General features: G+C 42.7%; 51 protein-coding genes and 1 tRNA gene (2 of these 52 cut by a window edge). 25 read left to right on the top strand and 27 right to left on the bottom strand.

The annotated features are described in order from the left end of the window. Window positions 1–512, top strand: the 3' portion of a protein-coding gene (locus tag HDC92_RS21530; protein WP_183877051.1) for a hypothetical protein. The gene continues 199 nt to the left of window position 1, outside the view; the window shows 512 of its 711 coding nt (coding positions 200–711); its start codon lies beyond the left edge, outside the window; it ends in the stop codon at window positions 510–512. On the opposite strand, the gene cysC is transcribed toward HDC92_RS21530, so the two are convergent. From cysC to HDC92_RS21500, 6 genes are all read right to left on the bottom strand, one after another. After that, window positions 471–1,004 carry an adenylyl-sulfate kinase gene (cysC, locus tag HDC92_RS21525; protein ID WP_183877050.1) on the bottom strand — a complete coding sequence of 178 codons (534 nt, stop codon included), beginning with the start codon at window positions 1,002–1,004 and terminating at the stop codon, window positions 471–473. The genes HDC92_RS21530 and cysC overlap by 42 nt on opposite strands. Window positions 1,005–1,096: 92 nt before the next feature. Beyond that, window positions 1,097–2,407: a DUF4998 domain-containing protein gene (locus tag HDC92_RS21520; protein WP_183877049.1), complete on the bottom strand. Its 1,311-nt coding sequence runs from the start codon at window positions 2,405–2,407 to the stop codon at window positions 1,097–1,099. 213 nt (window positions 2,408–2,620) lie between these two features. After that, the gene (locus HDC92_RS21515) at window positions 2,621–2,878 is read right to left on the bottom strand and encodes a hypothetical protein (protein WP_183877048.1); all 258 of its coding nucleotides are present in this window, start codon (window positions 2,876–2,878) and stop codon (window positions 2,621–2,623) included. A 171-nt stretch (window positions 2,879–3,049) separates the two neighbouring features. Then, a complete protein-coding gene (locus HDC92_RS21510) occupies window positions 3,050–3,544 on the bottom strand; it encodes a hypothetical protein (protein WP_036675142.1) in 495 nt (164 codons plus the stop codon). A 55-nt stretch (window positions 3,545–3,599) separates the two neighbouring features. Further along, a complete protein-coding gene (locus tag HDC92_RS21505) occupies window positions 3,600–4,439 on the bottom strand; it encodes a bifunctional helix-turn-helix domain-containing protein/methylated-DNA--[protein]-cysteine S-methyltransferase (protein ID WP_183877047.1) in 840 nt (279 codons plus the stop codon). Between the two features lie 83 nt (window positions 4,440–4,522). Next, the gene (locus tag HDC92_RS21500; protein WP_012780890.1) at window positions 4,523–5,365 is read right to left on the bottom strand and encodes a TlpA family protein disulfide reductase; all 843 of its coding nucleotides are present in this window, start codon (window positions 5,363–5,365) and stop codon (window positions 4,523–4,525) included. A gap of 258 nt (window positions 5,366–5,623) precedes the next feature. Between HDC92_RS21500 and HDC92_RS21495 the strand changes: the two genes are divergently transcribed. The 6 genes from HDC92_RS21495 to HDC92_RS21470 all read left to right on the top strand — a co-directional run bounded on the left by HDC92_RS21495 (window position 5,624) and on the right by HDC92_RS21470 (window position 15,017). Next, window positions 5,624–6,211 carry an RNA polymerase sigma factor gene (locus HDC92_RS21495; protein ID WP_012780891.1) on the top strand — a complete coding sequence of 196 codons (588 nt, stop codon included), beginning with the start codon at window positions 5,624–5,626 and terminating at the stop codon, window positions 6,209–6,211. Between the two features lie 75 nt (window positions 6,212–6,286). Further along, complete coding sequence (locus tag HDC92_RS21490) at window positions 6,287–7,462, top strand: FecR family protein (protein WP_183877046.1); 1,176 nt, start codon at window positions 6,287–6,289, stop codon at window positions 7,460–7,462. A gap of 186 nt (window positions 7,463–7,648) precedes the next feature. Continuing rightward, window positions 7,649–8,368: an STN domain-containing protein gene (locus tag HDC92_RS21485; RefSeq protein ID WP_183877045.1), complete on the top strand. Its 720-nt coding sequence runs from the start codon at window positions 7,649–7,651 to the stop codon at window positions 8,366–8,368. Further along, entirely contained in the window at window positions 8,284–11,016 is a 2,733-nt protein-coding gene (locus HDC92_RS21480; RefSeq protein WP_317618109.1) for a TonB-dependent receptor, read from the top strand. The genes HDC92_RS21485 and HDC92_RS21480 overlap by 85 nt, the downstream gene beginning before the upstream one ends. A gap of 18 nt (window positions 11,017–11,034) precedes the next feature. Further along, window positions 11,035–12,381, top strand: coding sequence for a RagB/SusD family nutrient uptake outer membrane protein (locus tag HDC92_RS21475; RefSeq protein ID WP_012780894.1), 1,347 nt, complete (start codon window positions 11,035–11,037; stop codon window positions 12,379–12,381). Window positions 12,382–12,428: 47 nt separating this feature from the next. Then, window positions 12,429–15,017: a zinc-dependent metalloprotease gene (locus tag HDC92_RS21470; RefSeq protein ID WP_183877043.1), complete on the top strand. Its 2,589-nt coding sequence runs from the start codon at window positions 12,429–12,431 to the stop codon at window positions 15,015–15,017. A gap of 298 nt (window positions 15,018–15,315) precedes the next feature. Here HDC92_RS21470 and HDC92_RS21465 read toward each other — a convergent pair whose 3' ends face one another. Together HDC92_RS21465 and HDC92_RS21460 are read right to left on the bottom strand one after the other, a co-directional pair. Beyond that, window positions 15,316–17,631 carry a hypothetical protein gene (locus HDC92_RS21465; RefSeq protein ID WP_183877042.1) on the bottom strand — a complete coding sequence of 772 codons (2,316 nt, stop codon included), beginning with the start codon at window positions 17,629–17,631 and terminating at the stop codon, window positions 15,316–15,318. After that, the gene (locus HDC92_RS21460; protein ID WP_255484620.1) at window positions 17,561–18,604 is read right to left on the bottom strand and encodes a hypothetical protein; all 1,044 of its coding nucleotides are present in this window, start codon (window positions 18,602–18,604) and stop codon (window positions 17,561–17,563) included. The genes HDC92_RS21465 and HDC92_RS21460 overlap by 71 nt, the downstream gene beginning before the upstream one ends. 118 nt (window positions 18,605–18,722) lie before the next feature. Here HDC92_RS21460 and HDC92_RS21455 point away from each other — a divergent pair, with 118 nt between their 5' ends. Then, a complete protein-coding gene (locus HDC92_RS21455) occupies window positions 18,723–19,307 on the top strand; it encodes an HPP family protein (RefSeq protein WP_012780898.1) in 585 nt (194 codons plus the stop codon). 8 nt (window positions 19,308–19,315) lie between these two features. Here HDC92_RS21455 and HDC92_RS21450 read toward each other — a convergent pair whose 3' ends face one another. The 3 genes from HDC92_RS21450 to HDC92_RS21440 form a co-directional block, all read right to left on the bottom strand. Continuing rightward, the gene (locus HDC92_RS21450) at window positions 19,316–20,053 is read right to left on the bottom strand and encodes a ThuA domain-containing protein (protein ID WP_183877041.1); all 738 of its coding nucleotides are present in this window, start codon (window positions 20,051–20,053) and stop codon (window positions 19,316–19,318) included. A 73-nt stretch (window positions 20,054–20,126) separates the two neighbouring features. After that, entirely contained in the window at window positions 20,127–22,193 is a 2,067-nt protein-coding gene (locus tag HDC92_RS21445) for a TonB-dependent receptor (protein WP_183877040.1), read from the bottom strand. Window positions 22,194–22,242: 49 nt separating this feature from the next. Next, the gene (locus HDC92_RS21440; protein ID WP_183877039.1) at window positions 22,243–24,957 is read right to left on the bottom strand and encodes a TonB-dependent receptor; all 2,715 of its coding nucleotides are present in this window, start codon (window positions 24,955–24,957) and stop codon (window positions 22,243–22,245) included. A gap of 174 nt (window positions 24,958–25,131) precedes the next feature. Here HDC92_RS21440 and HDC92_RS21435 point away from each other — a divergent pair, with 174 nt between their 5' ends. Both HDC92_RS21435 and HDC92_RS21430 read left to right on the top strand, forming a co-directional pair. Further along, window positions 25,132–27,351, top strand: a complete 2,220-nt coding sequence (locus tag HDC92_RS21435; protein ID WP_183877038.1) for an NADP-dependent isocitrate dehydrogenase — start codon at window positions 25,132–25,134, stop codon at window positions 27,349–27,351. Between the two features lie 125 nt (window positions 27,352–27,476). Then, window positions 27,477–27,899, top strand: a complete 423-nt coding sequence (locus HDC92_RS21430; protein WP_183877037.1) for a hypothetical protein — start codon at window positions 27,477–27,479, stop codon at window positions 27,897–27,899. A 35-nt stretch (window positions 27,900–27,934) separates the two neighbouring features. On the opposite strand, the gene HDC92_RS21425 is transcribed toward HDC92_RS21430, so the two are convergent. Both HDC92_RS21425 and HDC92_RS21420 read right to left on the bottom strand, forming a co-directional pair. Continuing rightward, window positions 27,935–29,743: a DNA polymerase III subunit gamma/tau gene (locus HDC92_RS21425; protein ID WP_183877036.1), complete on the bottom strand. Its 1,809-nt coding sequence runs from the start codon at window positions 29,741–29,743 to the stop codon at window positions 27,935–27,937. A gap of 93 nt (window positions 29,744–29,836) precedes the next feature. Next, complete coding sequence (locus HDC92_RS21420) at window positions 29,837–30,709, bottom strand: AraC family transcriptional regulator (RefSeq protein WP_183877035.1); 873 nt, start codon at window positions 30,707–30,709, stop codon at window positions 29,837–29,839. A gap of 165 nt (window positions 30,710–30,874) precedes the next feature. Between HDC92_RS21420 and HDC92_RS21415 the strand changes: the two genes are divergently transcribed. From HDC92_RS21415 to mtgA, 5 genes are all read left to right on the top strand, one after another. Next, complete coding sequence (locus HDC92_RS21415; RefSeq protein WP_183877034.1) at window positions 30,875–31,468, top strand: hypothetical protein; 594 nt, start codon at window positions 30,875–30,877, stop codon at window positions 31,466–31,468. Between the two features lie 159 nt (window positions 31,469–31,627). Further along, entirely contained in the window at window positions 31,628–31,987 is a 360-nt protein-coding gene (gene rpsF / locus HDC92_RS21410; protein ID WP_012780907.1) for a 30S ribosomal protein S6, read from the top strand. Next, complete coding sequence (gene rpsR, locus HDC92_RS21405; RefSeq protein WP_012780908.1) at window positions 31,987–32,250, top strand: 30S ribosomal protein S18; 264 nt, start codon at window positions 31,987–31,989, stop codon at window positions 32,248–32,250. The genes rpsF and rpsR overlap by 1 nt, the downstream gene beginning before the upstream one ends. 10 nt (window positions 32,251–32,260) lie before the next feature. Next, window positions 32,261–32,704 carry a 50S ribosomal protein L9 gene (rplI, locus tag HDC92_RS21400; RefSeq protein ID WP_012780909.1) on the top strand — a complete coding sequence of 148 codons (444 nt, stop codon included), beginning with the start codon at window positions 32,261–32,263 and terminating at the stop codon, window positions 32,702–32,704. 149 nt (window positions 32,705–32,853) lie between these two features. Further along, entirely contained in the window at window positions 32,854–33,519 is a 666-nt protein-coding gene (mtgA, locus tag HDC92_RS21395) for a monofunctional biosynthetic peptidoglycan transglycosylase (RefSeq protein ID WP_221270998.1), read from the top strand. Here the strand turns inward: mtgA and HDC92_RS21390 are convergent, their stop codons facing one another. Continuing rightward, window positions 33,520–33,999, bottom strand: coding sequence for a hypothetical protein (locus HDC92_RS21390; protein ID WP_012780911.1), 480 nt, complete (start codon window positions 33,997–33,999; stop codon window positions 33,520–33,522). A 50-nt stretch (window positions 34,000–34,049) separates the two neighbouring features. Between HDC92_RS21390 and HDC92_RS21385 the strand changes: the two genes are divergently transcribed. Then, the gene (locus HDC92_RS21385; RefSeq protein ID WP_012780912.1) at window positions 34,050–34,529 is read left to right on the top strand and encodes a hypothetical protein; all 480 of its coding nucleotides are present in this window, start codon (window positions 34,050–34,052) and stop codon (window positions 34,527–34,529) included. Here HDC92_RS21385 and HDC92_RS21380 read toward each other — a convergent pair. Genes HDC92_RS21380 through HDC92_RS21370 form a run of 3 tightly spaced genes read right to left on the bottom strand, consistent with a single transcriptional unit; the run spans window position 34,495 to window position 37,392 of the window. Beyond that, on the bottom strand, window positions 34,495–35,292 hold the full coding sequence (locus HDC92_RS21380) for an MBL fold metallo-hydrolase (protein WP_183877032.1): 798 nt from the start codon (window positions 35,290–35,292) through the stop codon (window positions 34,495–34,497). The two genes, HDC92_RS21385 and HDC92_RS21380, sit on opposite strands and share 35 nt — an antisense overlap. Beyond that, window positions 35,282–36,082 (bottom strand): (Fe-S)-binding protein, encoded by an 801-nt coding sequence (locus HDC92_RS21375; protein WP_183877031.1) that lies wholly within the window; start codon window positions 36,080–36,082, stop codon window positions 35,282–35,284. The genes HDC92_RS21380 and HDC92_RS21375 overlap by 11 nt, the downstream gene beginning before the upstream one ends. Window positions 36,083–36,114: 32 nt before the next feature. Then, window positions 36,115–37,392: a 4Fe-4S dicluster domain-containing protein gene (locus HDC92_RS21370; protein WP_183877030.1), complete on the bottom strand. Its 1,278-nt coding sequence runs from the start codon at window positions 37,390–37,392 to the stop codon at window positions 36,115–36,117. Between the two features lie 211 nt (window positions 37,393–37,603). Here HDC92_RS21370 and HDC92_RS21365 point away from each other — a divergent pair. From HDC92_RS21365 to HDC92_RS21325, 9 genes are all read left to right on the top strand, one after another. Beyond that, a tRNA-Phe gene (locus tag HDC92_RS21365) sits at window positions 37,604–37,676 on the top strand. Window positions 37,677–37,872: 196 nt separating this feature from the next. After that, window positions 37,873–39,288, top strand: coding sequence for a phage integrase SAM-like domain-containing protein (locus tag HDC92_RS21360; protein WP_183877029.1), 1,416 nt, complete (start codon window positions 37,873–37,875; stop codon window positions 39,286–39,288). Window positions 39,289–39,476: 188 nt separating this feature from the next. Continuing rightward, window positions 39,477–40,076: an RNA polymerase sigma factor gene (locus tag HDC92_RS21355; protein ID WP_183877028.1), complete on the top strand. Its 600-nt coding sequence runs from the start codon at window positions 39,477–39,479 to the stop codon at window positions 40,074–40,076. Between the two features lie 96 nt (window positions 40,077–40,172). Beyond that, the gene (locus HDC92_RS21350) at window positions 40,173–41,357 is read left to right on the top strand and encodes a FecR family protein (RefSeq protein WP_183877027.1); all 1,185 of its coding nucleotides are present in this window, start codon (window positions 40,173–40,175) and stop codon (window positions 41,355–41,357) included. Between the two features lie 306 nt (window positions 41,358–41,663). Then, complete coding sequence (locus tag HDC92_RS21345) at window positions 41,664–45,200, top strand: SusC/RagA family TonB-linked outer membrane protein (protein ID WP_183877026.1); 3,537 nt, start codon at window positions 41,664–41,666, stop codon at window positions 45,198–45,200. 9 nt (window positions 45,201–45,209) lie between these two features. Further along, the gene (locus tag HDC92_RS21340; RefSeq protein WP_183877025.1) at window positions 45,210–46,586 is read left to right on the top strand and encodes a RagB/SusD family nutrient uptake outer membrane protein; all 1,377 of its coding nucleotides are present in this window, start codon (window positions 45,210–45,212) and stop codon (window positions 46,584–46,586) included. A gap of 2 nt (window positions 46,587–46,588) precedes the next feature. Next, complete coding sequence (locus tag HDC92_RS21335; protein WP_183877024.1) at window positions 46,589–48,040, top strand: TlpA family protein disulfide reductase; 1,452 nt, start codon at window positions 46,589–46,591, stop codon at window positions 48,038–48,040. Window positions 48,041–48,174: 134 nt separating this feature from the next. After that, complete coding sequence (locus HDC92_RS21330) at window positions 48,175–48,687, top strand: GNAT family N-acetyltransferase (RefSeq protein ID WP_183877023.1); 513 nt, start codon at window positions 48,175–48,177, stop codon at window positions 48,685–48,687. 109 nt (window positions 48,688–48,796) lie between these two features. Beyond that, window positions 48,797–49,216, top strand: coding sequence for a helix-turn-helix domain-containing protein (locus HDC92_RS21325; protein WP_183877022.1), 420 nt, complete (start codon window positions 48,797–48,799; stop codon window positions 49,214–49,216). Between the two features lie 4 nt (window positions 49,217–49,220). Here HDC92_RS21325 and HDC92_RS21320 read toward each other — a convergent pair whose 3' ends face one another. The 10 genes from HDC92_RS21320 to traK all read right to left on the bottom strand — a co-directional run. Further along, a complete protein-coding gene (locus tag HDC92_RS21320) occupies window positions 49,221–49,853 on the bottom strand; it encodes a hypothetical protein (RefSeq protein ID WP_183877021.1) in 633 nt (210 codons plus the stop codon). 328 nt (window positions 49,854–50,181) lie between these two features. Then, window positions 50,182–50,733, bottom strand: coding sequence for a hypothetical protein (locus HDC92_RS21315; RefSeq protein ID WP_183877020.1), 552 nt, complete (start codon window positions 50,731–50,733; stop codon window positions 50,182–50,184). Beyond that, complete coding sequence (locus HDC92_RS21310; RefSeq protein WP_183877019.1) at window positions 50,733–51,542, bottom strand: DUF4099 domain-containing protein; 810 nt, start codon at window positions 51,540–51,542, stop codon at window positions 50,733–50,735. The genes HDC92_RS21315 and HDC92_RS21310 overlap by 1 nt, the downstream gene beginning before the upstream one ends. Window positions 51,543–51,559: 17 nt before the next feature. Continuing rightward, window positions 51,560–52,834 carry an ArdC family protein gene (locus tag HDC92_RS21305; RefSeq protein ID WP_183877018.1) on the bottom strand — a complete coding sequence of 425 codons (1,275 nt, stop codon included), beginning with the start codon at window positions 52,832–52,834 and terminating at the stop codon, window positions 51,560–51,562. Next, window positions 52,827–53,006 (bottom strand): hypothetical protein, encoded by a 180-nt coding sequence (locus HDC92_RS21300; protein WP_183877017.1) that lies wholly within the window; start codon window positions 53,004–53,006, stop codon window positions 52,827–52,829. Before HDC92_RS21300 ends, HDC92_RS21305 begins: the two co-directional genes overlap by 8 nt. 15 nt (window positions 53,007–53,021) lie before the next feature. Next, window positions 53,022–55,070 carry a TraM recognition domain-containing protein gene (locus tag HDC92_RS21295; RefSeq protein ID WP_183877016.1) on the bottom strand — a complete coding sequence of 683 codons (2,049 nt, stop codon included), beginning with the start codon at window positions 55,068–55,070 and terminating at the stop codon, window positions 53,022–53,024. A gap of 9 nt (window positions 55,071–55,079) precedes the next feature. After that, window positions 55,080–55,964, bottom strand: coding sequence for a conjugative transposon protein TraN (traN, locus tag HDC92_RS21290; RefSeq protein WP_183877015.1), 885 nt, complete (start codon window positions 55,962–55,964; stop codon window positions 55,080–55,082). Between the two features lie 18 nt (window positions 55,965–55,982). Continuing rightward, a complete protein-coding gene (gene traM, locus HDC92_RS21285) occupies window positions 55,983–57,236 on the bottom strand; it encodes a conjugative transposon protein TraM (RefSeq protein ID WP_183877014.1) in 1,254 nt (417 codons plus the stop codon). Window positions 57,237–57,248: 12 nt separating this feature from the next. After that, window positions 57,249–57,440 (bottom strand): hypothetical protein, encoded by a 192-nt coding sequence (locus HDC92_RS21280; RefSeq protein WP_183877013.1) that lies wholly within the window; start codon window positions 57,438–57,440, stop codon window positions 57,249–57,251. Then, window positions 57,418–57,671 carry the final stretch of a conjugative transposon protein TraK gene (traK, locus tag HDC92_RS21275; RefSeq protein ID WP_183877012.1) on the bottom strand. Its footprint extends 367 nt past the window's final position, so the window shows 254 of its 621 coding nt (coding positions 368–621); its start codon lies off the right edge, out of view — the gene reads right to left on this strand; its stop codon occupies window positions 57,418–57,420. The genes HDC92_RS21280 and traK overlap by 23 nt, the downstream gene beginning before the upstream one ends.

Below are 57,671 nucleotides of genomic sequence, written 5' to 3'. Positions count from 1 at the left end.
TTTTTAAGACCTTGGATAAGTTGGCGCCGGGCGACCTGTGCTTTTATGTAGATGTAACCTCAGTATTTGTTTCCTCTCCCGAAAAGCTATTCAATACTTGCAGGCAAACAAATGGCATTTTGTTATTTGATAATATGAACTTTAGAAACGATGTCTGGACAAAGATGGATTGCTTTAACCTGATGGGCCTTACGGCCGATAAATATCTGTTTGGCAAACAGGTAAATGCCGCATTTCAGTTGTACCAGAAAACTGAAAATAGCAGTTCCTTTGTAAAGGAACTGCTTTATTATGCGCAGAATTTCAATATCTTATCTGATGCACCAAACATAACCGGAAATAACCTTGCAGAATTTAAAGACCATAGGCATGAACAATCTATTTTGTCCCTTTTAGCAATTAAGTATAATGTTACGGTGATCAGGTCGCCCTGGCAATATGGAAATCATCCCGGGGAGCAAATAATAGATTTAAGGAGAGATGTCAATGTTGTTCATTATAAACTGACATAATTTAGCCGATGAGGTTGCAGGCCCCTCTTTATAGGTTTGCAGGATCAGATCAAATTGTAAAGGTACCTCATAGGGATCATTGACACCGGTTAAACAATGTAATTTATTTGGATGTCCATTTGGTAAATAAGCACGTTGATAAAGGCCTTTTGTATCTCTTTGCAACAAAGTTTTTAAATCACAATCTATAAACACTGTTTTTGCACGGTATTTTGTAGTCAATTCCTGGCGAATTTCCTCGTAAGGGTTGATTGCTGAAAGAATGGTAATTATGTTTTGTTTACTAAATTCATGGGCAACCTTGCCTAAGCGCCGGATATTCTCGGCGCGATCTTCTTTCGAAAACCCAAGATCACTGCAAATGGTCTTTCGGTAATGATCACCATCAATGATCTGAACCGGGATGTCAGATAAATTCAATTGCTGTTTTACCAGGTTGGCAATAGTAGTTTTTCCTGCGCCCGAAAGGCCTGTAAACTGAATGATCAACATGATTAAAATTTATATTGCATATAAGAAAGCTTATTGAATTGAATCCAGCATAAGGAAGCACCGGATCATATCCGTTCTGCTGTCAAAAAATACTACAGCGGAGCTGTACCGTTTCTGAATACTTTTGCATTTCTCCATTTTACAACTGCCTGTCCGGTCTTCATGGTTCCATAATTGCCGTATTTCATGTAATTGGTTACAGCTTCGTTATCAACCAGCTCTGCCTTTTTCACCCCATTAATGTAAATGATGATCTTTGCACCTTTATCTTCCTGTAAATGGATCACATTTACCCGAATCTCTTTATTGTAAATGTCTGTTACAAGGGTTTGGCTAAGTCCCCTTAATGACCCTCCGGAGGCCTCATAACCTCTGATCATCATTTGGGTGGCACCTTCAATACTTCCAAATATCTGCATCACGCATTCATCATTTAAAGGGGAATAGATGGTAAGGTAACCCTGAAACTGCCGGCTCCCGGTTGAATAATCATCATGTATCCTGATTTCTGAGCGGTTAGACTTCGTAGTTAAAATCCGGAAGGTTTCATCTCCGGTAGCACTTTGATAATTATAGTCAGCACAGATCGGGTTGCCAACAGACTTATAGGCTGACCAGTTAAATATCTGCAAACCATCAGCATCATCAAGGTGTATCTTACGTAAAGGTGAATACTCTACCCACCCACTCCCCAGCGGAGCATCCGTTGCAGTTCCTCCTCCGGGTTGCGCCGGATTGGCTTCAACAGGCTCGTAAGCGGTATAAAAAGTATCTATAGCGCCTATGGGCTTATACAAGGTGCGGTATTCAAATACCTCTGCTTTTTTAAAATTAGTTAAAGTAGTTGTACTTACAAAGGGGGTTACAGTTACATCCTGTACCACATTTGCAGCATTTCTGTATTTTATTTCAGTACCAATTACATTTATTGCGGCACTGTTCCATGAAATGGCAACAGTACCGTCAGTTTCATTAAATACAGTACTCTTGATTTCCCTGTTGCTCAAACCCTCTTCGTAAGTTTCTCCCAGTACTTTCCCATTTACGGTCATTTTATCAGAAATATTGCCCTTGCTGTTATAGGCATATACAGTAAAATAGTACGTTCCTTCTTCTAAATTACTTAGCACTAACTCCATCTGGTTTTTACCAGGCGTTACGGCCACTTCTGTAGATTCTTTTTCACCGTTCCAATAAACACGGCATTTCTGGATATCGGCATTTGCAGGCAATGTCCAGCTTAGCTTTATCCTGGTTTTTCCGGTATAACTGTTTAGGTTACTTACTTTTGCAGGCTTATCCTCCTCCTCACTGGTTGGATTTACTTTTTTCTTACAGGCAGTGCCAAGTGTGCAAATTACAGCTACTGACAGTACTAACTTTAAATAGATTGTTTTCATCATAAAGGTTATTTGGTTAGATTACAATTGAAATGCTTTAACTAACAATTTGAGGAGATATCGTACAATTGTTTTTAAAATATTCTGGTTTTATGATAATACGGATGGTAAGAGAAAAGTCCCTGCCCCGAAAATCTTTTTTAATAACCTCGCATTCTTATATGACCTCTAATCACCTAAAGAAAATTGGTCCCTTTACAATTTGAAATCAAGTTGTTACTGGATTTTAATAAGTTTCATTTTTTGTGCTTCATGCAACAGTTTTTCAACTGCACTACCAAGTTTCTGCCCCACCATGGCGTAACCTTTAGGCGTACCTTCTGGTATGTCCCAGGGTGTTTCTATGCAGAAAGCAATGGTATTCGCATTTGAATGTTCCAGCACCCATGGAACGCTTACCCGATAGAATACTTCAGGATTTTCAGCCGGTGGCCTTGCCGGATTTTGTTTCAATTCGCCAAACTCTTCGATCATGAGCTTACAAACCGAAGTTTCTTACTCTCCATTCCCTGTCCACTGCTAAGCATTGCGCCTACGCTGTTCAGGTCGTTAAAAAGGCTGGACACGGCCAGGAACCATAGCTATATGGCAGATGATTATGTTTTTATAGCGTACTGTATTTATAGTTATTACATCTTAAAGGGACTATTTGCAGTTTGTTTTTGTAAACACCATTGCAGGGCTGAACTTTAAGGCCGAGCGGTTTTTAAAAACCATTTTTCCACTTTTTTCCATCACCTCACCCGTACCTTCATAAATGTTGCCATCGTCTTTTTTAACAAATACAACTTCCCTCACAGATCTCATTCCTTCAGAGTCAAAAGTGTACTCGGCAATAATGGTATCACCTTTCATTTCGCCTGCAATTTTACCCTTATTGCTGTCTTTTTCAAATAGTTTATAGTCCAGCTCACCTGTCAGTTCTTCGCCTTCTATATTCAGTTTAAGCGAGGCGGTGTCCCGGTTTTTTATATAGACATAGCAGTCGCTACTGCTCTTTTTGGGGTGTGCAGCAGTAAAAGTGGTATCTACGGCAATTACTTTGGACGAACTGTCTACACGCTCTTTACCTGCATTGTCACTGTTACAGGCTGCCGCAATCATTATAAAGCAGGCCAGTATTAAAATGGAAGGTCTCATATTTTATCTGTTAGGTTTACCAATTAAAACAAGCCTGTCGTTCAATTGTTTTTGGCTAGCCTATCTTTGCGGCTTCCCAGCCAATCATGGCTGTTTTCCTGGTATTGCCCCAATGGTATTCACCCAGTTCACCTGTCGACCTGATCACCCTGTGGCAGGGAATTAAAAAGGCCACGGGATTGTTGCCCACTGCTGTTCCAACGGCCCTGCTGGCCTTGGCGCTGTCAATACTCCCTGCAATGGCGCCGTACGTAGTCAGCTTTCCCATGGGTATTTTAATAAGGGTTTCCCATACCTTAAGCTGGAAGGGCGTTCCCTTTAAATGCAGCCTGATCTCCGAAAGCCGTTGCCAGTCCTGCGTAAATATATACAGTGCATTTTGCTGTATCCTATCCAGCACCTGCCGGTATTGCGCATTGGGAAAGCTCTTTTTCAGTTCTTCAACAGCCAGGATTTCATCGTCTGCGAATGCCATATAACAGATACCTTTTGCTGTTGAAGCAACCAGGACTGAACCAAAAGGACTTTCAGCAAAACTATAATTGATCTGCAGCTGTGCTCCGCCATTTTTAAATTCTCCAGGGGTCATGCCCTCAATATTGATGAAAAGATCGTGCAGGCGACTGGTGCCAGATAAGCCTGTCTCATAAGCAGCATCAAATAAAGTGGCTTGCTTATCTTTTAAAATCCTTTTTGCATATTCCACACTTAAATACTGGAGAAACTTTTTAGGTGTTACCCCGGCCCATTCCTTAAACATCCTTTGAAAATGAAAAGGGCTCAAATGTACCTGTTCGGCAATGGCTTCCAGTGAAGGCTGTGCTTTAAAATTAACCTTTAAATACTCAATCGCTGCTGCAATTCTGTTGTAATCAATTGTATTCAAACTTTCCATGATCAGAATTTTTAAACAAAATTACCATCATAAAGAAAGGGATAAAACCCGAAACTTGCTAAAATGTGCCAAGCGCTTAAGGATTATAAGGCTATTTCCTTTTCCAAAGCCTCGGCAAGCTCAGTTTCATTGTGTAGTGCCCTTACCAGTTTACCGGCTTTATCAATTAAAAAATGAGTAGGGTAGCCTGTAACGTTTAATTTTTTGCTCATATAGTTTTCCTGGTCAGGAATGGTGGCATAATCAAACCGCGTCTTGGCTAAAAACTGCTGTAACTCTTTTTTACCATCTATTGCCAGGCTGATAAACAAGATGTCTTTCCTGTCCTTGTATTTTTTTACCAGATCATTTAATGCGGGCATTTCCTGTACACAGGGCAGGCAGCTGATAAACCAGCATTTAAACAAAACGATTTTTCCCTTGGTATTTTCCGATGTATAAGTATTCCCATCTATAGCGGTAAAATTAAAGGAAGGAATGTTTTTGCCCTGCATTTTGTAATAGGTCAGTTCCTGCTTTGAAAACTGCTTCATATAAGCCGGGATCATGGTGTCTGCTGTGGCCGGAATTTCCTGGAGCTTATAACCCAGTTCTGCAGATTTGGTGTAAACTCTTAAAGGAAAGTACAGGCCGCTGTTTAAGTTTTTTAAGAAAATTTCTTTAGTAATTAATGTGCCCTTGACGTCGTACGCTTCAAAATCCTGATTGAGCTTTACATTACCGGAATAATAGTTCCAAAAAGTCATAAAATCAGTCAGCAGCTCGCGGGCTGGGGCAACAGGCTTACCTGCTTTTGAAGGGTCGGTAACAGAGGGGCTTGTGCTGGTTTTACTTTCCCCGGGTATTGGAGGCGATTTTTTAGCATCCTGGTTACAGGATAAAGTTGAAACTGTAAGTAAGAGCAGGAAAGCGTAAAAGGGTTTCATATACAGGATATTAGGTTTACCTAATTTAGTATAAAGTATGTATATATCCTGATCCGGTTAAATATTATCCAAAAAAAGAAGCGGGAATGATCATACCGATACATTCCCGCTTAATCTAAATTAACGCTCTCAGATATATAGACGCTATATCAGACAGATTATTGTGCAGCCCTGAATTTTTTTTGCAATCTGCTTATTCATCAGACAAATAAGCACTATTTATAAAATTCGTATCTTCGTGTGGGGGAATAATAATGTATGCTTGAGTATCACAAACTCAATGATAACGAACTGACCGACCTGGTCAGAAAAAGTGATGAACTGGCATTTGCCGAAATTTACCAGCGTTACTGGACCATCATGTACATGCATGCCCTTAAAATGCTGAAAAATGAAGAAGATGCCAGAGATGTGATACAGGAATTATTTACCACACTATGGAGCAAATGCCAAAGCCTCACTTCCAGCATTAACCTTTCAGGCTACCTTTATACCATTGTCAGAAATAAAGTGCTGGACCTGATTGAACAAAAAAAAACAAGAAGTATCCACCTGGAATCTTTGGCACTTTATCTGGAAGAACACCACAATAAAACACTGGAAGACCTTACAGAAAGAGAAATGATGCAGGCACTTGACCATGAGATCGGTCAGTTGCCCGGTAAAATGAGGGTGATCTTTCAGATGCGTGTAAAAGAACATAAAACTTATAAAGAAATTGCTGAAGCGCTTGAAATATCAGATAAAACGGTGAAAAAGCAGGTCAGCAATGCCATTAAGCTCATTAAACCTAAATTAAGCGGCTTTACAGGCTGGCCCCTGCTGCTCTATTTTTTAAGCAGGTAAAATTTATTTTATTTTTTCTACTACTTCCGTTCTCGTCATCCGTTTATATAATAAACACCACAACAATAAGGGAATATGGAGCAGGATGTACAACAACTACTCAGTAAACACAAAGCAGGAACCGCCACGGCACAGGAAATTGCCCTGGTTAATCGCTGGTATGCCACTGAAGCAGCCCGCTTGAACATGCCGGAGGGCCCTCCAGAACCCTTGCTGGAAGAACAGCTGATCTGGGACCGCATCAAAGCGGCTATCCCGCTAAATTCCGAATTACCTGTAAAGGAGGCAAAGCCGAAAAAATTGAATGATCTTAAATGGCTTGCCATCGCTGCGTCCTTGTTGATATTGCTTTCTGCAGGCTTCTACCTCTACAAAAATACCTATAACCATGAGGCTGAAATGGCCAGGTTAAGAGCACACGATATTAAACCTGGTGGGAATAAAGCAACGCTTACCCTGGCCGATGGAACTCAGCTTGCTTTGGATGATCAGGCCGATGGAGAGATTGCGAAACAAGCGGGTACCAGTATCAGTAAAACTACTAATGGTCAACTTATTTATACGGTTAAAGACAACCCTACCGGGGAAGTGACCAACAATACCATCAGTACACCGAGGGGCGGGCAATACCAGGTCAACCTTCCTGATGGTACTAAGGTATGGCTAAATGCCCAGTCGTCTTTAACCTTTCCAACTGCTTTTACCGGTAACCGGAGATTGGTCAATCTTAAAGGAGAGGGATACTTTGAAGTAGCTAAGTTAAAAAAAATGCCTTTTATAGTGGAAGCTAATAAGCAGACCGTATTTGTTTATGGTACACATTTTAATGTAAACAGTTATGTTGATGAGGAACGTACAAAAACAACGCTATTGGAAGGCAGTGTGGATGTATTAAGTACAGAGCGTGAACAAGCTCCGAAAGCCATATTTAAAATCGCAACGCTCAAACCTGGCCAACAAGCAGAATTCAGCAACGGACACCTCAAAGTTCAGCAGGCGGATGTTGAAGAGGCCATTGCCTGGAAAAATGGTAAATTCAAATTCAGCAACGAAAACATAGAAAGCCTGATGCGTAAAGTAGCACGCTGGTATGATGTAGATATTGAATACAAGGGCAAGATATCTAAAGAAGGTTTCGGCGGACAGGTTTCCCGCTCCCGCAATGTTTCTGAAATTTTAGAGGTTTTACAATTAACCCGATTGGTCCACTTTGAAATAGAAGGAAGGAGGATTATCGTTTCATCAGAATAAATACCTGGTAATCCTGAAAAAAGGGCCAGATTCCGACGGCCATCGGAACCCGGCCAATGTCTGGTTTATCATTTACTATTGCGTCTAAACAATTTATCAACTCAAACCAAAACGTATCAAATGTACAAAATTTACTTACTGATTTTATGCAGGCTTAACGTTTGCATGCCTAAACTTTTAAGGGTTATGAGATTAGCGATCCTACTGCTTATTGCTGCTGTTTTCCAGGTCCAGGCAGGTACCTATGCACAAAGAGTAACCTTAAATGAAAAAAACAGCAGTCTTACCGAGGTATTGGAAAAACTGGGTGCACAGAGCGGTTACGACTTTGTGTACGGACATACTCTGCTAAAAACTGCAAAACCGATTACCGTTGAACTTAAAAATGCGCAGTTTGGCGAAGCCCTGAAAAAAGTATTTGAAGGGCAGGATTTTACCTATACCGTCCGGAACAGGACCGTAGTGGTGTACCAAAAGGAAAATTCTCTTTTTAACCGTATCAGCGATTATTTTAAGGCCATTAGCATCAACGGCAAGGTAACCGACGAAAAAGGCGGTGCCCTGCCCGGCGTAACTGTACAGTTAAAGGGTACATCTACGATTGCCTATACCAATGCTGCTGGTAACTACGCCATTACTGTGCCCGATGAAAATGCCGAACTGGTATTTACCTCTATTGGTTTTACTACACAGGAAATTAAGGTGGGCAATAAAACTACTATTAACGTAACACTTAAAGAAAGCACCAGCCAGCTGGAAGAGACCGTGATTGTGCCTATGGCAGCCAAAAGAAAAAAGATCTTACAGGATCTGTTTCTACCATTTCCGGCGAATCCCTGCATGATCTTCCCTCTACCATTAATCTCGAACAGGCTTTACAGGGCCGGGCTGCAGGGGTGCAGGTGATCCAGGAAACGGGTCAGCCAGGTGCAGCTACAAAAGTAAGGATCAGGGGTTCTTCTTCGTTACTGGGCTCTAATCAACCCCTCTATATCGTTGACGGTGTTCCTGTAGTAGCTGAAGGAAACATTCCCGCTAATGGAAATGTGATCAATAATGACCTGATCACGCAGGGATTAAGCAGTCCGCTTAATAACCTCAGTCCGAATGATATTGAAACCATAAGTATTCTTAAGGATGCTTCTGCTACAGCTATTTATGGTTCGAGGGCAGCAAACGGAGTGGTCATCATTACTACCAAAAAAGGTAGTGAAACAAAAGGCCCGGTATATTCTTTTAATACCTCTATAAGCTATCAGAAAGCACAAACGCTGGATGTACTGAATGCCGACCAGTTCAGGGAACTCTGGACAGAGGCTGCCAACAATTCTACTTCTACTGCATTGGTAGTACAGCAAATGCGAAACGGTACTTACTTTAAAGATGCAAATACCGACTGGGAAAAGGAACTGAGTCCCATTAACCCGCTCTCCAGAATTATAAACTTTTCCGCTTCCGGGGGAAATGAAAAAATGCGGTATTATGGCAGTATTGGTACAACCGCACAGGATGGAACCTTTAGAAATTCAAACTTCGACAGAAAAAACCTATTGGTCAACCTTGATTTTCAGGCAAGCTCTTCACTCAAATTTGGCACATCTATCAATCTCTCCAACTCTGGTCAAACTTCGCCAGATGCTAGTTTATTTGCCAGAATGTATACCTACAGACCAGATATGCCGGTTTATAATCCTGATGGGACGTTTACATTTTCTGATGGTGGCGTTTCTGAAAACCCGGTTGCACTGTCAAAATCGAGTAACATCAATAAGACCAATCTGTTGATCGGATCGGCTTTTGGAGAACTGAACTTTGCCAGACATTTTGTATTGAAGTCTACGCTTTCTATCAATTACAATACGGGAAATTTAAAAAGCTTCTACCCAAGTCAGACTGTTAAGGGAGGCTGGGCAAAGGCCACAGGCGATGGCACAGGTTTTGGACAGCAAAACAGTAGCCAGGCTCTTTCACACCTGTGGGAAAATATATTAACCTATAACCAGAGCTTTGGTAAACATGTGCTGGAAGGTATTGCCGGTGCTTCATGGCAAGGAAATGAAAACGAATACATGTCGGCTTCGGGTATGGGTTTTCCACAGGACGATATCCTGAACAACCTGTCTAGTGCCACCAGCAACTTCCTTATTTACTCCGGAAAAACACAAAGTGGCCTTGTATCCTTTTTTGGCCGTGTAAACTACAGCTATGCCGATAAATACCTTTTGTCCGTTTCGGCACGAACCGATGGTTCTTCCAAATTCGCAGTTGAAAACAAATGGGCATTTTTCCCTACAGTATCGGCAGCATGGCGACTTTCAGAAGAGAATTTCCTTAAAGATGTTAGTTTTTTGGATGAGCTGAAGATCAGAGGAAGTATAGGGCTTACCGGGCAGCAAAACTTTGGTGTATACCAATGGAGGGCTTTATTTGCTGCCGATCAGTATGGTGATAATCCGGCAGTAATACAAACCCAGCTGGGCAACAACCGCCTTAAATGGGAATTGACTACGCAAACTGATATTGGCCTGGATTTTTCTTTGTTTAAGGGACGTTTAAACGGTGCATTGGATTATTATGTAAAAAATACCAAAGATTTGCTATTTACCGCTTTGTTGCCGGGTAATGCAGGTTTTGCCAACGCTATCAGCAACCTGGGCAGGTCACAGAATAAAGGCTTTGAACTTGCCCTGGATGGTGACATCATCCGAAGTAAAGATTTTACCTGGAACCTGGCTATTAATGTGGCAACAAATAAAAACAAACTGGTTTCCTTAAACAGCGATTTCCTGAACCCAGCCAATGGCAACATCACCCCCCCCTCAGGTGGTGGAGTATTAAGGGTTGGAGAATCTTTAGGTCTGATGTACGGACGCGTGGCAGAAGGGATCATTCAGAACAAAGCGCAACTGGATGCATTAAATGCACTGGCGCCTGATGGTATTTACCAGGTGGCTGGGACAGCACCCGGTGATCTATGGTACAGGGACCTGAATGGAGATGGAAAAGCAACTACATTGGACCAGACGGTTATAGGTAACGCTTTGCCGGACTTTTCAGGTGGTTTTACCAATAGTTTCAAATATAAAAATTTCAGGGTAAATGCCTTATTTACCTATTCTGTGGGGAATGACCTGAACTGGACGGCCCAGGCTGCAGCCATTACTTTTCAATCCCAGGCTTCCAGTGAAAACAAACTGGCCATTGCCATGAACAGGTGGACGCCGGAGAAACCCACCAGTCAGCCACGTGCAGTATATGGCGATCCCAATTCCAATTATTTTGGTTCAAGTTACTTTGTATATGATGCCTCCTTCCTCAGATTAAAAAACCTTACAATCGCCTATGCTTTGCCCGCCAGACTGTTACAAAAAACCAGGTTTATTAAAAACATAGAAATTAATGCTTCAGGTACCAACCTGCTTACGTTTACCAGTTATCCGGGTGCTGATCCCGAAACAAGCAACGCTTCCGGAAACGACATCAATGTTGGTTTGGATGTTAGCAGGTATCCAATAGCAAAAGTTTATACACTTGGTATAAGAGCTGGTTTCTAAAAATTAAAACTCATCACGATGAAAAGAATTCTATATATACTCTTGCTCAACATCCTTTTTTGTGGCTGCGGGAAATTAACAAACGTGCTGGATGTAGATCCACCAAATAACCTTACACCGGAAAACGTTGCAAAAAATAAAGAAGGATTGCGCAACTTGCTGAATGGTGCTTATGCACAGTTACACAACCAGAACTATTACCTGCACGTTGAAGCTATTCCGGCTACGTTGGGCGGTACCATGCAAAGAGGGGCAAGCTTTCCTGATGTGCAGTATCAGGATAACAATTTAAATCAGACCATTGCCAACGTAAATAATCTTTGGATGGCTTTTTATAAAATGATCAACCAGGCCAACTGGGTGATACAACTGGCCAACGAACTTCCTGCCGGGGAAATTTCCGATATAGAAAAGGAACAGATCATTGCCCAGGCACAGGGATTAAGAGGAATGGCCACATTTGATGCCTTGCGTTTTTTTGGTCAGTATTACGATGTGAACAGCCCGTATGGTGTGTTGGTTAGGACTGAAGTAGTAGATTTTACCAACAGGCATCTTAAAAGAAGTACAGTGGCTGAAACATATACGCAGGTTTTAACCGATCTGGACGAGGCCATTGCTAAAGCGCCAAATTTTACTAAACCTATTTACATTTCTAAAACAGCAGCCAAGGCCTTTAAAGCCAGAGTGATGCTGTACAAAGGTGATTATGCCATGGCGGCCCAGCTGGCGGAGCAGGTGATTACAGATGGCACGCGGAGTTTAAGCCCAACTTTTGCAAGGGTGTTTTCTGATGGCTTTAATTCTTCAGAATTGATCTTTATGCGGGCCACTGATGCGGTAACTTATACCGCCGATCGGAAAAAGCTGACCTATTCTAATGGTGGGGTGTTGGTAAGTGCATGGCTGAAAACTTTCATGGCTGGTGATCCGAGAGCTGCATTGTCATTCAATGCCACCAGTAACCTAGTCTTAAAAGTAAACAATACTACTTTCTTTGCACCTACTTATTTCATCAGGATGGCCGAAATGTACCTGATCAAGGCCGAAGGCCTGGCCCGTACTGATGCAGCCCTGGCTGATGCCAAAATACCTTTGCAAACGGTACGTTCCAGGGCTTTTGGCACCCCGCAACTTTCGCTGGCTACTACCAAACCGGCTTTACTTGATGAGATCCATGCCGAGATTATCAAAGAACTGTGCTTTGAAAATGGGAGCGACTGGTTTGCAAATCAGCGTTTTGATAAGATCAAGACCATTAAACCCAAGGTTACCAGTGTAAATCAGTACATATTGCCTATCCCGCAGTCTGAAATCTTATCCAACAACCTTTTCGGCCCCCAAAATCCGGGTTACGAACAATAAGATTAATATATAGGCACTCCCTTTTAATCAACCTAACACACAATTGAATGAACAAAACCTATTTATTGCTCCTGTCTGCGCTACTATGTTTTAGCCTTCAGGATACAAAGGGGCAGGCGGGTAAAAAGAAGACCGATACGGCCGGCTTTACCAAAGCCCCTGCCGATGCCATTAAATCCTTTCAGGCATTTTTTAAGGATGGGGTAGCTTCTGATACCGGGCTTTTTATAAGCCATCGTGCCCAAAACACATACTTTTTCGAGATTCCCGACAGCCTGTTAAAAAGAGATATGCTGATGGTAGCCACCAGGATCTCTATGAGCAGCAGCGATTTTGAAAACATGGTTGCAGGAGAAAGGGCCCAGCCCGGAATGATGCTGCAATGGGACAAGTCACCAGATGGCCGGTTTATTTTCCTGCGGAAAGTGACCTCAAGACTGGCCATCCGCTTTTCGGGTGCCGACAGTGCCTTCCGTAATGCAGTGAACCTACAGACGCTCGATCCGATTATCATGTCCTTCCCGGTTAAGGCCAGGGGCAAACAAGGCAAAAATGCCATTATCGATATACAGCAACTCTTCCTGGCCGATGTAAAAGAGATCAGCCCCTTCGCACAAAACCCGATCCAAAAAGCAATGGGAGTGCCCGATAAAAAGTATAAGGTAGAAACGGACCGCTCCTATATCGCCTCTGTGCAAAGTTTTGAGAAAAATATAGAGGTGCGCAGTATGATCACCTTTACCAATGCTGAAGACGTATATACCCTGCTCATTAACCGCTCTATGGTACTGTTGCCCAAAAAACCGATGATGGGCAGGTATGCCGATGACAGGGTGGGTTATTTTACCAAATCCTTCAGTGATTTTAACGAAAGTGAACCGGTGAAAGATAAAGCCTTCATCAACCGTTGGCGATTGGAACCTAAGGAAGAGGATAAAGCTAAAATGGCGCAGGGTCTGTTGGTAGAACCCAAAAACTCGATCGTATTTTACCTGGATGCCGCTACCCCGAAAAAATGGAAGGAATATATCCGCAAAGGTGTAGAGGATTGGAAAACAGCCTTTGAATCCGCAGGCTTTAAAAATGCCATCATTGCTAGAGATCTACCTGTAAATGACCCCTTGTTTAATGCCGAGGACATTCGTTATTCAGTAATCCGTTACACTGCATCGGCCATCCCCAATGCCAAAGGCCCTTCAGTTATTGATCCCCGTTCGGGCGAAATCCTGGAATCCGATGTGATCATTTACCACAATATCCTGCAGTTGCTTACTCAATGGCGTTTTGCACAAACGGCGGCCAACGACCCTTCCGTACGTTCGGGAAAATTAACCGATGATGCCATGGGCGAGGCCATCCGTTATGTGGCCGCACATGAAGTAGGTCATGCCCTGGGTTTAAGACATAACATGGGTGCTTCCTACGCTTTTCCAGTCGATTCTTTACGCTCGGCCAGCTTTACCCAAAAGTATGGCACCACACCTTCCATAATGGATTATGCCCGTAACAACTATGTGGCGCAGCCTGAAGATAAGGGTGTAAAATTAACGCCTCCTTTATTGGGTATTTACGATCAATATGCCATCAACTGGGGTTACAGGCCAATTGCTGAAGCCCAATCGCCAGGTGAAGAACTCAAAACATTGAACAGCTGGATTGCCAGGCATCAGGGCGACCCGCGCTATCGCTTTGCTGAAGGTGACCTGAATGGAAGTGATCCCTCGTCGCAAAGGGAAAGTCTGGGCGATGATGTGGTCAAAGCTAGCAGATACGGGGTGAAAAACATCCGCTATATCCTGCTCAACATGAAAAAATGGATGACAGTGCCTGGTGCAAAATATGATGAGTTGGATGATGCTTATCTGGCTGTATTGAGGCAATATGAAAGGTATTTAGGCCATGTTGGAACTGCCATAGCTGGTGTTTACCAGAATTATCCGGTGCAGGGACAGCAGCAGCTAGCTTATCAGTATTCCTCAAAAAAGGAGAATAAAGCCGCAGTGGCCTTCATGCTGGAACAGTACCACAATTTTCCTTTGTTGGTGGAAAGTCTGCCTAAAGACATGATCATTTACGATAAGGCCGGGGGTGCGAAAAGGGAAGTGCCTGTAAGTACGTATATAGAAAGGCTGTTCAAAAAACAATTTCAGGCTGAAGTGCTTAATTTTGGTAAGCTGGCCTTTTTAACAGATAACGGGTTGCAGGATGGGGATGCTGCTTATCAGGCCACAGATTTGCTGAATGACATCCGTAACGACCTGTTCAGCGCGGAACGGGCTGTACCTAAATACTACGATCAGTTGCTGCAGGCCCTGTACCTGGACCGGGTTATCGGACTTTCAAGTTTAAACAAAACGAATGTGGGTACAAAGGCCTTTGCTGAGGCAGCAATAGCTAGAGTTCCTGAAAGCGCTTGCTTTGACTTGGACGATCTGGTACTCCCTTCTTCCAAGGAGCTTTATTTTCAGTTCATGAGCATGGCTGTAAATGATAAACAGTTTAAAATTGAAAGTCTGGCACTTGGCGAGATCAAAAGGATTAAGACCATTGTAGAGCAACGGATACCCGGAGCAAAAGCTGAAGTTTTAGATCACTATCAATACCTGCTTAAAAGGATCCAGTTGTTCCTGAAATAAATAAAAAGAAGCGGGAATGATCATACCGATACATTCCCGCTCATCTAAATTAACGCTCTCAATTATATATACGCTGTATGATGCTTATTATTGTGCAAGCACTGAAATTTAATCATCCTTTTATACATTTTAATAATCTGCTTAGACCTGTTCCGGCACGAACATGATTACCTTTGATATGCATGCGTATCTAATGCGTAATGGCTAAGACATGAGTCCGCCTTTTCTGTGGAAAAAGTCGGACTCACCTCGGACTCATGTCGGACTCATACCGGACTCATTCAAAAGACAGACCAGCTCAATACTTGTTATTATAACTTTTAAAATACCCACATTCTTTTAAGATTTCCTGATAAAACCTCGTGTCTTTATACTGGTTTTTTAAGGCTGCGAAATGCCCGCCAAAAAATACCGGTTCAATGTCTGAATTCCAGTAGTTCATGTCTTTTTTATCGGGATTGATATAACCTTTGTTGTAGCTTTCGTTTCTTTCACACTTGCTGGCCATAAATATGCACCTGGCTTTCTGTTCCTTACTATTGGCAGCACTTGCGGCAAGTAAATAATATCTTTCGGCTATTTTAGCCGAAAGCAGCATAGGTTTAAAAACTTCCGGGATGTCAAAAGGGGTAGCCCCATCGGCATTCATGATACGGGTTTGAAAAAAGGTCCTTGCATTGCCATAAAAGGTAATGTTATAAAAAGCATTGGCCAACAGGAAGGCGTTGTTGTACACATTTTTGCCTGTTTTTATTTCAGCTTCCATTTTTTGCATGGCTTTTAGTACATCAAGTGCGTACAATTCCTTTGGCTGTTTCAGGGCATGGTCACAGTCGTGACAGTCATTTATTCGCATGTTAAAAGGATTTGAGGGCATGAGATAACCACTGCTCTTGCTTTTGTTCATCAGGGTAATGGCAGCATCAATTTTGTCCTGGTAAACCTGTACGAGCGACTGATGGTAATAAAGATCGTGTTGTTCAAAAGGATAATAACGGAGCATGGTCTGCTCAAAAGCTGTTTTACCTGGCTTTTGCAAAAAGGCAATCATCTGCACAATGTTCTGGTTATTCATGTAAAACTCATGATAACTTTTAAAAGCATTTGCTTTCACAACATCTCCCTGTTTTTTGTAAAGTTCGGCAATGTCACTGATACTTTCCCGCAGTGCTTTATTAAATCTCAGGGAAGCAATGGTGTCCTTACCCTGGTAAAGGTCCGAGAACCAGTTTAAAGGTTCGATCATTTTTATTTCAGCATTAGCGTCAATCTTTTTTAGTTCCTTTACAAATAAAGTCCAGTCCAGTATTTTATATTGGGCCATGACCAGTTTATCCCCTTTGGGCAGCTGTTTTTTTGCGGCCTGATAAAAGGTTCTGCTTGCAGCGTAATTGCCGCCTATGAAGTTCAGGTAACCTGCGGCCAGGTTCCAGAAATAAGGTTTTGCAGTATTGTTTTTTAATGCAATACTGCTTACCAAAGTTGTATTTTGTTTAAGTGTGCTTTTGGCTGCGGTGTCGGGTTCAGTCTGGTAATAATTGTCGTCCTGATACTCGGTGATGTTGATGATCCTGGCCAGCAAAAGATCAAGCTTTTCTGATTTCGGATCCAGCCGGACAATTTCGGTAACTGCCCGCTGGGGATCGTAATTGATGCCCAGCATCTGCCAAAGAGTGGCCTTTTCGGAGCTGGTTTTAGCCAACTGAAGGGTTTTTTGCCAGTCGGCCTCTTCCTGGGGATGAAAACTCCATTCGCTCGGGATTTTTGCTTCCGTTGAATAATCGTAACACAGACTATTCAGGTAATTGGATAGTGCATAATTTTTGTGTTTGTAGTGCCAGCCAGCTACATATCCCAGGGTTCTGTAATACATCATGTTATGTGGAAAGGCACTTTTAAAGGTGTCAAAGGTTTTTAATGTTTTAGAAACCGTTGTATGCTGGGTTGAATCTGACTTTTCGGCAAAATAATAATACCTGACCAGCTGGAACCACAACCGCTGCTTTATAAAAGGATCTTTGGCCTTTTTGAAATGATCTAGCAATTGCACTTCTGCCGAGCCGGGTAGGCTTGGCTGGGGTTGAGGTTCCCAGGAATAAACAACATCAGTTGCAGCAAAGCTTTCGCAAGACTTGGCCAGCAGCAGGTAGTCGAAAAATGCACTTGTTTTTTTCTTGTTTAATTTTACCGCACCTAGCGCCGGGGCAAGCCCGGGCAGTTCTTTTATTTTTCCCTTAAAATTGTTGTAAACAGAATCAATCCCGTTATATGATGCTTTAAACAGCAGGTATTCCAATGCGGGCTTTTCAATTTTCTGGTCAAAATAGCCATACCAGTCGTTGATCACCTGGTCGTTGTAACGGGAAGGATTGTTCTCATAGCCCGAGCCCCAGCCACCGCCATAATAAGAAATATATTCTGTGTAAAAGAAAGGGGTGTAGTCTTTTGCTACGAAGGCTTCCGGACTAAAGCTGGAGTATTCGTAATCGAATCCATAGTCGGAACAGGCCCATACCAGACCACCTGCAAACAGGCTCGAGATGCTAAAAATAAGCAGAAATTTCTTTGAAATCAGTTGCTTTATACGCCGATAGGTTGAGGTTGCCAAGTTCATAATAGATAATTGTTCGTTTGTCTTTTTTATTTAAATGTGCCGACAGCTGCTGTGCTGCCTGGTCCAGGGTGTTTTTATCAGTTTGTTCCAGTTTAAAAATATCTCCGGTTTTTATGTAAATGCCCCCGGTAAAAAAACTGCTTGCAGCACGGTATACCATTTTGCCTGCTGGTGTAAATTTTGCCGTATTGCTCAGTTCGGCGCTTCCTATTTTTCCATACACCTGTATGATTTTGCCGTCCCTGATTTGCAACGACCACGAAAACACAGGCAAAGCAATGTCTAAAGGCAAAAGGTACCGGGGTAAACTGCTGATGTAAGTTGCTGCATCCCCTGGGTTGTAAATAGAATTTGGTGCTGCAGGATCGGGTGAGAGTTTTCCCATATTGTAAAACATCAATATGCCCCTGTCTACCGGTGGTATGCCGGTTTTAAACTGGTATTTTACCTGGTGTAGTCTTATCGTTGCTTCGAGTTTTTTTTTACTGATGGCTTTTAAAGTACTTAAAAAGCTGAAATAACTTTCCTTGCTGCGCATTGTCCAGTCGCAGTCGACCTGAATGGCCTGGTAAGCAATATGCTGATTTTTTGTCAGACGTTCAATAAGGGCCAGGCTTTTTATGGCCAGACTGTTGATGCTGTCTTTATCCAGTTTTTCAAAAGTCTGGTTGGTAATGAATATTACTGGTGTAATGTTTTGAGCGGGTGTCAGGCCGTTAAAATTTACGATAGCTTCGGGATAGGGACGATTGTTTTTTGTATCCCATTTAATGTCGAAAAAGCGTATGTAAAGTTTATTGCAACCTGCATTTTTTAGCAGTTGGACCTGTTTTGTGCCTAATGCAAAATTTTGTTTCCAATAATAAAATGCAGTAGGGCCCTGATCATTATTTTTACAGGAACTACAATAAATTGTCAGAAAAAGCATACAGCTGATGAGGCGAAAGTGTAAACCCGCAGAAATAATGACCATAAATTTAAATTGCTCAATAACTTCGCCAAGTTATGTGAACAATGGCCTTGAAACAAAATAATTTAGACTAGAGTATTGCTGGATTTAATCTTAATTTTGCGGCGAATACAGAAAAGAGATGCCTGGAAGAATCATTAAAAAACAATACCGCAAAGCCAGATACATATTATATCGCGAAACTTTAATCGATGCCAAAGAGCATGTGCTTACTTTTCTCGGTTCTTTTGTTGGGATTGGCCTGATTGGTTTATTGAACAGTCAATACCTGGTGGCCAGCGATAATTTATTCCTGATCGGGTCATTTGGAGCCTCCTCTGTATTGGTATATGGCCTGATCAACAGTCCCCTTGCCCAGCCCCGCAACCTTATTGGAGGGCATGTGATCTGTGCTATTATTGGTGTTACTGTTTTTAAGCTCTTTTCGGCCGAACTCTGGTTTGCCTGCGCACTGGCGGTTTCTTTATCTATTGTAGCCATGCAGATCACCAAAACCCTGCACCCTCCGGGCGGGGCTACTGCGCTCATCGCAGTAACCGGTGGAGAAAAGATCAGGGCACTGGGTTATATGTATGTATTGTCGCCCGTATTGTCGGGTGTACTGATCCTGTTCCTGGTGGCACTGATATTCAATAACCTGAGACACCGTAAATACCCTTCAAAACCAATTTTGAAAAGACGGAAAGCCCCCAGGTTTGCCCGATAGGTGCTTGTTTACTCCATCTTTTTTACACCCATGGCATATTGGATGCCACCCAGCAGATGCTGTAAAAAAAGCGGGTCGGTATAAGATTCATCCACATGGCCCAGTTCAGTATAGAAAGAACGGCCACCTTCGAAATCATGGTACCAGGCCATGGGGTGAACAGGCGAATTTTTACCACCTTTATAGCTGTTTTCGTCTATGGTAATGAGTACTTTAACCTCTGGGTTCAGGTCTTTGAAATTGTACCATTCATCTTTTCGTTTCCACACTTGGGGCAAATGTCTGGTGGCGATGGTATTTCTGTTTACCACATTTAATACGGCTTCCTGCTGGGCGGGGTGGTTGATAAAATAAGCACCGGCCAGTTTACCGTACCATGGCCATTCATATTCAGTATCTGTAGCGGCATGAACCCCAACGTAACCACCACCGTTTTTAATGTATTGTTCAAATGCGGCTTGCTGTTCATTGTTTAATACATCGCCGGTTGTGTTCAAAAAGATAACTGCAGCATATTGCTTCAGGTTTTTTGAGGTAAACTTGCCCGCATCAATAGTGCTATCCACTTCAAATTTATTTTCCAGGCCCAATTTCTGGATAGCAGGTACGCCAACCTTTATGGAGGCATGATGGTAGCCCGCTGTTTTAGAAAATACAAGGACCTTTTTTTTCTTTGCAGCAACAGGACCGACAAAAAATAATATCAATAAGGTGGCAATAACAAGGGTATGAAAGTTTTTAAACATGGTTCAATTTTTGAGGCTAATGTAGTAAATCTTTTAATGATGACAAGGACCTGTTTGTGCGCCTGCCTGACAATTATAAGTGGTTAAGCCGGAGCAGCAGGCCGGCATAAAAAGTACGTTTGGCGGCTGCATTGTAATAGCGGTCGTTAAAGGCATTCAGGTCATTGCCCAGGCTGTATCTTTGGTTGAGTATATTGTCTGCACCGGTAAAGAGTTCTGCAGGAGTACGGCCGATACGTAAATTTTTCCAGCTGATTTTGGCCTGCAGGATGTGGTATTTTTTTGCATAGGCCGTATTGGCATCATTTAGCGGGATCTGCGAAGTAAAGCTATGCTGCAGAAAGATGTAAACCTGATTGGGCAATTGTATGTCGGCGCTGCTAACCAACATGGTTTTAGGTACTCCGGTAAGGGCATTGCCCGAAAAGTTATTGGTTTTGTCGATGTAGTTGTCAAATTTAAAGCGACTAAGGGTATAGGTATTGCGGAGTTGCAAACCTCTTACAGCGCCTGAGGTACGGGTAGGTATCGGCCAGAATGAAACTGTGCTTTCCAGGCCAGGTTGTTTTGTACCGCCGGCATTGATAAAATATTCTGCATCATTTTGGTCCAGACGTCTTACTATTGCATTTTTCAGGTTGTAATAGAAAGCAGTAACATCTATGAGCAGCCTGTTGTTCAGGGCCTGGTACCTTAGTCCAGCTTCGTAATTCCAGCCATATTCTGGCTGCAGGTCTACATTGATCACATTGTTGGATGCTCTTATTTCGGCCAGACTGGGAGCTGAATAACCTTTGCTTACGGAAGTTCTGACTGAAAACTGTGTGCCGATCAGATAAGATAATGCTGCCCTTGGCATAAACTGGGTATCAAAGCTGTTTTTTCTCTCGGCAATGGACACAGGGGCAATGCTCTGGTAGGCATATTGGTATAAATTGGCGCTTGCCGAAAGTTCGAACAGCCATTTCTGCTGTACATCTATACTTAAGTGAGCGAAAGCAAAACTCGAAGCAGCCTTTAATTTATCTGAGGCCTTCAGTGCGGCAGTCAGCCCTTTGTTATTGTCGTAATTGCTAATGTCTGAACGGGTTTCCATACTTTCTATGCCCAGGTCAAATTTCCAGTTTGCTTGAGTTAGCTTCTTTTCATATTCCAGGAAGGTGCGTAAGCCCAGGGTAAACTCTTTGCGTTTTTCGTAATTGCTGATGAAGGGATTTTTAAAATCGGTATAAGAAGAAAATATGGAGACTATATGTTTAAACCGATCGCTGAGCTGCCAGTTATGGGAAAGCCCCCCATAAAGGGTTTTGCTGTAAATGCCCGCCTGCTGTTCTATTGCACTTTTTGAAGGGCCGGCAGCGGGCCTGGAGAGTTTAGGGTTTTGCAGATATTCGGCTGGGGTAAGGCCACCGGGAGTATTGTAATGTAAGTCGGAATAAAATAACAAAGCCTTCAGTGCGGCATTTTTAGTATAGTCCCATTTGTGCAGGGTTTGAAAATACTTGCGGTCCATAGCACTATGGTCGCGGTAGCCATCGCTGCGCTGATAGGCCTGGGTAATGTTCAGGCTGTATTTGTTGAACTGCTGGTTTAGGGACAGGCCTTCCCTGAAGGCACCATAAGAGCCGCCTTCCAGGTTTAAAGACAGCGCAGTGCTGTCGGGCTGACTGCCCCGCGGCTGGATCAGGATTACACCGCCCGAATTGGCGCCAAATATACTGCTGTGCGGACCTTTTAATACCTGTATTCCGGAGGCTGCCGATACATCCAGCGCATTTAAGTAGCTGTTGCCACCCGCATCTGTTAAAGGAAAATCGTCAAAATAGATTTTTACATTTCTTATCCCAAAAGGAGAGCGCAATAAGCTGCCGCGGATAGACAGACGGTAACTGCCCGGAGAGCGTTCTTCCATCCGTACACCGGAAATGGTATTGATGGCAGAGACGAAGGATCCGGCAGGCTGTTTGTCCAGTGTGGTCTGATCCAGTACCCCAATGGCTCCTGTTGACCGGATCAGTGGCTGGGCAGAGAAGTAGGGGCGGATCACAACCTCATTAAGTTTTTTTGTGCTGTCGGATTTGACCTGGGCTATCCCTGAAAAACAAAGTGCAGTTAAACAGCCGGTAAAAAATGTTTTCATCTGAAACAAAGCTATAGTTTAGATTTTAAAATCTATGCTCAGAATCTGGCTATTTACTCTTAAATATATTCAGTTTGTACTGGTAAGTAAGCAGGAAATACCTTCTTAAGATTTCATTTTCAGATGTACTGACCACATTATTGTAGGCATAGCGGTATACAGGAATGTTCTGATCGAGCAGATCATAAACAGACAGTTTCAACTGTCCGCGGTCTTTTTTCAGCATTTGAAGGGTAAGGGACAGATTGAGGATATTGGCACTTTTTGAAAAGCCCTGTGCCACCTGTGGGTTGTAATTGAAATTGTATTTTCCATCAATGATTACTCTTTTTGGCCATCTTAGGCTTAAATCGGCACCTAAAGTATGGGTATTGGAGCTGATGGTCCTGTAATTTACCTCTTTATACTCAGTGCTCGAGTTTCTAAAGTTATAACTGGTATTGATGCTTAAAAGTTCATTGTAGTTAAAATTAATGCCCTGTCCGACATTAAAGTCATAATTGTACTGAACACCCTCGTCGGCATTCAGGAAAAATGCGCTTTTACGCATGTTCAGGTAAATGTTGGCATTGAGGCCGATCTGCCAGTGCTGTGATTTTTTAAACTGCTTACCTGCATTTCCGCTAAGATAGGCCCTTAAACCCCCGTTTCTATTGACATAGGTTGAGCTGGTTGCCCCATTGCCATCAACTGTAGCTTTTTGTACGATGTTATTTTCGGATAAGGTTACAGAAGAATAAGCATTGTAGTTGAATTGACTGGCATAATAGTATTTATAGAGATTGCCGGAAAACTGATGTACACGGCCCGCTTTCAGGTCGGGATTACCGGAAAACCTGTACAGCTGGCTATATTCTCTTACTATGGGCTGCATTTGACTGATCGCAGGCAGGTCCAGCCGCTGGTTATAGCCGATGGAAAAGCCCGGCCCCCTGAAATTAAATACAGGGAAAAAATTGTAATACTCCTTATTGATATCGGTTACGGTGCTGTTGAACTTATTGCTTACATTTTGATATTCAGCATTTACACCTGCGCGGAGGCTGTATTTTTTATTGAGCTGATAATTTAACTGGGGACGTAGCGACTGGGTAAATGTAGTCCTGTTCAATTCATTACTTTGGTTGGGCAGGAAGAGGTCGTATGTATCGTTCAGCTTATTTTTATCAAAGGTTTGCAGGATATCGGTATTGCGGGCATACCTGCTGTCGGCACTGAATTCTGCTGTAATTTTTTTGGTCAGGGGCAGGTTATAGTTTAAGGATATATTTCCTGAACTGGTTTTGGTATGGTGATCCGCAAAACGGTCCAGGATCTCTGATCTGATGCTGCTGGTAAAAGAAATCAGTTCATTATAGGAAAAATTGTCGGACGTGTTCTGGTTGAGGCTTAAATTATGATTAATGCTGAAAGATTCGCCTTTTCGTTTGAGCCTTTTGTGAAAGGAAAAAGCATGGGAGAAGCTGTTTTGGCTAGTGTTTTCAGTTTGTTTGGCATTGGTTTCGTTTAGTTTTGGCGTAAAATTGTTAAAGCTGTTGCCGAAGCTGGTATTTAGGTTTTTATTGGAGGAAAGGTTCAGCTTAGGCTCATACCTGAACCTGAGCAAAGTATCGGGCTTCCATTCGATGAGACCGCCAATGGCATGTTTGTTTTCTGTACGGTCTGAATTGTACAGAGATGAAGAGGAGAGCAGGGTATCTGTCAGTGTCCGTTCGTTAAAACCTTTCTGGTTGTTGATCCTGTTGGTATTGGTATAAAAATAGAGCAGGTTCATTTTTAATTTTTGCCCGTAATCGTTATTGATGTTGACACCTGCGGAGGCTACTTTTTCCATGCCGCCCCAGCTTTGGCCACCAAATGTGCCGTCGTAGACCGGATCGCCGCCCGACCTGCCAAAGCCGCCCATACTGTACAGTTCATTTCTGGAAAAGCCTGTTTTAGAGAGGTTGTTGGCCATGCCTATTAAGCTGACCTGCAGGGTATCCCTGAAATTGCTCAGGATTCCTGCGGCCTCATACCTGTCGCGGCTGCCCCCGCCTGCATATATTTTTCCGAGCGTGCTCTTCTTGATTTTACTTTTAAGTTTCAGGTTGATGATCTTTCCGACTTCCGTGTCGCTGAGCTTATGATCGGGATCGTTCTCCCTATCGTCATATACCTGGATCTTATCGATCAGATCGGCATCAAGGTTTTTTGTAGCCACCCTTGTATCGCTGCCAAAAAACTGTTTGCCATCGATGAGGAGTTTGTTGATGGACTTGCCGTTCACTTCGATGGAGCCGTCTACGTTGACCTGCACGCCGGGCAGTTTTCTGAGCAGTTCCTCGACCACGGCATTGGGCCTGGTCTTAAAAGCTTCAGCATTGAATTCAATGGTATCTTTTTTAATTACCACCGGCGATCTTTCGCCATGGATCACAACTTCTGTCAGGTTTTTTCCACTAAGCAGCAGCTCGCCGAAATTTTTAACAGGTCCGTTTCCATAATCAAGATGCTGCCGGAAGGTATGGTAACCCACATAAGAGATGATGATTTTAGTGGCGGTATTGAGGGGTAAGTTGTTGAGGGTAAAAGTTCCCTTATTGTCGGTCAGCGTATAAGCAATCAGGCTGGTATCTTTGGCATGCACAACGGCAACTGTTGCATATTCCAGTGGGGCATGGGTAACAGAGTCGACAAGCCGGCCCTTAACAGAGGCTTTGTTTTGTGCAAAAGCTGATGTAGCTGCAAGCCATAACAGCAGGAGAGCGATAATTTTAAACATGTATTCAGGTTCGTTTGTGGTTCCTCAATATTACAAAAATAGAAAACAAATAGCGAGTTAAAAATTGTTAAAAAATCATCTGTTTATCCTATCTTTAGGCGATTTAATCGAAAGCGCGTTTTATCCTAAACAATCAGCTTTTATTTTCATTCACATAATCGTATTTATAAAAATATGTCAGACACATCAAAAATTATCTATACCAAAACAGATGAAGCGCCAATGTTGGCAACCTATTCACTTTTACCGATTGTACAGGCTTTTACCGCCTCTGCAGGCATTGATGTAGAAACCAGGGACATTTCTCTGGCCGGAAGAATTTTGGCGAACTTTCCTGAGTTTTTAAAGGAAGACCAAAAAGTTGGAGATGCATTGACTGAACTGGGGCAGCTGGCCACCACACCGGAGGCCAATATCATTAAACTGCCAAACATTTCAGCTTCTATTCCACAGCTTACGGATGCAATTGCCGAATTACAGTCACAGGGATTTGCCATTCCAAACTATCCGGATAATGCACAAACTGAAGAAGAGAAAGCGATAAAGACAAAGTATGCAAAAGTATTAGGTTCCGCGGTTAACCCTGTTTTGCGTGAGGGTAACTCTGACCGCAGGGCACCTAAAGCAGTTAAAAATTATGCAAAGGCCAATCCACATTCGATGGGTGCCTGGTCTGCCGATTCTAAAACAAGGGTAGCCAGCATGAGTGAAGGTGATTTTTACGGATCTGAGAAATCGGTTACCGTAGCAGAGGCTACTCAGTTTAAGATCGAATTTGTTGGTGCCGATGGCACTGTAACGGAATTAAAAGGGCTGTCGCCTTTAAAAGCAGGAGAAGTGATCGACAGTTCTGCACTGAGCTTATCGGCCTTAAAATCATTTGTAGCCAAAACCATAGAAGAGGCCAAAGCAGCCGGGGTTTTACTTTCAGCACATTTAAAAGCAACGATGATGAAGGTTTCTGACCCGATCATTTTTGGTGCGATAGTAGAAGTTTATTTTGCAGCAGTTTTTGCCAAATATGCCGAGCTGTTTGCCAGTCTGAACATAGATACCCGTAACGGATTGGGTGATGTGTATGCTAAAATTGCAGGAAATGCAAGGGAAGCAGAAGTAAAAGCAGACATTGAGGCGGCTATTGCAAACGGGCCTGCACTGGCGATGGTAAATTCTGATAAAGGCATTACCAACCTGCATGTACCTTCTGATGTGATTGTTGATGCTTCTATGCCGGCAATGATCCGCACATCTGGTCAGATGTGGAACAAGGACAACAAACAGCAGGATACGATTGCGATTATTCCTGACCGTTGTTATGCCGGTGTGTATACGGCTACCATAGACGACTGTAAGGCACATGGTGCTTTTGACGTAACCACCATGGGTTCTGTTCCGAATGTGGGTCTGATGGCACAGAAAGCAGAAGAATACGGTTCTCACGATAAAACTTTTCAGGCGGCTGCCAATGGCACTATTCGTGTAACGGATGCCGATGGTAAAGTTTTCTTTGACCAGAAAGTTGAAAAGGGCGATATTTTCCGCATGTGCCAGACCAAGGATGCACCGATCCAGGACTGGGTTAAACTGGCCGTAAACAGGGCCCGTTTATCGGCTACGCCGGCTGTTTTCTGGTTGGACGGGAACAGGGCGCACGACAGGGAGATTATTGCGAAAGTGAAAAAATACCTGGCAGATCACGATACTTCAGGTTTGGATATCCGTATTTTATCGCCTGTTGAGGCTACTAAATTTACTTTGGAAAGGATCCGTAAAGGAGAAGATACCATTTCGGTAACTGGTAACGTATTGCGTGATTATCTGACCGATCTTTTCCCGATCCTGGAATTGGGTACTTCGGCAAAAATGTTGTCTATTGTTCCTTTGATGAATGGCGGTGGTTTGTTTGAAACCGGAGCTGGAGGTTCGGCACCAAAACATATTGAGCAGTTTATCCATGAAGGATATTTGCGCTGGGATTCATTGGGTGAGTTCCTGGCACTGGCGGTATCATTGGAACACCTGGGCCAAACGCAGCACAATGCGAAAGCATTGGTGCTGGCCGAAACTTTAGATGCTGCAACAGAGAAATTCCTGGCCAATGATAAATCGCCCGCACGTAAAGTAGGGCAGATTGACAACAGAGGCTCACATTTTTATCTGGCTTTGTATTGGGCACAAAACCTTGCTGCACAGACCAGAGATGCCGATTTGCAGGCCAGGTTTACTGAACTGGCTAAGGTGCTGACTGAAAACGAAGCGAAAATTTCGGCTGAACTGATTGCTGCACAAGGCAAACCGCAGAACATTGGGGGTTACTATCACCCGGATGACCAGCTGGCCGCTGCTGCAATGCGCCCTAGTGAAACCTTAAATACTGCTTTGGCGGGATTGTAGGCTAAGGCACATCATCTTGTAAAAAGGCTGTTCATGTAGGTGAACAGCCTTTTTTGTTTTAGTGCTGTTGAAAGCAAAACATTCGGTCTTTGTTGGGTGTTATATTTGATATAAAACTTACCATTATGATGACGGGCCCAAACGATGAGAAAGGTGCTGGAAAAGCAACCGACAAACTACACCCAATGAATCTGGGAGAGACAAAAGATTTTGAAAATTTATCGTACGACAAAGAAAAAAACAGCTTTGAATTTGACGTAAGGGGTAAAGATGAAGATTATGACCACCCATTGCCCTATGACACCTCGGCACCTAATGGCGAGGATAGCATTTCTACTTATGACGAATCCAATCCTTACATTGGTACGGAATATGACAATGAAAAAGAGATGAGTGAGCGGCTGGACGGGGCGGGGATGCGGATAGACAACAACGGGGAAAGTATTGAGCTGAGCCCGGAGGATGAAATCCTTTCACGCACTCCTGAAGATGACCGTGAAGATCTGGATGAAGAGGGTTATCCTGTAAATGATAAACCGGGCAGGTGATATTTAAAGCATCTTGAAGAGCGTATTGAAGAGGCTTAAGGGTTTACATCGAGGTTGAACCTTCTGCGCATTTCTTCCAGCTTTGGATTTTTTTCTACTAGGTACTGGTATTTTTCGGTGCTGGTATATAAGCGGTTTACCACTTCTTTTACCACTTGTTTGGTTTTGATATAGATGCTGAAGTTTTTAAGCCTTGGCCTCAAAAAATTGAGCAGGTCTATCATTTCTTCCTGAAGCAGGTCTTCCTGTAGTTTGTGTTCTACCTGTACCAGGATTTCATCCGGTTTCTCGAGGATGGGTACTGAGGTACTCATCAGGGTATATACATTGATCCTGTTGGCTTCTTTCACCATACTGGTGTATTGGTTCCAGTAAAGCAGCAACTGGTCCTGTGTGAAAATTTCTTTATCACTTCCGGTGATGTATTTAGGTTCATCGCCATCTGTTCCTTCTGCGTTGTTCTGAATGCCGTTTAATGAAGGTACAAGCATGGCAACCTTACTTTGCTGTGCCAGGGATATTGGGTTTAATACAATTTTGGAAGATGGCGGAGGCGTTTTTTTAGGTATATTGACTGTTGGGCTAACTTCAGCGGGTATAACAGGGGGTAGATTTACAGGGACTGGACTTTCGGTTACCGAAGTGGCCGGAGCTGTAAATGAGGATTGTTCAGTACTTATACTAGTTTTTTTTTTAATCTGATCTGGGTCAGTCGCGGTATTGGTTAAGGGTTGGCTGGCTAATTGGAGTACCGATGGGATGTGGCACATCTTGATCAGGGCCATCTCTACCTGGAGCCGCTGGTTTTTACTGTTTTTGTAGTTCAGATCGCACTGGTTAGCCAGGTTTAAGGCCGTCAGAATAAATGAAACCGGCGTTTGCTGGCTTTGGCTAATGTATTTTTGTTTGATGTTCTCGCTTACTTCCAGCAGTTTGGTAGTTTGCGGGTCTTTGGCAACAAGCAGGTTTCTGAGGTGGCTGGCCAATCCGTTGATGAAGTTATTGCCATCAAAACCATTGTTCAGGATTTCATCAAAGAGGATGAGTGTATGGCTTACATCTGTAGCCGTAAGGTATTGGGTAAGCTTAAAATAGTAGTCGTAGTCGAGGATGTTGAGGTTGTCGATTACCGATTTATAAGTTAAGTTCTTATTGGTGTAACTTACAATCTGGTCGAACATGGAAAGTGCATCCCTTAAGCCACCATCTGCCTTTTGGGCAATGATGTGGAGCCCATCAGCCTCTACGGCTATGTTTTCGCGCTGTGCAATTTTATTTAAATGGCCTGATATGTCCTCTACCTGGATGCGGTTGAAATCAAAGATCTGGCATCGCGACAATATGGTGGGCAGTATTTTGTGCTTTTCGGTGGTAGCCAATATAAATATGGCATAGGAAGGTGGTTCTTCCAGTGTTTTCAGGAAGGCATTGAAGGCATTTGCCGAAAGCATGTGCACCTCATCTATGATATAGATTTTATATTTTCCTGCCTGCGGCGGGATTCGGACCTGTTCGATCAGGCTCCTGATGTCGTCGACCGAGTTATTAGAAGCCGCATCAAGCTCGTGAAAGTTAAAGGAATGGCCGGTTTGAAAGGAAACGCAGGACTCACAGGTGCCGCAGGCTTCCTGTTCGGCGGTTAAGCTGGTACAGTTGATGGTTTTGGCAAGGATACGTGCGCAGGTTGTTTTACCTACTCCCCTGGGTCCGCAAAATAAAAAAGCCTGTGCCAGCTGGTTGTTTTTAATGGCGTTTTTTAAAGTGCCGGTAATGTGCTGCTGGCCAACAACGGTTTCAAACGTTGCCGGACGGTACTTACGGGCTGATACTATAAAATTCTCCATTCGCCTACGAAAATAGGAATTTTTGTTGAGCTTGGAATGCCGGAAATCCGGATTGTTGAAAATTTGACGGAAAGAAGAGGGGCGGGGCCTGTTTTATTTGAATACTGACTTTAATTCTTTTCGGTATTGTGAGGCACTTTTGCCGGTAAATTCTTTAAACAATTTATTAAAGTGGCTGAAATTATTGAAGCCGCTTTCGTAGCAAATATTGGCAATGCTGATCTGTTTTTCGGCTAAAAGCTTTGAGGCGTGTACAATGCGGTATTCATTTACAAATTGTGTTAAGGTTTTTTTAGTGATTTTTTTGAAATACCTGCAAAAGGAGGGTACGGTCATGCTGGCCATTTCTGCTATGACCATTAAATTTAATTCTTCCTGGAAATGATCTTTTATATAATTAAAGACCATATTGATGCGATCGTTGTCCTGAAGCTGCATTTCCATAGCAAAGCCAGAGGCATTTAAGATTTTATAGTCGCCGGAACTATCCAGTTCCTTTAAAATGTTCAATAAGGTCAGAAGCCTTTCAAATGGTTGCTGGTTGTCCATCATTTCAATCTGACGACCCACAGTTTTTTTTGTTTCAGGCCCGAATGCAATGCCGCCCCTGGCTTTATCGAAGAGGTCAGAAATGCATTTTATTTCTTGTAGCTCTAAAAAAGAGCTGCCAAGAAAGTCTGGCTTCATCTGGATAACGGTTTCGTTTTTATTGCCGGTATTGGTGTCGGTAAAGCCGCAGTGGGGCAGGTTGCTGCCAATCAGGATCAGGTCGCCATCGGTGTAATAGGATACATGGCTACCGATTTGTCGTTTGCCCGTCCCGCCATTTATAAAAACCATTTCAATTTCCGGATGGTAATGCCATACATGCGCCTTATTGTTCAAGTTTTCTTCGTATTTTGAGTAATAAAAAGAACTTCCGAACGAAGGTTCGATGATTTCGAAGCTTGGTTTTGAATTTTTCATGATATTTAATATCAAAAATACTAAATTCAATGTTAATTTGTTGTTAACTAATGAATTTGTAGTGTTAATCTAGCATATATATTGGAAAATGTACTGGTGATTTTTAGTTTTTATGAGTTTTATCTTTGGTGTATGAATTAATTGTTAAAATTAAACATTACAGCCATGGGAAATTTATTTAAAATCGGTGTTTTTGTAGTTTTTTTGTTGAATTCTGCAATGTTGCATGCAAATGATGATGGTTTTTCGTTCAAAGTTAAGCGTGTGGATAAAAAATCAGTCTCTTTTTTCATTGAAGGGGGGCAAACTGTTGCCCTTTCCCTATATGATGATACTTATGAAGTTTTATATCAGCAAACCATAAAAGCGTTGGGTTCTTCCACTAAAATATACAATCTGGATGCTTTTCCGGATGGTAATTATGTGTTCAGGTTAGTAACTGAACAGCGGAGTGCCGAATATAAGGTGTTGATTGCCGATGGTAAAGCTATAGTTGCTGAGCCAGTAGTGATGGAAAGGTTTAAGCCGGTTTTTAGCAGGGACAATGAATTTGTAACCCTTGAACTGGAGAATGCACCTGCTGATCAGATAGAGGTTCAGGTTTTTGATAAATACAATGACCTGTTGTATAGCAGGATTTTTGATGTGAAGTCGAAATTCATTAAAAAATTTAATGTTGCACAGGTATATGCACAGGATTTGACTTTTACGATTAAATGTAAAGACCAGGAGTTTAAAGAAGTAGTTTCTATGTATTAGTACATTGGAAAGATACTTTGAAGAGATTGCCTCAAAAGGGCAGTCTCTTTTTTTTAAAAACCTTTGTATTTTAGAGATTTATCACTACTTTTGCATCCCCTCATTGATGCGCGTTGAGCACATCAGGAGAGGATTAATTAAAAAAACAAATAAATAACAATGAATCAGTACGAAACTGTTATCGTTCTAACCCCGTTGTTGTCAGAAGAAGTTGCGAAAGAGGCGATTGCCAAATTCAGCAAGATCATCGCTGACAGCGGAGCCGAAATTGTTCAAGAGGACAATTGGGGTTTGAGAAAATTAGCGTATCCGATTGAAAAAAAAGCAAGCGGATTTTTCCACCTTACAGAGTACAAATCTTCAGGTGAATTAATTAACAAGTTGGAGTTGGAGCTTAAGCGCGATGAGCGTGTGCTACGTTTCCTTACCATTAGATTAGACCGTCATGCGGTTGCCTATAATGAGAAGAAACGCAGTGGTGCTTTTAACAAAAAACCTAAACAGGAGGCTGCAGTATAATGGCAAAGGATCAGATACAATATGTTACCGCTCCAAAGGTGGACGATAACAGAAAAAAATATTGCCGTTTCAGAAAAAACGGGATTAAATATATCGATTATAAAGACGCAAACTTCTTATTGAAATTTATCAATGACCAGGGTAAAATTTTACCTCGCCGTTTAACCGGTACTTCATTGAAGTTTCAACGTAAAGTGGCTCAGGCGGTAAAACGTGCACGTCACATTGGTTTGTTACCTTTTGTTGCTGACCAATTAAAATAGGAGCTGAGAGATGGAAATTATTTTAAAACAAGATATCAAATCCCTAGGGGAAAAAGATGATATCGTGAATGTAAAGCCAGGATACGGCCGTAACTACCTGATTCCTCAGGGATTTGGTGAGCTGGCTACTCCTTCAGCTAAAAAGGTATTAGCAGAAAACTTAAAGCAGGCTGCTTTTAAACAAGATAAAATTAAGAAAGATGCGGAAGGCATTGCAGAGCGTTTAACTGAGGTTAAATTAACTATTGGTGCTAAAGCTGGTGAGACAGGTAAGATTTTTGGTGCAGTAAATACCATTATGATTGCTGAGGCATTGAAACAAAAAGGTTTTGATGTTGACCGTCGCCGTATCACTTTCGAAACTGAGCCTAAGTTTGTTGGCGAATATGTAGCCAACTTAAACTTGCACAAAGAGGTGAAAGTTAAAGTTCCTTTTGAAGTTGTAGCTGAATAATTAGCTGTAAACAGAAATAGAAAAGCGCCCCATAACCGGGGCGCTTTTTTTATAGGTGTTTTTTGCAATTAAGCTTTACCTTTGCACTGATGTCAAAACGTAAACGGACAAACACACGAAAGTCCGCCCCCTCTCTGTTCAAAAGGACCATGTCGGTTGTAACCCGGGTTTTTCTCTGGTTTTTAATGGTAAGTGTATTGTGGGTATTGGTTTACCGCTTTGTGAACCCGCCCATTACCCTATTGATGGTGCTGCGCAATATAGAGCTTACAACCGATGGTAAGCCGGCTAAAATGGAGAAAGAATGGGTGGATTTTGAGGATATTTCGGATAACATGAAGCGCGCCGCTGTTTCTGCAGAAGATCAGCTGTTTTTAAAACATATAGGTTTTGATGTAAAGGCGATAGAAAAAGCTTTTCAAACGAATAAAAAAGGGAAGAAGATAAAGGGTGGCAGTACCATTTCGCAGCAAACGGCCAAGAATGTTTTTTTATGGCCGGGTCGTTCCTGGCTGCGTAAAGGCTTTGAAGCTTATTTTACCTTGCTGATTGAAATGCTGTGGAGCAAGGAACGAATCCTGGAAGTTTACCTGAATGTAATTGAAATGGGGGATGGTATTTATGGTGCTGAAGCCGCTGCACAAGCCTATTTCGGTAAATCATGTACTAAGCTGAGCCGTTCTCAGGCTGCATTGATTGCTGCCTGCTTTCCGAATCCCAGAAGGTGGACACCGGTGAGACCGACGCAATACATCAAACACCGCCAGTATCTTATCCTTAAGAATATGAGAAGGTTAGGTCCGCTTGATTTTTAATTACAGTAAATGTGCAAATACTTTACTGTGCCAGCTTTGTTCAAATGGCGTTTCCCATTTGTCTTCAAACTCCTGACGCGTTTGTACCAGATTGTTGAAAACTATAGTCTCGGGCGTAACGGTTTTGATGTTTACCAGGGTCTCAAAATCTTCTTTGTTCGTTACAATTACCTTATCGTCAATTTTGTAGGCAATGTTAAACCTGTCGAACAGGTCTACATTATAGGTCTGTTCAATTTCTTTAATGATGCGGACAGAGGCGTCTATAGAACATCCGGTAACACCGGCAGCGGCCTCATCAACGGTAAATACGATAAAGAAATTGTGCAGTATTTCGGCTTTTGCCTTTAACTGATGTCCATGCGCTTTCCAGGCCGAAGCAAAGTCGTCTAATTTTTGTTGTATAGCAGTTACTTCGTCATTTGTGAATGCGCGGTTACTTTGGTAGATCCAAACTTTAGATTGTGGAGAAAAACTCATGTTCAAATTTAAGAAATTATTTAAATTGATACTGCTAAATTCTTAACGTGATGAATAAGTTTACATTGAGCTTAAAAATGTCCTTCTTTTTGCTGATTTGCCTTGTTTTTATGGGCTTTAACGAAAGGATATCAGATGAATATACGGTTTATATTCAAAAAAAGCTGGCAGAACATTACGATAGCCGTCTGGATGAAGCACAAATTAAGCGTTATGAATTAAATGTTACCAACAGAGGCTTTTGCCGTTACAAACGCTATTTTAACAGTGGAAAAGTAGAGTATTTTTCTTTTAACCTGGTGAAATTTAAAGATCTTGACTATTACGGGACAGACAAAAGTGGGAAACTATACCTGCGTACGAAGGGAGAGGATGTAATTGTGCAGACTTATAATGATAAAAGTGGCGGTGATATTGACAGTATGGCGGCTTATATGATGATCCCCTTAAAAGATATAGAGCCGCAGGACCTGGCGGATCTTTCGGAGCGGCTGGTTAAAATGAATGCGCAGCTGCTGGCTCAAAAATAGTATACACCTGGGTTTCTTCATTCCTGGAGGCCACGATGATTTCGGTGCCATTGGCCTGTTGCCGGAACAGCTCCAAGGCCAGATCGGGGCAGTTGTTGTCTTTAGACAAGTGGGCGAGCAGCAGGTGCGTCATGAAAGCAGGCCTATGGCTGCTGAAAAGATCAAGTGCTTTTTTATTGGATAAGTGGCCCCTGCCCCCGCTGATGCGCTTTTTAAGGAAATAAGGGTAAGCACTTTTTTCCAGCAGGGCATCGTCATAATTGGCTTCGAGGAAAGCTGCATGACATTGTCTGAAATGAAATATGAGCTGGTCGCAGGCTTCTCCGATATCTGTAAATACACCAACTTTGGTTTCCCCGCAGGCCACCACAAAGCTGTAGGGCTCTGAGGCATCGTGTATTTTAAGGAATCCGGTAACCGTAAGGCTGCCTATCTGAATGGTCTCGTTGTTGTTTAAATAGTTGATGAGCTCTTCTCTAAGGTTGAAGCGGCAGCCGGAAAGGGTACCAGGGCTGATGTAAACAGGCAAGTTATATTTCGCGGCCAGGGTACAAAGACCTTTAACGTGGTCGGTATGTTCGTGGGAAATGAATATGGCTTTTACCTTTTGCATAGATAAGCCCAGCCGGAACATTCTCTTTTCAGTTTCCCGGCATGAAATACCGGCATCCACCAATATGGCTTCCCTTTCGTTACCCACATAGTAGCAGTTACCGTTACTTCCGGAATTTAAGGAGGCAATAAAGAGGTGTTTACAATCCATTTGCCCTGGCGGTGATTTCTGCAATGTCCAGCACCTGTACATTCTGTTCCTGTTCTTTCATTTTTACGCCGTCCCTAAGCATGGTCATACAGAAAGGGCAGGAGGCTGCAATAACCTGGGGCTGGGTTTCCAGTGCTTCCTCAATCCTTTCTATGTTGATGTCTTTGTTGCCTTTTTCTGGTTCTTTAAACATCTGGGCACCGCCTGCTCCACAGCACAGGCCGTTTGATCTGCAGCGTTTCATTTCCACAAGCTGGGCATCCAGTGCTTCCAGTGCTTTTCTTGGCGCTTCGTATACGTCGTTGCCCCGGCCCAGGTAACAGGGGTCGTGATAAGTGATCTTTTTGCCTTTAAAGCTTTCTCCCCCTTCAGCTTTGAGCTTTCCTTCATTTATAAGCTGCTGGATGAGCTGGGTATGGTGGATCACCTCATAATTGCCGCCCAGCCCCGGGTATTCATTTTTGATGGTATTGAAACAATGCGGGCATCCGGTAACTATTTTTTTTATGTTGTAGGCATTCAGTACTTCTATATTGGTCATGGCCTGCATCTGGAACAGGAATTCATTTCCTGCGCGTTTTGCCGGATCGCCGGTACAGCTTTCTTCGGTACCCAGTACAGCATATTTTAAGCCTACATGATGTAATATCTTACAGATGTCCCGTGTGGTTTTCTGTGCCCTTTCATCATAACTTCCGGCGCAGCCTACCCAGAACAGGATTTCAGGTTCTTCGCCTTTGGCTATCATTTCTGCCATTGTTGGCACTTCAAAATTTAGTTGTGCGCTCATGTTTAAAGCTATATTGTAGATTTAAAATTCAATTAACTCTCTTTTGCCCAGTTGAACCTGTCGGACGGTGAATATTTCCAGGGTGCCCCATTGTTTTCTATATTGCCGAGCATGGTATTGATGCTGGCGGGCGATTGGGATTCTTCCATCACCGCATACCTTCTCAGTTCGGTGATGATGGACAGTGGGTCTATATTTATAGGGCAGGCCTGTGTACAGGCGTTGCAACTGGTACAGGCCCAGATCTCTTCACGGGTAATGTAAGTATCGATCAGCGATTTGCCATCCTCAAGTCCATTCTTTCCAACTTCTTCCATTCTGTCGCGGGTATCCATCATGATCTTTCGGGGTGAAAGCAGTTTGCCGGTGATGTTTGCAGGGCAAACAGAGGTACACCTTCCGCATTCGGTGCAGGTATAGGCATTCATCAGGTTAACCCAGGTCAGGTCGTTTACATCTTTAGCACCAAAGCGGCCCGGAGCAGTCTCTGGCGGTGTAAATGACGGGTCCAGCATAGCCTTTACCTCATTGGTTACACTTTCCATATTTGTAAATTCACCTTTAGGTTCCAGGTTGGAGAAATAAGTGTTTGGAAAAGCAAAGATGATGTGGAAGTGTTTGGAATAGGGCAGATAGTTTAAAAAGGCAAATATGCCAATAATGTGGAACCACCAGCAGCCCCTTTCTATAGCAATTAAGCCTGCCGCCGTATCGGGTAAAAGGTTTTGCAGGAACTGGCTTACCGGAAATGCACCAGCGGCAGTATAATGTCCAAGGCCCATAGCCTGTAATTTTGCATCAGCTGCATTCATGGTTAAAAAGGCAGTCATGAGCAGGATTTCTGTGATCAGGATGTAATTGGCATCCGATCTGGGCCAGCTTTTCATTTCTACACCACTGAACCTTTTTAATTTAAGGACGTTTCTGCGGATTAAAAAGATGGCGCAGGCCAGCCATACACCAAGGGCCAGGAATTCAAATGAACCGATGAGTACATTGTATAGGGTGCCCAGGCCACCAAAAATACGGTGGGTACCAAAAATACCATCTATCATGATTTCCAGTACCTCGATATTAATGATGACAAAGCCAGCATAGACAATGAGGTGCAGGAAGGCCGGGACAGGCCGGAAGAACATTTTTGTTTGCCCAAATGCTACTTTGAGCATGGTCATCATTCTTTTTTGGGGCTGATCGGAGCGATTGGCAGCTCTTCCAAGCCGGATGTTACGGATAACTTTTTTTAAGTTATAGCTGAACAAGGCGATGGCAGCCAGTGTAATGACAATAAACAGGATTTGTGACACCATTTGAAATATCTTTTATTGTGTGGCTAAGTTAAAATATTTAGCCCAAAACAAATTATTATGCATGCATAAAACTGTAAAATTTAGAAGGGATTTAAATAAAAAGGGTTTATTTTAAATTATTTTGAAAAAAGATTTTGATGTTCAAAAAAAGACACTACATTTGCACTCCCAACCGAGGGGAACATGGTAAAACATGTGGAATAAATAAGATGGTACGGTAGCTCAGTCGGTAGAGCAATGGACTGAAAATCCATGTGTCGCCGGTTCGATCCCGGCCCATACCACACTTAAAAAAGGCCTTTTTCGCAAGAATAGAGGCCTTTTTTTTGTTTTACGTAGTATATTTGTGCAACTTTTCTATATCAGCCCAATCGGGCATTTTAGCTATCAAACAGGTATTTTTTGTTAAACTGCACGTAAATGTTTTACAATTGTTTTACGTAAAAACAATTCATTTACGGGCGCTAAAACCTTATCGAAATGGCAACAGTTCGGGAAGTGGTATTAGAGCACCACAAAAGAAATGACAACACTTGGAACCTGAAAATCAGGCTCACACACAACCGTAAGACCACTTACATCGACACTCCCCACTACGTGTCGCAAAAACAAATCAGAAAGGATTTCACGATTAAAGACCCTTTCATCCTATCAGTGATCAATCCGGTTTTGGATGAATACCGGATGAAAATCAGTAAAATCGGAGCGAAACTGGAATTCTACACTGTGAAAAGGCTTGCAGACTACCTGCTCAAAGGTGAGCTCCAGGCAGAAAGCATCAATATTATTGAGTTTGGATGGAAACAAGTAGAGATTTTGAATGAAGCCGGACGCGAAGGTAGCCGGGACAACATGAAAGCTGTCCTTTACAGCTTGCAGGATTATTTTAACGGCTCCTACGCTCCTATTACTGAGATCAGGGCAAAGATGCTCAGGGAGTACGAAAAATTCATTCGCACGCCCAGGATCATGATGCGCCCCAACAAGTACAAAGTTTTAACACCCAAGCAATCTAAAGGCATGAAAGACGGTGGTGTTCACAACCACATGAGGGACCTGAGAATACTTTTTAATGATGCAATTGAATTCTATAATGACAAAGACCTTGGGATAACGGTCATTAACCATTATCCTTTTGAAAGCTATAAGATCATCAACCCTCCCGAAAGAAAAAAACCAAAACTGACCATCGAACAAGTCAAATTAATCAGGGACTGTGAAGTGCTGACATTGGATCAGATCAAAGTGCACAAACAGCTGCTAAGGGAAGATGCCGACTACGCTGCAAAGGAAAGCAACCGGATCTACATCCAAAAAGATTCCAGGGAACACCAGGCACAGGAATTGGCTATGCTGAGCTTTTACCTCTGCGGCATGAACGCTGTCGACCTTTACGGCTTGCCGCTAGCCGAGAAATCAATTTTAGAGCGGCTGGATTATAACCGTCAAAAAACAAAAGGCAGAAGAAGAGACGAAGCCTTCATCAGCATCCATATTCCGGATATAGCCCTGCAGCTCTACATCAAATATGCAGGGAAGCTACAGCAGAGATATGCTTCACACATCAACCTTGACCATGCGTTAAGCTTCGGTATGCGCAGACTTGGTGCTAAATTGGGAATTACCGGCCTCCAATTCTACGATTTCAGGCATGCTTTTGCGGATATGGCAAGGAACATCTGTGGCTTCCATACGGAAGATATTGGAGTTGCACTTAACCACAGAGACAACACCAATGCCGTTACTGACATCTATATCAGTAAAAATTGGGGCATCATTGATAAAATCCAAAAAGCTGTAATTGCACTGTTCATTCGAAAAGTAGAAGACGGTAAATTATGCAACCAGAGCGTCTTCTCCCTGGCAAGGTTTACCACAGTGAGGCGTGTGGCATAAAAGGCAGTTATTTTGCGAATATAAATTATTTACATATACTTGCAGGGAGAGCGTTAATTTAAAACCGGGCTGTTGTCTCCTGACAATGCCCGGTTTTTCTTTATAGCGGGATGTCAAAATGCTCTGGCCTGTGTTTTTTCGAGATAATTTCAGATATTGCCAGTTCAAAATTGCAGGTTAGCTTAGAAATGAAAAAAGAAACTGAGGACGAACATTACTGGATCGAGGCATTCCGAAATGGTGATGAAAAAGCGTTGGCTCACTTTTTTGATATTCATCACAAAGCCTTGTGCTATTTCTGTAACCGGCTTATTGACAATAATGCTGAGGCCCAGGATATCGTCGCTGAGTGTTTCGTTAAAATCTGGCAGCGACAGCATACTTTTGAGACTGCCCGCAGTATAAAAGCCTTTCTCTATATTACTTCCCGCAATGCCTGTCTTGATTATTTGAAACAGCTGAAGCGCAGAACCACCCGGCAGGAAGATTATTTCAGGCAGTTGGAAGTTGTTGACATTACCGTTTTAAATCATGTAGTAGAATCCGAGTTTCTGAGCATCCTGCATCAGGAGGTTGCCCTGCTGCCTGACCAATGCCGCAAGGTATTTTCGCTGATATATTTTGAAGGCAAAAAAACGGATGAAATCGCTGAGCTAATGGACTTGTCGATAAAAACAGTACGTAACCATAAAGCACGGGCCATTGAGTTATTACATCACTCATTTTTGAAAAAAGGTGTTTCTGACGCGCTTACACTAGCCATTTTTATCTTTTTAAATAAAAAATAAAATTTCCTGGTTTTGAATTGGGCGTTTCTCAGTTCTGTCGTTTCTATGTTAAACGGGGGTTAATTTGTTGTTAGCTTATCCGCATCTTAAATAGATATGTTTGATAAAGAATTTGATATTGCCGAGATCATTGCCCTTAGCCAGAAACAAGAGCTAACCGCCAGTGATGAACAATTACTTCAGCAATGGCTTGAGGCAGATGTGGCTAACCCAGTTCTATTTGCCAGCCTCTCCAGTGAAGATTCAATCAGGGAGAAAATGAAAGCTTTTGAATCGCCGGACAGTAACGTGTTATGGCATAACGTGATCAGTAAGCTCTCCTATCAAAATACTCAGATTAAACCGCAATATAGAAGATTATGGCCTCGTATTGCGATTGCAGCGGCCGTGGCGACAATTATATTTGGCGCGGGCTTATTTTATTATAACCTAAATAATAACAAAGCGCAATCTGACCAGGTTGCATTGAAAAATGATGTTGCTCCGGGAAAATACGGGGCAACTTTGACTTTAGCTAGCGGTAAGAGGATTAAATTATCCGATGCTATTAACGGCGAGTTGGCGAATGAAGCTGGTGTCACGATTAGTAAATCTTCCGATGGCAGACTGATTTATGAAATCAAGGGATCAGATACAGATCCGGATAAAATCAATACTTTATCTACCGTTAACGGGGAAACATACCAGGTGCGTTTGCCCGACGGCTCCATGGTGTATTTAAATGCGGCTTCCAGTCTAACGTATTCTGTTAACCTTATTCAGAACAGGCAAAGACGTGTTGGGCTTTCCGGGGAAGGATATTTTGAAGTGGCTAAGGATAAAGCCCATCCTTTCATCGTTCAAACTGATAAGCAAGAGGTGGAAGTATTAGGTACGCATTTCAATGTGAACGCCTATCATGATGAAAAAGCGATGACGACGACTTTGTTGGAAGGTTCTGTTAAAGTCATTGCTGGTGGGAAGCAGCGGTTGATCAAACCTGGTCAGCAGGCGCGTAACGATGGCAGTAATATTGAGGTTGCCGAAGTGAACCTGGAAAGTATAACGGATTGGAAGGATGGGGATTTTTATCTGAACAGGGTGAACTTCAAAACTGCGATGCGGAAGATTGCCAGATGGTACGATGTAGAATTTGTTTATGACGCAACAGTGCCGGACGAACTGGAATCTGGGGGATGGATCTCCCGCAAAAACAACCTGTCTTCTGTGCTTAAGACTATAGAAGCTTCTGGCTTTGTGAAGTTCAGGGTAGAGGGCAATAAGGTTTACGTATCGAAATAATTTATATATCATCTCCTATGAAAACGGGATAATTAACAAGGGGCATTAATTTAAAAATCGGGGAATGATTAAAAACATACGACAGCATAGCTAGGGCTATAATAAAACAACCAGACCTTAGAAAGGCCTGGTTGAAGTTTGGCATCAGCCAATAAGAATCAACTGAACATCGCAGCCTGCCTTGCCTGTGGAAAGAAGAGGCATACTGCTTAACCAAACCGAAACAAACTTAACGAAAATTGCTTGCAAAAGCAATTGGGATGGTCTCTTGTCGGCCGGAAGGGAGTTTCTAAAAACCACGACAAAATGTATAAAGAAAATACTAGGAAACTTGGTATACCTAGACCGCTATACCATAAAATAATGCTAACTATGCGACTAACCACCGTTATATTACTAGCATCCCTTTTGCAGGTCAGTGCAGCGACATTTGGCCAGCGCATTACTATGAATAGGAAGAATATTCCGCTGGAATCTGTTCTTAAGGAGATCAGGAAGCAGACCGGTTATGATATTTTTTTCGACAGCAAACTGATCCCGAAGGATCAGCAAGTGAGTGTGACTTTAAATAATGCAACCTTGGATGAGGCTTTTGCAGCTGCCTTTAAAGGATTGAATTTGACTTATAAAATTGATCGAAATAGCGTTTCTATCAGGAAAGCAGAGGCGCCTTCCTTTCTGGAACCGGTGGTGGCTAGAATTATGGCTATTGATGTTAGGGGCCGTTTGGTGGATTCGGAGAGCGGGCAGCCGCTTGCCGGGGCGACTGTTAAAGTTAAAGGAACGAATAGGTCTATGACGACTAATATTGATGGTGTATTCTTTATACAGAATGTGGACGATGATGCCGTGTTGGAGATCAGTTATGTGGGATATAAGGCGAAAGAAGTCAAGGCTGCCAAGGAGATTGGGGATATAAAAATAGAAATGGTCAGCAGTGATCTGGAAGAAGTCAATGTGGAAGTTAATACTGGGTATCAGACTTTGCCGAAAGAAAGGGCAACAGGTTCTTTTGCAAAGGTCGACAATAAGCTATTTAACAGGAGAGTCAGTACAGATGTGTTGAGTAGATTGGAAGGGGTTGTACCAGGCTTGCTTTTTAATAGAAATACTGGCGCTGCCTCAAACGGCGCTACGGATTTGAGTATTAGAGGCTATAGTACCTTGTTTTCAGATGCCCAACCATTAATAGTATTGGATAATTTTCCATACGATGGGAAAATAAGTAATATTAATCCTAACGATATTGAATCGGTGACTGTGTTAAAAGATGCAGCTGCGGCATCGATCTGGGGGGCTAGATCTGGTAACGGAGTCATCGTAATTACAACAAAAAAAGGAAAACTGAATCAAAGAATCACCGCAGAACTAAATAGTAATCTGACCGTAGGTCAAAAGCCAGATTTGTGGTATTCTCCTAATTTTATCAGTTCGTCAGATTTTATTGCATTGGAACAAAAGATGTACGAAACAGATTTCTATAATCAGGCAATCATGGAGCCTAACTCGCCTATTTCGCCTGTGATAGATATACTTGCCAGAAAAGACGCAGGAACTATTACTTCCGACCAAGCGGCAAATCTAATTAATGGTTTAAAGAGTATTGATTCTAGAGATGATTTGAGTAAGTATCTATATCAAAAGTCGGCAAATCAACAGTATAGTGCGAATCTGAGAGGTGGAACTATTAATACTAACTTTGCTTTTTCTCTCGGATACGATTCAAATCGAAGTAACCTCGTTGGCAACGACAATCAGAGATATACCTTGAACGGAACTTATAACTATAGCCTTACTAAAGATTGGAATGTTTCAACAGGCTTGAATTTTACACAAACAAGGCAAAACCGCAATGACGTCCTCGGCACCTTAAATTCAGTTTATCCATACACAAAATTGTCGGATAGTAACGGTGCCGCTCTCGCTGTAAGTGAAAATTTAAATTCTTTATGGCTAAGTGATGAAAATGCCCAGAAAGGACTTTTAGATTGGTATTTTAGACCGTTAGATGAACTGAATCTAGTTGATAATATATCAAAACTATCAGATTTAAGAATTATTCTGGGAACTCAATATAGATTTCTTAAAAGATTTAGTGCTGAAGTAAAATATGCATTTCAAAAAGGAATTGGGTTTGACCAGAATCACAATAGCATTGAGAGTTATTATGCAAGGGACATGATCAATAGGTTTACTAACCTTAGCGGAAATCCGCGAAATCCGATACCATTGGGCGGAATCCTTTATAGGGGGAACGATATTACTAATTCAAACAGACTAAGGGGACAAATAAATTATGATTCCGATTTCAATAATAAACATAACTTAACAGGATTAATTGGAGCGGAGTTTAGTGATGTGATTAATGAAAATGATAACTCCGTAACATATGGTTACAATAAAAACAATAGAACTTTTCAAAATGTCGACTTTGTAAACCAATATCCTACTATACCATCATTTGGACAATCTGCTCAAATTCCTAACAATATATCCTTTTCTAAATTTACGGACAGATATATTTCATATTTTTCCAATCTAGCTTATACCTTTCTTTCCAAATACACCTTATCTTTAAGTGGAAGAATTGATAAATCAAATCTTTTTGGTGTTAATATCAATCAAAAATCCATTCCACTATATTCAATTGGAGTATCATGGGATTTAAATAAAGAAAGCTATTATAACGTTAACTGGCTGCAAAAATCTAAGCTAAGAATAACTTATGGCTCTAATGGCAACGTTAACAGGAGTGTTGCAGCTGTTACAACAACACGACAGTACTCAAATTCTTTTTATAATAATTTACCGTGGGCGACTATCTCATCACCTGGGAATCCTGAGTTAAGGTGGGAGAAAGTTAAACTAGTCAATTTCGGATATGACTTTGAATTGAAGAGCAAAATTATTTCTGGAAGTATCGAATATTATCGAAAAAAAGCAAGTGACTTATTTTCTACTTCACAGTTAGCGCCATCAACTGGCTTTGTTAATTTTTATGGTAACACGGCAAGTACAAAAGGAGAAGGGTGGGAACTTACTTTGAATAGTATCAATGTTAAATCTCGAAAATTTTGTTGGTTGACAAGTTTGATTTATAATGCCGTTCAAGATAAAGTAACCGAATACTATGAAGAGCCTACGGTGAATAATATATTACAAATTGGCCCAGGAAACGGAGGAACTATTTATCCTATAATCGACAAGCCTCTGTTTGCAATGTACAGCTACAAGTCTTCAATACTCAATCCTGAAAACGGAGATCCACAAGGTTATGTAAACAATGAGTTGAGTACAAATTACTTTGATATAATATCAAAAACAAAAAAAGAAGATTTGATTTTTCATGGTTCCTCCAGACCAACATCATTTGGCTCCTTTAGGAATTCATTTATTTATGACAGGTTTAATTTATCCGTCAATTTGGTCTACAAGCTAAATTACTTTTTTAGAAGGAATTCTATCGACTATTATGCGCTATTTATTGCCGGCAGAGGCCATCAGGATTTCTATAAACGTTGGCAAACCTCTGGAGATGAGTTAAAAACGACTGTACCATCAATACAGTATCCCCCTAATGATATAAATCGTGATATGTTCTATACATATTCGGACAAATTAGTAACTAAAGGAGATCATGTAAGAATTCAGGACATATCGCTTAGTTATGAATTCAAAGATTTTGCGCCATTTCGGTCGTTCGAAATCTTTACATACATAAATAATGTAGGAATATTATGGAAGGCAAACAACGAAGGACTTGATCCTGATCTTTACTATGGACAAACTAACGTGTCCCCAATTCCTAGAACTCTTTCTGCCGGAATCAAAGCAACATTTTAATATATGAACATGAAAAAATACTTGAAACTCGCAACATATTTTCTTTTGGGATTTTGCACATTTAGTTGTAAAAAAGAAAAAGATTTTTTAAGTGCTAAACCTAATGATGCATTGACAGTTCCTAATTCTCTATATGATTATGAGCTAATTTTGAATGACGAAGATAATATGAACGCAAATGAACCAATGCTCGGATTTATATCAGGAGAGGAATTTACGGTTTCACTTGCAAACATGCAAAGAGCCACTCAAACGCAGCGGAATGCATATACCTGGGGGAAGGATAATTTTTACGAAAATTTAGAATCACCAGAATGGGGAACTCCTTATAAGCGTATTTATGTTGCCAATGTTGTGATTGATGGATTAAAAACACTCAAGATTTCAAAAAATGAACAAACAAAATATAATGCTATCAAAGGGAGAGCTTTGTTCTTTAGAGCATGGAATTTCAAAGTATTATTGGATCTTTTTACTTTGCCTTATGTTGAATCCAGTGCAGAAATATCCTTGGGAATACCTTTACGGTTAAATTCAAATCTAAATATAAAATCTTCAAGGCCAAATTTGAAGGATTCATATAATCAGGTTATTTCCGATCTAAGAGAGGCCATATTATTACTGCCTGATAGAGGGCTATTTCCTACTCAACCTTCTAAAGGCTCTTGTTATGCATTATTAGCAAAAATTTTTCTAACTCTTGGTAAGTATGATGAAGCTCTAAAATACTCGAATGAGTGTATTGGAATTTATCCGGAAATCATGGATTATAATTCATTTGAAACTGCCGAATTTAGCTTTACAACTCAAACGGAAGGTTATTTACCTGAAATTATCTTTCATGTTGCAACACCCGGTGCAAGTTTTATGTCTCTTAGTAGATTGCTAGTTGACCCAGCATTGTATGAAATGTTTGACAACGAGGATTTACGAAAAACGATGTTTTTTCACTCTATTTCAGGAGGGAAAGGATTTAAGGGTTCTTATGATTTGAAATTCTTAAAATTTTCCGGCATTGCGGTTGATGAGGTATATTTAATTCGTGCGGAATGTTACGCAAGGATAGGCGAAAAAGCACTGGCAATTAAAGACATAAATAGCTTATTGGTAAAGCGGTATAAAAAAGGAGCATTTATTGAAAGAGAAGTGTCGTCAAATGAAGAAGCTTTGGCGTTAGTACTTATTGAAAGAAGAAAAGAGTTATGTTTTAGAGGCATTCGATGGTCTGATTTGAGGCGTTTGAATTTAGATCCAAAATTATCAGTAAATCTGTCTCGACAACTCAATAACGTAGTATATACTTTGCCTGCAAATGATAAGAGGTATTCTTTCCCCATTCCTGAACTGGAGATTCAGGCCAGCGGTATTCAACAAAATGAAAGATGATCATGAATGTAAGCATAAAAATATACTATTTAATTTGGGTGTTTCTAACGGTTCTACTTTCACCACCATTAACATCTTGCGCCCAGCACAGAAATAAGGAAACTATATCCATTAATGGGAAATTAGAATATTTGACAAATGAAGATTCTGTGAATTTTACTATGTATGATAGTCAAAGTTGCACGATAACTTCATCTCCAACCCTTAAAACTACACGCAGAATCAATGATGGGAAATTTAATTTTGTTATTTATGATATAAAAAACCCACATCACTTGGACATAGGACTTCCTATGTCTGATGGGAGTAGTAGATCGACAAGATTTCTAATCGAACCCGGGGATTCGATTAGTATTTCCTATATAAAAGATGATTTTGTATTCGAAGGAAAGGGGTCTACAAAATACTCAGTTGCTAATACTATATATAAAAGCATGCTAAAAATAGGCTCATCAAAATCTTCAATATTAGATAAGATGAAAAGATCGGATTCATTGGCGATGAGATGTTTTGAGGTATTAGAACTTAATAAACATAATTTGTCTAAGGAGGCTTATGAGATTTTAAAAATGGATTTGATAGCAGATATTACCTTGCGAAAATTAATACATCCATTGAAGTATCATAGTTTGAGTAATGAAGAAGTTATTACCGTCTTAAACAACTATGAAAACCCCACTTGGAATAGGAAACTTGAAAATGAGATTAAATTTAGCAAATCTTTGACGTATAGTTTTCAATATGTGTACTTTCTACTAGAAGAGTTCAAATATTATTTTTGCCAAAAAAATGAGGAGACTTACAGCGCAAAAAAATGCTATTCTTATTTCTATCGTACTTATTCAGGTGTTCAAAGAGAACGTATAATATTTTATTTACTAAAGTATTCTATAAATGGAACGGAAAATACCGATGAGCTAGTTGATAGAGCGCTTTTGTGGTTTAAGAACCCAAAGTACAGGCAGGAAATTTTAGATTTCAGGCGACGATCTCTTCCAGGTGTTACTGCCTATAATTTCAAATTAACAGATCAAAATGGGAAGACAAGACACTTGTCAGATTTTAAAGGAAGGGTTGTGCTTCTCGACTTCTGGTTTACTGGGTGCAAAAATTGTATAGATGCCCATCCATATATTGATAGTTTAAGGACCCTTTTTAAGAATCGGGATGTGGCTTTTATTAGTATTAATTGGGATAAAACGAAAAACACTTGGCTAAAAAGTGTCTCTTCTGGCTTGTATACAGCAACGACGACTACTGTGTCCACAATTAATTTAAACACAGGTAATACGGGAGACAAACATCCGGTTGTTAAAAACTATATCGCTGGTTCACCAGGAGCTCCTACTTTTAGACTTATTGACAAACGTGGCAAACTATTATTAAATCCAAAAGACCCAAGAGGAGATAAGGGTGTGGATATGGCTGCTAAAATTGAAGCGGCTTTGAAATAAGTAGAGAGTTCTGCATTAAGATCTTCTCAGGTTCATTGAACCTGAAGGTTAGTTTTAATAAGTTTAAGGTTGCGGTAGCCGGATGGGACTGCAACCTTATTAATCAAAATACAAATAATCTTTAGAGGGATTTTATGATTGAACTTCAGAATACTGACAAGGAAAGAATTATCGAAATACTGACGTTTGCATTTGAGTCGAATGCAAGTGTGAATTATATCGTGAATCAGGATGAACAGCGAATGGAGCGGATTAGGAATTTGATGCGGTATTCTGTTCGCGTGTGTTCGGTGTTTGGCAAGGTGGTGCTATCTGATGACCGGAATGCTGCGGCGCTGGTGATGCATGGGCCGAAAGGTTTCAGTTTGCGTGCATTGTTGTGGGAATTGGAACTGATTTTTAGGGTTTCCGGTTTGTCCAATTTGAAGACGGTACTTCGCAGGGAGGCGTTGATTAAAGCACAGCATCCATTGAAGACTTTTTATTATTTATGGTTTATTGGTGTGCATCCGGCGCACCGGGGTCATGGGATTGGGTCGGATTTGCTGGTGGAACTGCTAGCTGATGCGGAGAGGCTTGGTTTGCCTGTATACCTGGAGACTTCTGCGATCAGGAATGTGCCCTGGTATGAGAAGTTCGGGTTTTAGGTGTTTCATGAGATTGACATCGGTTACAAACTGTTTTTCTTGAAGCGGTTGCTGCTGAACGAAAAAGCTAAATTTTAACATGATCTAAAAAATTGCCAAAATCAGTCTTATGGTCAAAGCAACAATACAAAAAATTACGACAACTAATAATGAGCTGCCTGCAATTAGCATTCCGGCTGATCATGGCATTGTACAGCAGGTACAATGCCTTATAGAAATGAATTATAAAGCAAAAAGAGGCCAGGTATTTTACGCGGATACAGTAAACATGGAATTGACAAACCTGAACCGTTTGCTGAAAAAATACCTGGAAAAAACCCTCTCTTCGCTGATCCAGGACAGAATACATAAAGAAGCTGAATACCTGCTAACTGAGACAACCCTTAGCTGCAAAGAAATTGCTTTTGCCCTGGACACTTACGATCCCCCATACTTTTCACGCTGGTTTAAAAAAAGGACTGGGTTAACCCCAAGCCAGTTCCGGCAGAAATACCAGACATTGCCTGATTTAACATTAAAGAATTTCTAGGTAATCACCTCGATCTGGTTTGCGGACTGGACCTGGACTGCTCCTGCTGCGCATCTTGCACTTTTGGCGTTACATACTGCTCCTTAAATAGACCTGCTTCCCTAAGGTAACTTTCCGGGATATTGGTATTAAGGATCATCTTTCCATCCTTTAGGTGCTTGAACACAGTTTTAGCCAGTGAGTCTACAATGACCTTCCGGCCTGCCGGATGCACCAATACATCAGTTAATGGGATAGAGAATTTTTGCATCATATAAGAATGGTCTGGTATTCCAAAAACGATCCCTTTCTTCGCTGCATTCTCCACTTGCTTCCTGAACTTTTTCAGGTCTTTGTCGAGAAGATGGGCGATCAGCAGGTCATCGATAAACGTTTCAAGATCCATCGTAACGGAAAACGCCTCCATGCCATGTTCCGCAGGATATTTTTTATCAGGAAGCGTTTTGCAATATGCTTCTGCCTGCCTTATGAGTTCGCGCCCACTCAGGCTATCACCCATATAGTGGGTCGGCCCTCCGCGCCCTTCGTTTTTCGCAATACCCGCGTTTTTACCATCTATGTATAAGGAGGCGGTAAAGCATTCTGTTTCTTCACTTCCTGATTCGAAGTGTTTGATGTTTTTTAATTCTATTTTCATCTTTTTATAATTTTGTTCTTTCATTAGTGATGAAGCTACCATGACCTTATAATTCCATTGTGTGACCTGTAAGTTCATGGTGGTTTCATAATCGTATCTTAATTTGGCAGTTCATGTTGTTTTAATTGTCTGTAATTCAGGCGTTAACTTGTTTTTTTGCAGGATAATATTTATATTCGGGATATGAAAACTGCATTTTTTTCATTGATTTTGATCGTCATCTCCACCGGGACAATTATGGCCGGGGGGAACATGACCAACAAACTGCCCGCTATGATTATCGTAGCGGTTTGTATGTTGCTTTTTATATCCATGATGAATAGCCGCTCTAAAGCCCGCAGGTCCTAGCTTTAATCATTTCGGCCCAGCTGGTAAAGCTTCGCTTCGGCTTATGCGTGTGAATGCCTGATCGCAATCCCGTCTCTTTTTCGAACCTGCTCAGTGAAAAATCCTGCTCAGGAATTAATATCCTTCTGCCGTTATAGTCGATTTTCAATACTTCGTCTTCAACTAAAAACCAGGCTGTTTTTCTTTTCAGCCACAGGGTGACCAGGCAATCGCTGACTTTTCCTATGGTATCTGCAGTAAAAACAGTGTGCGTTTTTGCATTTGGATAGATTAAGGCAAGAGAATTTACCAGTAATGCGTCAGGATGTAATCCCAGCGCGCCAAGAGCAATGTTATCCGGTTTCGATAAAATGAGAGGATGAAAATGCAGGAAACAAATCAGCTCCATAGCGGAATGTGAAAGATACAGGTGCCGGACAGAGGCGGGGTTAACCCCGCCTATTGTCCATGCACAAGGCTGTAAAGGAATAACTATACCGTTAAAATAACTGATCACTTCCGGCCTGAACTGCGAGAGATCCGGGAGCAGCATCAGCGTTTAGGGCCACTGCGTTTTTCTTCATGCCCCAGGTGCTGCTGGTCAATATCCGGCATATCCCTTTGAAGCTCATCCAGTTCTTCTTTACTGCGGAGCCTAAAGCTTTCTTTAGCAGTTGGCAATGGCACGTAGACCGTTTTAACTTCAGGCGCGCTTTGCTCAAAATTTCCCGCAAGGCTGCGAAGGCCACGGAGCAATACATAGGAAATGCCGCCATCAAGCAATACTGAAAGGATTAGCGCTTTATTATCAGACCAGATGCCTTTTGGGTCTGACGCCCTGTGCTGCACCTTGCCTTCGGCCAGTTCAAGCAGCTCTCCGTTCTGGAATTTTTTCTTTTCTTCTTCGGTTAGCAGGTGCTGACCAATTCTGTCCGGCGCCCGCACAATGCCCGGATCATAAGAAATGTACTCTCTGGTCTCCCTGTCGTATTCTATCACCCAGGCCTCTTCCTTCCCGTCAGCGCCCGTAAAGCTTTTACGGATATTGCTCAGCTGGCCGTCCTGAAGCTGCTGCATTTCAAGTTCCGTTAGCAACGGGTGTTTAGGTGCTATATTGTAGATGGGATGCTGGCGCAGGGAGACAGTTCCGTCTTCATTTCTGTGCAGGGACAGCTTGGTATCCATTTCTTTAATGTGGATGCCCTCGCCCTGGAGATTCTCTAACCTGATCAGATCAGTTCTCCTGCCGGAAAGCAGCCCGTGCATGTCCGCTTCGTTAAGCAATAATTTGCCATCCTTATACAGCCCAAGCTGCTGAAGTTCGTTTAATGGCAGTTCTTTTTCATTAAATGCTAAAGTCATTTTATTGGATTTAGGGGTTATCGTTTCATTGAATAGTTACCGGGTTCAGTCTGCCCGGAGACCTGCATGAAGTTTTCTTCCGGTTTGCGGTACTGCTGGGGAAGCATGGATCTTTCCAGCGCCAGCGGATGGTTGTCCGTTTTGGCCTGTACCAGGGATTGGTACAGGCCGTCAGTTTTAGCCAGTACGAACTCCTGGCCCGTGGTCAGCTCTTCCATACGGAAGCGGCTGCCTTTGAGCAGGCTGGCTACTTTATAGACCTTTTCGTTATAACAGATCACATCAGTGATTCCAAGGCCCGCGGTTTTGGACGCTGTATGGCGGATTGATGCTTGCATTTGCTGTTCTGTAGCCAGGACTTCCGTCAGGTTTCGTTTCCGCTCAAAAGCCAGAAGATAGCTCACCATCTTTTCCGCATCAGAGGCCGCGGCATGGATCTCATAGGGATGATTGGTTAAAATTTTAACCCAGTCCTGAACGTATGCCGCATGCTGCCCCGGATCATGGCCGATCTGCATTTCCTGGCCCAGGATCATGGAAGCAATTTCGGCCCGGAGCTCTTCTCTCGCATACAATTCCGTACCGAATTTGTTGATCAGGCCGCGGTCCAGCCGCTCAGGATGGCCTGTCCAATGCGCCAGTTCGTGAAGAAGCGTTGCATAATATTTGTCCCCTGTATCAAACTGGCTGCGCAGCGGCATGATGATCGTGTCTATCAAAGGCGTATAAAACGCCCGGTCCCCTTCGCGGTGATGAAGCTTTGGACTGGCCGCCTGGACCAGGTTTTCCACCCGCTCAATTGGGTTCCAGCCCTGTTCTTCCTCCGTCCTGACACCACTTTTTCTTTCCGGGATGCCTTCAATCTGTTCGGCATTAAATACCCTTGCGCTGGTAATGATGGGTTTTTCCAGTTTCACCAAGACTTTGGCTTCTTTCCCGTCCTCTAAAACAGGTTTGCCCTGTTCATCACGTTTGGTCACCAGTTCGCTGAGTTTCACATACTGGATTATGCTGCTTTTTTCTCCTTTCCTGATCTTCCAGTTTTCGGCCGAAGCTTGCTTAAAGGTCATCCAGCGGGGGTCGTTGTACCCGCTGATCAACAGGGAAATCGCATTGATCCCTTTGTACCGGGTGCCTGATAATGGATTAAACGGCATTTCAAAGGCGGGCTGCCCTGCTTTCCAGGGCTTTTGCCAGGGTGCGGTTCCCGCTTTGAGCTGTTCAATGAGTTTCTCGGCAACCTGGACATGCAGGGCTTTTAACCCGTCTTTTACGTTTGCTTGTTTACTCATCTTCATCCTCCTCTGATTCATCTTCAGGATCCTCATCATTCGGATCTTCATCGGCATAATCAATGCCGTAAATGGCTGCTTCGGCTGGGGTCAGCCCGGCTTCCTCGCCATCGGCGAGCAGGCGCAGTTTATCTTCCAGGTTCTGCTGATCCGGGTTAAATAGTTCTTCCATAAAAATTGATTTGGTTTATTTTCTTCTCTTGACCTCGGAGATTCCCTCTTTGGCTTTGGGTTCCGGGGCATTGGTCGGGGGCGCAGGCTTGAAACGTTTTACGATTTGTTGCACCTCATCGCTGATCTTATTGTAGTTACTGAACAGTACCTGTTCCTGTCTGCCCCCGAAATCATAGTAGACTGGCAGATCACGGTATGCGGCCTCTTCCTTTTTGATGGCCTTCAGGTCCAGATTAATCCTGCAATGAACGGCCGAGGTGTCAAATTTTCCGGTATAGCTTTGTTCCGCTTCATTGGCCAGGATGCCGACCATTTCCCCTGTTTTTAAAGAGGCGATCTTTCCTGCCGGGATCAGTGGCTCGAGTTTCTCGCTTAGGGACAACGAAGTCTTGTTCCGGTCAATGGAAAGGCTTTCGTTTTGCTGCTTGACCTTGCCCGATAGCTTTTCCAGCCATTCCAGAGTTTCCTTGCTGCGGACAGCGCCGGAAAGGACATTGCCCACTACGGAGGTAATAATAGCGGCGTTATCCTTGCCGTATTGCTGCTTCAGCATCGGAAGCTCCTGGAGTCCCAGGAAAACCGCCACCAGGTTGCTTCTGGCCTGGGAAATTAAATGGTGTATGTTGTGTGCGTATAAAACGGGGCTCTCATCTAAAACAAGGGCCACCGGAAGGTTTCCCCTGGAGTTGACGAGCCTGGTGATCCTGTTGACCACTACCGAATAGCAGGCCGAATTGATACTCTGTGTTGCCGGGTCTCCGGCAAGTACCAGGATAGAAGGGTTTTTGGGATCGGAAATTTTAAGCAGAAAATCATCTCCGGAAAACACCCAGAAAGTTTCCTTAGTGGCCAAACGGCTGAGAAATATCTTCAGCGTACCGATCTGTCCTTCAAGCTGATCAAATGCCCTCAGCTTGTAGGCTGTCCGGAATGGCGACAATAGGGAATCCAGTTCCTTGTTACTGAACAAGGTGCTGAAGATCTCTTCATAAGAGCAGTTCAGAAATGCCAGCGTGTGCGGCAAAGTAGAGTACCGGCCATTTTCAAACTGGCTGAAAAAGTAAATGCAGGCGGCAAGAAAGTTAATGGCCGACTGAGTGAAGAACTGGTCCGAGCCGCCTGATTTGTCCCCCTTTTTCATGGCTTCCACCAACGCTTCGGCTGTCTCAGACGCATCTGCCAAAGTTCGCAGGTACTCCTTTTTCATGGGATTGATGCGCCTGCTTCCTGCTACATCATTCAGGTTGATCACATGGAATTTGAAATCCTTGTTTTTCCCCTGCTGTTTAGCCAGCAGGTAATGATAGTAGGCGATCTTACCCAGATCAGGAAATTTGAAATCAAAACAGCAGAGCGTGAAACCTTTCTGAGATATCAACTGACGCAGTACCGGCATGAAAAAACCGAAGCTCTTTCCCGCTCCCGGAACACCGCAGCAAATCGTTCCCCGCAGACTGTTCTCTATCACCAGGTAACCGTCATGCACTTTTTTCCTGTAATAAAATTGCATTGGAATGTTAATGGTAAACCTGCCTTCTTTTGGTGTGGTGCGCTGCATAAAGGATTCGCCCTCAGTATTCCATTTGTCTTTCCCCAATTTGGAACTGATGATCTTGGAAACGTTGTCCATTGCCACATGCAGCAGCACTGCACCTGCAAAACTCATCATTAGGTAGGCAAGGTCAGCAAGGCTCATACCTGAAAGAACTACTGCCGCATTTCTGCCCTGGAAAACAATACTACTGAAAAACAGGGCGGCGCCAATTGCCATTGGCCAGGCGATCTGTGTTTTGGGGTTCAGGTCCTTTTGTTTGCGGCTAAGGGTTCCTATAGAAGCCAGGCAGATCAGCAGTAAGGTAAAAAGCTTGCTGTAGATCAGCTGGTCATAGAAAGGGATCCTGGAGATCCGCTGAGTGAAGGTCAACAGCCAGGGAATGTCTGGCTGGCTGGTGCTGGCCGGTTTTACTCCAAAAATAAACAGGAAGACTTCAACAATCACAGACAGGTAAATGCAAAACTGGAAAAAGCGGAGCATGCTTTGCTGTTCTCTGGTCTCATCCATATCAGAAATTTAAAAGGTATCCGCTTCCAGGATGTCGCTGTATTTGACCTGTAAGGTCAATGTGCGCCCCGATATCTGCTTTTCGCAGAGGCTGATGTTGAGCACCTTACTTCCTGGATATGTCAGTTTTTTAAGCACATATATATTTCTGTACTTCTGCTTAATGATACCGGAAGGATACAGCTGGAATTCGGGGCTGATCTCTACCGATTGCACATTGGTGGCCTTGGTGATCTTTTTGTCCTCTATCTTGAAACGCTGCTCATCGATCTGGTATGGTAGATTCGTTTCATTGTAATAAGAAACATCCAGAAAAATGTAATCACCAAGGGTGTAAATCTGGTTGAGCCTGGCGGATAGCCCGAAAGCGCCAGCTTTTCGCAACGGTTTTGGAACTGCCATTTTCAGCATGTTCAGGGCATAGGTTTTCATTTCCTTTTGAGTCATCGTCAGTCCCTCGGTTTCAAGCGGCCTGGTATGTGAGGGCAGAATATCGACCTGGGTCCGGATGGCAGCAGCTTCAGCAAAAGGACTATAACAGAGATTGTATTGCGCCATAAAACTTTCCCCTACAACGGTCAGCACACCGATAATCCCCGGTTTATATTTCAGCAGGTTTAAAGAGTCGGGCAGGATACGGATGCGCAGTACATTTTTTACCGGCAGGTCTCCTGCCACCGCATGGGTGGAAATGTCCACATAACTGATGTTTTCAGGAGAGATAAAATGTACGGTGCTTTTGCCGTTGATGTGGATCAGCGGCAGCGCGTTTTCCGGTTTTGGTTCCTGGGCTATTGCTTTAGCGCACATCAAAGCTGGGGCTAAGGGTAAGGTAATGATAAACAGGAATTTGAGGGAAATGCTGATCAGCAGCCCTGGGTTGAGAAGATTCATAAGGATAAGATTTATGGATTAATAGTTCTTTTGCACGGTTTTCAGCTCATCGGGATCGATGAGGTAGACCAGGGTATTGTACTTGATGTTGGCCTTATTGGTTCGGATCAGTTTGGTTACAGCTGTAGTGGTGGACTGGAACATCTTCTGGAGTACGGACATCACCAGCTGGTTGTTGTTCTCTGCCTGCTGCTGTAAGGTCATGCCCTGCCCGGCATCGCTGCCCAGTTCTTTGGAGAATTCGCGGAAAGCTGAAGCCGGGACGAAAAGTCCCGGAATTCCGTCAAGGTCATAAATTTCCAGTTTAACCGGCAGGATATGGTTGTCCTGCATGATGGTACTAATGGTCAGGTTTACCCGCTGCCCGCTGAATCCGGAGATCTGCGCATACAGGTAAGCGCCCCTTTTGATGAGAAATTTTCCGGCAGTCATGTCATCCAGCAACCGGATGCGCAGGCGTGAGCCAGCATAAGCAGTGATGTCCTGATCCACAATCGCCCGGATAAATGTTTCTTTTTGGCCCGAAGTGATGGTATTGAACAGGGGTGAAACCGATTCAGTCCTGCTGACGCTCAGTTTTTGTTTGCTTTTAGTGTCGTCTGCCGAAATTTGCAGCTGTTTCAGCCGCTGTTTTTCGGCCTTATAATCGGGGTCATTGGCTTTGCCCATGCTGTCAACAATGGCCATCTGCTTACGGAAAATCTCCATCGGGTCTGCCTGCTGCTGGTATCCGCTTTTCGGCGCTCCACCAGTGCCGGAAGCATTCATGCGGGCCAGTACCAGGGCAAGTTGCCTGTCCGTGTCATCAGGATAGCCGGACCTGTTAAAAACATCCATATCTGTGGAACGCGGATTTCCGGTATTGAAGGCGCCGGGACCACCGCGGGATAGCCCGTAATTATCCGAAGGATAAACCGAACCGCCATACCTTCTTTTTGCCGCCTGATCGATGGAGTCGAGCTTTCGCTTTTCGCTGAGGTTATACAGGTCCGGTATAGGCTGGTTCTGCAACTGCTCCATGCCGATGTTCCCGACTGCGGTATAGCCGTCACCGCCCAGGTGCTGCTGTTCCAGGGCGCCCATCTTGTCGGTCAGGCTGGTGTTTTTTACCTGGTCTGAGACCCCGGCAACATTGTCGTTCAGGGTATTTTTGCCCCCGGTCTTCGGGGGTTCCTTGGCAAAACTGTTAAAGTATACATAAGAGAAAATAAGCAATAAAGGCAGCATGATCAGCGGGATGATGTACCTGGGCTGTTTAAGGTTCAGTTTCATGTTTTAATAATTTTAAAGGACGAAAAAATTGAGTGCGGCCGATACCAGGATCAGAAAGACCATCAGCGCGAAGCACTGTTCGGGATACTTGCGGAACAAATGCGTAAGTTTTAGCTTAAAAAGCCTGTACAGCACGCGGAACTCTTTTTTAAGTTCAGGTATCAGCTCCGCTGCGCCAGGCTTAGAGGTTATTTTTCTGGACATTTTCTAGATCTTTGTTTTCTACGGTTTTCCAGCGGGTGATCAGCACCGCATGGGGATTGTTGTCAGAGCGCCTGTCCATATCTTTCAGGTAGCCTTCGGTGATCAGCGAGCGGGTTATGGTTGAGCTCCTGCGGTCAATTTTCTGCTTGCCGTAATAGCGGAAAAAGCCCCGTACAGGATCAACATAAATGGAATCCGTGCGGATGGTCAGCACCGCGCTGGAAGAAAGCA

This window comes from Pedobacter sp. AK017 (assembly GCF_014200825.1).
GTDB classification, from domain to species: Bacteria; Bacteroidota; Bacteroidia; order Sphingobacteriales; family Sphingobacteriaceae; genus Pedobacter; species Pedobacter heparinus.
The sequence above is the reverse complement of the archived record's forward strand: the minus strand, read 5'-3'. Positions and strand labels throughout refer to the sequence as shown.

Coding starts and splice junctions, on each gene's coding strand:
- cysC (WP_183877050.1), bottom strand. CDS start 1,004: ATGTTGATCATTCAGTTTACAGGCCTTTCGGGCGCAGGAAAAACTACT.
- HDC92_RS21520 (WP_183877049.1), bottom strand. CDS start 2,407: ATGATGAAAACAATCTATTTAAAGTTAGTACTGTCAGTAGCTGTAATT.
- HDC92_RS21515 (WP_183877048.1), bottom strand. CDS start 2,878: ATGATCGAAGAGTTTGGCGAATTGAAACAAAATCCGGCAAGGCCACCG.
- HDC92_RS21510 (WP_036675142.1), bottom strand. CDS start 3,544: ATGAGACCTTCCATTTTAATACTGGCCTGCTTTATAATGATTGCGGCA.
- HDC92_RS21505 (WP_183877047.1), bottom strand. CDS start 4,439: ATGGAAAGTTTGAATACAATTGATTACAACAGAATTGCAGCAGCGATT.
- HDC92_RS21500 (WP_012780890.1), bottom strand. CDS start 5,365: ATGAAACCCTTTTACGCTTTCCTGCTCTTACTTACAGTTTCAACTTTA.
- HDC92_RS21495 (WP_012780891.1), top strand. CDS start 5,624: ATGCTTGAGTATCACAAACTCAATGATAACGAACTGACCGACCTGGTC.
- HDC92_RS21490 (WP_183877046.1), top strand. CDS start 6,287: ATGGAGCAGGATGTACAACAACTACTCAGTAAACACAAAGCAGGAACC.
- HDC92_RS21485 (WP_183877045.1), top strand. CDS start 7,649: ATGAGATTAGCGATCCTACTGCTTATTGCTGCTGTTTTCCAGGTCCAG.
- HDC92_RS21475 (WP_012780894.1), top strand. CDS start 11,035: ATGAAAAGAATTCTATATATACTCTTGCTCAACATCCTTTTTTGTGGC.
- HDC92_RS21470 (WP_183877043.1), top strand. CDS start 12,429: ATGAACAAAACCTATTTATTGCTCCTGTCTGCGCTACTATGTTTTAGC.
- HDC92_RS21465 (WP_183877042.1), bottom strand. CDS start 17,631: ATGAACTTGGCAACCTCAACCTATCGGCGTATAAAGCAACTGATTTCA.
- HDC92_RS21460 (WP_255484620.1), bottom strand. CDS start 18,604: ATGGTCATTATTTCTGCGGGTTTACACTTTCGCCTCATCAGCTGTATG.
- HDC92_RS21455 (WP_012780898.1), top strand. CDS start 18,723: ATGCCTGGAAGAATCATTAAAAAACAATACCGCAAAGCCAGATACATA.
- HDC92_RS21450 (WP_183877041.1), bottom strand. CDS start 20,053: ATGTTTAAAAACTTTCATACCCTTGTTATTGCCACCTTATTGATATTA.
- HDC92_RS21445 (WP_183877040.1), bottom strand. CDS start 22,193: ATGAAAACATTTTTTACCGGCTGTTTAACTGCACTTTGTTTTTCAGGG.
- HDC92_RS21440 (WP_183877039.1), bottom strand. CDS start 24,957: ATGTTTAAAATTATCGCTCTCCTGCTGTTATGGCTTGCAGCTACATCA.
- HDC92_RS21435 (WP_183877038.1), top strand. CDS start 25,132: ATGTCAGACACATCAAAAATTATCTATACCAAAACAGATGAAGCGCCA.
- HDC92_RS21430 (WP_183877037.1), top strand. CDS start 27,477: ATGATGACGGGCCCAAACGATGAGAAAGGTGCTGGAAAAGCAACCGAC.
- HDC92_RS21425 (WP_183877036.1), bottom strand. CDS start 29,743: ATGGAGAATTTTATAGTATCAGCCCGTAAGTACCGTCCGGCAACGTTT.
- HDC92_RS21420 (WP_183877035.1), bottom strand. CDS start 30,709: ATGAAAAATTCAAAACCAAGCTTCGAAATCATCGAACCTTCGTTCGGA.
- HDC92_RS21415 (WP_183877034.1), top strand. CDS start 30,875: ATGGGAAATTTATTTAAAATCGGTGTTTTTGTAGTTTTTTTGTTGAAT.
- rpsF (WP_012780907.1), top strand. CDS start 31,628: ATGAATCAGTACGAAACTGTTATCGTTCTAACCCCGTTGTTGTCAGAA.
- rpsR (WP_012780908.1), top strand. CDS start 31,987: ATGGCAAAGGATCAGATACAATATGTTACCGCTCCAAAGGTGGACGAT.
- rplI (WP_012780909.1), top strand. CDS start 32,261: ATGGAAATTATTTTAAAACAAGATATCAAATCCCTAGGGGAAAAAGAT.
- mtgA (WP_221270998.1), top strand. CDS start 32,854: ATGTCGGTTGTAACCCGGGTTTTTCTCTGGTTTTTAATGGTAAGTGTA.
- HDC92_RS21390 (WP_012780911.1), bottom strand. CDS start 33,999: ATGAGTTTTTCTCCACAATCTAAAGTTTGGATCTACCAAAGTAACCGC.
- HDC92_RS21385 (WP_012780912.1), top strand. CDS start 34,050: ATGAATAAGTTTACATTGAGCTTAAAAATGTCCTTCTTTTTGCTGATT.
- HDC92_RS21380 (WP_183877032.1), bottom strand. CDS start 35,292: ATGGATTGTAAACACCTCTTTATTGCCTCCTTAAATTCCGGAAGTAAC.
- HDC92_RS21375 (WP_183877031.1), bottom strand. CDS start 36,082: ATGAGCGCACAACTAAATTTTGAAGTGCCAACAATGGCAGAAATGATA.
- HDC92_RS21370 (WP_183877030.1), bottom strand. CDS start 37,392: ATGGTGTCACAAATCCTGTTTATTGTCATTACACTGGCTGCCATCGCC.
- HDC92_RS21360 (WP_183877029.1), top strand. CDS start 37,873: ATGGCAACAGTTCGGGAAGTGGTATTAGAGCACCACAAAAGAAATGAC.
- HDC92_RS21355 (WP_183877028.1), top strand. CDS start 39,477: ATGAAAAAAGAAACTGAGGACGAACATTACTGGATCGAGGCATTCCGA.
- HDC92_RS21350 (WP_183877027.1), top strand. CDS start 40,173: ATGTTTGATAAAGAATTTGATATTGCCGAGATCATTGCCCTTAGCCAG.
- HDC92_RS21345 (WP_183877026.1), top strand. CDS start 41,664: ATGTATAAAGAAAATACTAGGAAACTTGGTATACCTAGACCGCTATAC.
- HDC92_RS21340 (WP_183877025.1), top strand. CDS start 45,210: ATGAAAAAATACTTGAAACTCGCAACATATTTTCTTTTGGGATTTTGC.
- HDC92_RS21335 (WP_183877024.1), top strand. CDS start 46,589: ATGAATGTAAGCATAAAAATATACTATTTAATTTGGGTGTTTCTAACG.
- HDC92_RS21330 (WP_183877023.1), top strand. CDS start 48,175: ATGATTGAACTTCAGAATACTGACAAGGAAAGAATTATCGAAATACTG.
- HDC92_RS21325 (WP_183877022.1), top strand. CDS start 48,797: ATGGTCAAAGCAACAATACAAAAAATTACGACAACTAATAATGAGCTG.
- HDC92_RS21320 (WP_183877021.1), bottom strand. CDS start 49,853: ATGAAAATAGAATTAAAAAACATCAAACACTTCGAATCAGGAAGTGAA.
- HDC92_RS21315 (WP_183877020.1), bottom strand. CDS start 50,733: ATGCTGCTCCCGGATCTCTCGCAGTTCAGGCCGGAAGTGATCAGTTAT.
- HDC92_RS21310 (WP_183877019.1), bottom strand. CDS start 51,542: ATGACTTTAGCATTTAATGAAAAAGAACTGCCATTAAACGAACTTCAG.
- HDC92_RS21305 (WP_183877018.1), bottom strand. CDS start 52,834: ATGAGTAAACAAGCAAACGTAAAAGACGGGTTAAAAGCCCTGCATGTC.
- HDC92_RS21300 (WP_183877017.1), bottom strand. CDS start 53,006: ATGGAAGAACTATTTAACCCGGATCAGCAGAACCTGGAAGATAAACTG.
- HDC92_RS21295 (WP_183877016.1), bottom strand. CDS start 55,070: ATGGATGAGACCAGAGAACAGCAAAGCATGCTCCGCTTTTTCCAGTTT.
- traN (WP_183877015.1), bottom strand. CDS start 55,964: ATGAATCTTCTCAACCCAGGGCTGCTGATCAGCATTTCCCTCAAATTC.
- traM (WP_183877014.1), bottom strand. CDS start 57,236: ATGAAACTGAACCTTAAACAGCCCAGGTACATCATCCCGCTGATCATG.
- HDC92_RS21280 (WP_183877013.1), bottom strand. CDS start 57,440: ATGTCCAGAAAAATAACCTCTAAGCCTGGCGCAGCGGAGCTGATACCT.